The sequence below is a fragment of the Streptomyces sp. NPDC006197 genome (assembly GCF_040613865.1).
Classification (GTDB): domain Bacteria; phylum Actinomycetota; class Actinomycetes; order Streptomycetales; family Streptomycetaceae; genus Streptomyces.
The window spans coordinates 1-56,981 of sequence record NZ_JBEXSZ010000022.1; the positions used below are offsets into that span (position 1 = coordinate 1).

Sequence of the window (56,981 nt, forward strand, 5' to 3'; positions counted from 1 at the left end):
GACGATCCACGGCCGGGAGTTCCTCTTCGCCACGAACGGCCCAACGAGCATCCAAGCTGACAGTCACACCATCAGTGGCTTCTGTTAGGACCTCTAACGCCGAGATGATCAACGGCGTGCTGAAGGGCCGGATGGGCTTCGAGGGCTTCGTCATCAGCGACTGGCAGGCCATCGACCATATCCCCGGCGACTACCCGAGCGACGTGCGGACCTCGGTCAACGCCGGCCTGGACATGATCATGGTGCCGACGAACTACCAGGAGTTCACCCGGACCCTGGTCGCCGAGACGGAGGCGGGCCGCGTCCCCACCGCGCGGATCGACGACGCCGTCGCCCGGATCCTCACCCGGAAGTTCCGCCTGGGCCTCTTCGAGGAGCCGTACGCGGACACGACCCGCCTGGCGACTGTCGGCTCGCCGGAACACCGCGCCGTGGCACGGGAGGCGGCGGCCGCCTCGCAGGTCCTCCTGAAGAACGACGGCGGCGTGCTGCCGCTCAAGCCCACCCAGAACGTGTACGTCGCGGGCTCCAACGCCGACGACCTCGGCAACCAGGCCGGCGGATGGACCGTCACCTGGCAGGGCACCTCGGGCCGGACGACCACCGGCACCACGATCCTGGAGGCGATGCGGAAGTCCGTCGACCCCGGCACCACGCTCACCTGGTCCAAGGACGCCACCGCGCCCACCACGGGACACGACGTCGGTGTCGTGGTGGTCGGCGAGACGCCCTACGCCGAGGGCATGGGCGACGTGGGCAATGGACACGACCTGGAGCTGAGCGCGGCCGACCGGGCGGCCGTCGACCGGGTCTGCGCCGCGATGCCGTGCGCGGTCCTCGTCGTCTCCGGACGCCCCCAGCTCATCGGCGACCGGCTGCCTGCCATCGACGCCCTGGTGGCGTCGTGGCTGCCGGGGACGGAGGGCGACGGAGTGGCGGACGTCCTGTACGGCCGGCGGCCCTTCACCGGACGGCTCCCGGTGAGCTGGCCGAGGTCGGAGGACCAGCTCCCGCTGAACGTGGGCGACACGCGCTACGACCCGCAGTTCCCGTACGGCTGGGGCCTGACCACGCTCCACGGCGCACCACGGGGAGGGGAGCCGGCGCTGCGGGCGATCGGGCTCGCCGCCTGCGCCCTGCAGAAGGCCGGACACGGGGACTCCGCCGCGGCGCGGAGCCTCGTCGGCCGGGCCCGGCTGATCGTCCAGGAGCGCATCGGGCAGGACGTCACGGAGAGGACGGCGAAGCCGTTCGCCCGGGCGGACCACCTGCTGCTCACCGGTGACCCGGCGGGCGCCGTCGGCGCGTTGACCGAGGCCTTCCGCGCGGCGGGCTGACAGGCCGGACCTCCCGCCGGGACCTTCCCGGTCCCGGCGGGACCCCTGGGACGCACCGTGGTGATTTCGGTAAGACGCCGTCACAGAACCGTGAAGCGGGCGCGCGAACCTGGTGTTCACCTCAGCGCAGTTCGTGCGTTGTCATCGGGGGGAGTACCACCATGAGTTCCGTTCGCAGAGTCGCCGTCGTCCTCGTCGCCGCGTCCGCGCTGGCCCTGACCGCCTGCGGGCCTTCCGAGGACGGAGCCGCGGGCGGCCCCGGGGCGCCGACCGCGACGCCCTCCGCCGCCACCCCGTCCACGCCCACGAAGCCCGCCGAGTCCTCGAAGCCGTCGACGCCCGCCACCCCGTCGAAGCCGGTCAAGGTGCCGACGCCCGCCAAGCCGGTCTCGCCGTCGACCGACCCGGACTACGACGTCTTCCCGTGCAGCACGTACGACGTGACGTTCACGGCGAGCCTGGCCGAGTCCACGACCAGCAGCTACCTGCTGAAGATCACCAACAAGGCCGGCAAGCCGTGCCGGGTGCTCGGCCACCCCGTCGTGACCTTCGGCGACCTGGACGGGCAGGCGACGGAGCGCGGTGCCGCCCCCGGCATCGAGGACGCCATCCGGCTCGCCCCGGGCGAGTCCGCCTACGCGGGACTCATGGGCGGCCTGAAGGGGCCCAAGAGCAAGACGGTCTCCTCGATCGCGATGACCATGGACACCGAGTCCGACCTGGAGCAGGTGCCGCTCAAGGCCTCGACGCCCGGCTTCAACGTCTCCGAGGAGAACTCCGTCACCGCGTGGATGGACAACGCCGAGGACGCGCTCAGCCTGTAGCCGTCCGCTCTTCCGCCGCGGCCGACCGGAGCCGGCCGCGGCATCGCCCGGGGCGGTCGGGACTTACGGCGTGTTCCCGGCGTCCCCCGGCGGCGGAGCCGCGGAGAGACGCCGGGTCCGCCACACCCGGCCGGCGAACAAGCAGACCGGCGCGGTCCCGAGCACCGTCCACGCGGCCGGGTGGTCCACACGGCGGCGTCGAGCTGCTGCGCGAGCACGAGGCGCCCATGGCGAGGACGAACCAGCCGAACGCCGTGCGCAGCGCGTCCTGAGGGATGCCGCCCGCGAGCCGGCCGCCCGCGAGACTGCCGGCCACCGCCGCGGCGGACACGGTCAGGACCAGGCCCCGGTCGGGCCGGCCGCCCGCGAGGACGCCCGGGCTGAGGCCGACGACCAGGGCGGTCACGAGGTGCTCCGCAGCCCCGCGATCACCGTGCGGACGTCGGTGCGCGGCCCGCGGTTGTACGGCAGCTTGGACAGCAGTACGCCCATGGCGCAGGAGTTGCCGAGGGCCGCGTAGGTCAGGCCCGCCCCGATCGCGGTGCCGATCAGATGGGCGCCCGGGACGAACATCCCGGCGAGGCCGGTGGCCAGGACGATCGAGCCGGCCACGAGCCGGACCTGACGCTCCGTGTCCCACCGCTCCGGACCCCGCTCGACGGGCGAGCCGGCCGTCTCCCAGGCGACGATGCCGCCCTCCAGGACGCGGCAGCCCGGCAGCCCGGCACCGGCCAGGGCCTTCTCGGCCTGGGCGGCGCGCTGTCCGGACCGACAGACGAGCACGACGTCCTCGTCGAGGTGGGGCAGGAGCTGGGCGCGGTGCTCGATCAGGATGTCCAGCGGCACGTTGTACGAGCCGGGGATGTGCGCCGTACGGAACTCGCCGGACGTCCGCACGTCGAGCAGTCGCGGCGCGCGCCCTTCCTGGACGAGCCGGCGCAGCGCGGCGGGCGTGAGGGCGGGGGCGGGGGTGGTGCTCATGGGATTCCACTTCAAGTCGGTCCGGGCGTACCCAGGGGCGTATGTGCGGGGTGGTGAGGGGTCCGGCGGGCGGCGTGGCCCGAGGGGGGGGTCAGACGTCGGCGGGCGCGTTCACCGCACCGCGCAGATGTCCGGCCGCGAACTCCTGGGGGTCGCGCGCGTCGACCACGACCGCGCCGGCGGCCCGCGGCCCGGTGAATCCGTGCGTGACGGCGTCGGCCAGGTGCTCCGAGACGTCCCGGCGCGGGTCGATGCCTACCGCCCGGCCGGTGTGTTCGTCGGCGATCGTGTAGGACGCCTGGGGGAGGCGGTCGAGGTGGTACTGCGCGAAGAACACGGCAATCCCTTCATCAGGAGCGCACCTCGATGCGCCGGGGCCCGGATCCGCCTGGGCGGCGGCGGGAGCGGCCGATCCGCCGAGGGGTGCGCGGATCGCGCGTCGAAGCACCACCGTCCAGACACCCCCGGGGGTATTTTCGCGCTCGACCGTAAGGGGGCTGTCGCAAGGAAGTCAAATACCCCAGGGGGTATTTTTGATCGCTGCGTGCGCGTCGTTTTGCCGGACCGGCAACAGCAGTGGCGCGACCGGGGCACGGTGGGCGACGGTGCATCCGTGACCGACGACATCGCAGCGGGAACGCCCGCCTCCGCCCGTACCCCTTCGCCCACCGGCGGATACCTCGGAGACCCCGCGGTGCGGGCGAAGTGGGACGACCTCTACGCCGACCGGGAACGACTCTGGAGCGGCCGGCCCAACGGCGCGCTCGTGGCCGAGGTCGCCGGACTCACCCCCGGCCGGGTGCTCGACGTCGGCTGCGGCGAGGGCGCGGACGCCGTCTGGCTCGCGCGCGGCGGCTGGGACGTGACCGCGCTCGAGGTCTCGGGCGTGGCGCTGGAGCGGGCGGCCGAGCACGCGCGGGACACCGGCGTCGCCGTCCGCTGGGTCCACGCCACCCTGACGGAGGCGGCGCTCCCGCCGGCCTCCTTCGACCTGGTCTCCGCGCAGTACCCGGCCCTGCTGCGCACGCCCGACGCCGCGGCCGAACGCGCGCTGATCTCGGCCGTCGCGGTCGGCGGCGTGCTGCTGCTCGTCCACCACGCCGGGATGGAGACCCGGCAGGCGGACGAGAGCGGCTTCGACCCGGCCGACTACGTCTGGCCCTCGATGGTCACGGCTCTGCTCGACGACGACTGGGTGGTGGAAGTGGACGAACAGCGCCCCCGAGTGGCGCCCGACGGCGGGGCCGGCGCACACCACACCCACGACCTGGTGCTGCGCGCGCGCCGGCTGCGCTGAGGGCCCCAGGGCCTGTCCGGCCCCGATCCGCCGGACAGGCCCTAGGCGGACTCCAGCAGCTCCCTGAGCCGGGCCAGGTCGGCGGCGACCGTCTCGGCGTCACGCTCGAAGTCGGCGTCGCTCGTCCCCGGCTGCCGGCGGAGGGTGAACACCACTTCGCTTCCCGTGCCGTCGGCGATCACGCGGACCGGGTTGTAGAAGGTCTCCCCGGAGGGGAGCGTGACGTCGTGGTCGAGCACGCCCAGCTCGTTGCGCGGCACGAACCTGACCGTGACGCGTCCCAGCGGGGAGGAGTCCGCGACTCACTCGTCCCCGACCTTCTCGATGGAGCCCCCCAACCCGTGCGCCCACGCGGGCAGGTTGACCGGGTCCGAGGCATAGGCGTAGACCTCGTCGACGGTCCGGTCGACATGGACGCTGAGGTGGCGCGATTCCTTGCCGGTGACGTTCATGGCGTCGACGTTACCGGGCCGAGCTCCTCCGCCAGCAGTGCGGCGGCGCCGGCCACCAGCGGGTTGTCGGCGGGGGCGTCCTCCTCGGGCTGCGTGGTGAGGACGGCCAGGACGATCGGCGTGCCGTCCGGCCGCCAGGCGATGCCCACGTCGTTGGCGCCGCCGTGGCGAGGGGAGCCGGTCTTGTCGGCGAGGAGCCAGTCGGCGGGCAGGCCGCGGCGGAACCTCTCGGTGCTGGTGGTGTTGCGGAGCAGCCAGTCGGTGAGCCGCTCGCGGTCGTGGGGCTCCAGGGCGTCGCCGAGCACGAGGCGGGCGTAGGTGAGGCCGATGGCGTACGGGGTGGTGGTGTCGGTGACCCGCCGGGGCTCCGCCGAGTTGAGCTCGGGCTCCCACCGGTCGAGCCGGGTGACGCGGTCCCCGACCGAGCGGGCGAAGCGGGTGATGGCGGTGGGGCCGCCCAGCTCCTTCAGGAGCAGGTTGGCGGCCGTGTTGTCGCTGAAGCGGATGGCCGCGTCGCAGAGGGCGGAGACGGTCATGCCGCCCGAGACGTTCTCGGCCAGCTCCGTGATCGGCGAGGCCCCCGACCTGGTGACGTACGCCCGGGTGTAGTGGACGCGGCGGGAGAGGAACTCCCCGTCGCGGTCGAGGTCGCGCAGCACGGCCGCGGCGGCGAGCGTCTTGAACACGGAGGCCATCGGGAAGCGTTCGTGGGCCCGGTGGGCGACGGTCCTGCCGGTGCGCATGTCGCGGGCGAACACGCCGAGTCGTGCGGTGTGTTCCCGCTCCAGGCGCCGCAGCCGCGCGACGGCGCCGCCCGCCTCCGGTAAGGCCTGCGCGGTTCCGCCGCCCACGGCGAGGGCGGCCGTGAGCGCCGCGCCGACGCCCAGGGCCAGGGAGGTACGGCGGGACGGGTCCGGTCCGTCGGAGTGCAAGGTGTTTCCTTCCGCAGCGATCACTGTCGTACGTGTACACACCTCCGGCACCCCGCCCGGTTCCGCCACGCGGGGTCGGCGCGGACCGTCACCGACGGGACGCATCAGCCCAGTTGCCGCCGGACCAGCTCGTGGAACAGCCCGTTCGTGTCGGCGAGGAGTTCGGCGGGCGTGCCCTCCTGGACGACGCGTCCGTCCGCCAGGGCGATCACCCGGTCGGCGTCCATGATGGTGGACAGCCGGTGGGCGATCACGACGCGGGTCGCGTTCAGGGCGCGGGTCGACTCGATGACGATCCGCTGGGCCTCGTTGTCGAGGGCGCTCGTCGCCTCGTCGAAGAAGAGGACGCGGGGTCTGCGGATGAGCGCCTGAGCGATCATCAGCCGCTGCCGCTGGCCGCCCGAGATGGTGCCTCCGCCGTCGGACAGCATCGTGTGCATGCCCATGGGCATGGCCTTGATGTCCTCGGCCAGGCCCGCCATCGCGGCGGCGGCCCACGCGTCCTCCAGCGGGTACGTGCCGGCGCCGCGGATGCAGTCGAGGACGGAGCCGGAGAACGGCTGGGCGTTCTGCAGGACGACGCCGCACTGGCGGCGCACGGCCGCCAGGTCCAGGGCCGCGAGGTCCTGGCCGTCGTACCGCACGGTGCCGGAGGCCGGCCGGTCGAAGCCGATGAGCAGCCGCAGGAGCGTGGACTTGCCGCAGCCGCTGGCCCCGACGATCGCGACGAACTCGCCCGGCCGCACCCGCAGGCTGACCCCGTCGAGGACCAGCGGGCCGTCCTCGGTGTAGCGGTAGGACAGGTTCTCGGCCTCGATCGCACCGGTCAGCTCGCCGGGCCGGGCGCTGGAGCCGCGGACCTCGGGCGTCTCCCGGAACACCGGCCTGATCTGTTCGAACATGGGCTGTACGGCGGCGGCCGAAAGGAGCGCGCCGGTCAGCTGTGTGACCGAGGAGAGCATCATCGTGACGGCGGTGCTGAAGGTGAGGAACTCGCTCGCGGACAGGCTGCCGCGGGCCGGGCCGGCCAGGAGCGCGAACATCACGAGCGTGCACAGCGGCAGACAGACCGCGCCGAGGACCGCGAGGACGTTCTTGATCCGCCCGATGCGCCGGTGCAGTTCGCGGGTCCGGGCGAACTGCCCCGCCCAGGCGGCGTAGGCGAAGCTCTCGGCCGCCGCGACGCGCAGCTTCGGCAGCCCGCGCAGGGTCTGGAAGGCCTGGTTGTCGAGCTTGTTGTCGAGCCGGACCAACTGCCGCTGGTACCGCAGCTGCCAGAGGCCGAGGCCCAGGAAGACCGCGGCCGTGGCCAGCAGCAGGGCGAGCGCGACGAGGGCCAGCGGCACGCTGTAGACGAGGAGCAGCACCAGGTTGACCGTGCCGACGGTGCCGGCCTGGACGACCACCGGGCCGATGCCGGACAGGACCCGGCGGATGGCGCTGATGCCCATGGCGGCACCGGCCAGTTCGCCGGTCGACCGCCCGGCGAAGAACGTCGTCGGCAGGCGGAGCAGCCGGTCCCAGACGGCCGGCTGGAGGATCGCCTCGATACGGCCCTCCATGCGCAGGATCGCCGTGTTCTGGAGCAGCATGAACGAGGCCGACACCACACTGGTGGCGATGATCGCGAAGCCGGCCTGGACGATCAGCCCGGTCTCGGCCGCGGGGACGTACGAGCCGAGCACCGTGCCGGTGGCGACGGGCACCAGGGCGCCGAGGGCGACCGCGACGAGCCCGCCGAGGAGCAGGTCGCGGAGCTCCGCCCGCGTCCCCCGCACGCTGAACCGGAGCAGCCGCAGCAGGCCGAGGGGCCGGTCGGGCAGCGGCCGGTAGAACATGACGGCCCGCGGTGCGAACGCCGCGGCCCCCGCCCGGCCGACGCGCTCCCGCTCACCGGTGGCGGGGTCGAAGGCCACGTACCGGCCGCGCCGCCACAGCAGGGCGACGGGGGTCCCGTCCGCCGAGCGGTGCCCCACGAGGGGCCCGCTGTCCTCGCGCCACCAGCGGTCGCCCAGCCGGACGCCGCGGGTGCGGATCCGGGAGGCGAGCGCGATGCGTTCGACGGGGTCGAGGTGTCCGGGGTCCGCGGCCGCGTCGGCCGGATCGGCGAGGGCGATGCGCGCCTCGGCGGCGACGGCCCGGCACACGGCGTAGGTCGCGTCGTCGTCGGCGGCCCGGCCCCGGGGGGCGCCGCCGGAGCGGCCGATGGAGGCGAGCAGCGTGTGGTCGGCCCGCGTGCGTGCGGCCCGGCCGGCCTCGATCCCCGCGGCCGCGCGGTCCTCGTGGTCGCGTTCGAGCTGCTCGATCCAGTCGTCCAGGGCGTGGAGCAGCCGGTACTGCTGGTCGACCATGCCCTGCCAGGTCGCGGGGTCCACGAGAAGGGTCCCGGATCCGTCGCCCTCGTACCCCTCGTAGCCCTGGTGGCCCGTCGCGTAGGCGGCTCCGTACGCGATGCTCCCGGGGACGAGCCGCATCCAGAGGACGTCGTCGTCGGATGCGCCCGGGGCGCCGCCGGGGCCGCCGTCCAGGGCCGCCTGGTACAGGACGCGCAGCCCGCGCCCGATGCCGAGCGCGAAGGCGTGCTCCAGGGGGCTGAGCGGGGCCTCGGCCCCCATGCCGTACGCGCTCTGCTCCTCGTACCACTGGCCCTCGTACCACTGACCGCCGGATGCCCACGGTCCGCGTCCCTGCTGCCCGTACCCCTCCGGGGCGTACGCCTGGCCGGTCGGGTACGGCAGTTCGCGCGGCTCGACACGGCGCAGCAGGCAGCCCTGGGCCGGCCGGCCGACCAGGGTGTGCGCGGGGCCGTCGACGGGGCCGAGCAGCAGCGTGCCCGCTTCGAGGCGGCCCAGGAAGTGCCAGGGGCCGAGCCGCGCCGCGTCGACGGCGAACAGGTCGAGGGCGCCCTCGACGACGAGCCAGAGGACGTGCGGGCCTTCGAGGGCGAGGCTGCGCAGACCGGCGCAGTCGACCGCGGTGCCGAGGGCGCCCAGGGCGGCGACGACCGGGTCCGGGGCGCCGCCGTGCCGGGCGGCGGCGAGGTCGACGGGCGGATGGGGGACGTTCACCTCAGTGCTCCTTGACCAGACCGGCGTACGTGCCCCGCGCCGCGACGAGCTGCTCGTGGCGTCCGCGCTCCACCACCGTGCCCCGGTCGAGCACGACGATCTCGTCGCTGTCGCGCACGGTGCTCAGCCGATGGGCGATGACCACGCAGGCGCAGCCGCGCCGCCGCAGGTTGTCGATGACGACCTGTTCGGTCGCCGCGTCGAGCGCGCTGGTCACCTCGTCGAGGATCAGGACGCTCGGGCGGCGCACCAGCGCGCGGGCGATCTCCAGGCGCTGGCGCTGGCCGCCGGAGAAGTTGCGGCCGTCCTGCTCGACGCGGCTGCGGATGCCGCCGGGGCGCCGGGCGACCTCGTCGTACACGGCGGCGTCCTGGAGGGCGGCGACGACGGCCTCGTCGGGGACGGAGGGGTCCCAGAGCGCCACGTTGTCGCGGACGGTGCCCTCGAAGAGGAAGACGTCCTGGTCGACGAAGGAGACGGAGGCCGCGAGGGCGCCGCGCGGGATGTCCTCCAGACGCATCCCGTCGATGCGGATCGCGCCTTCCCACGGCGTGTAGAGCCCGGACATCAGCCGCGAGACGGTGGACTTGCCGCTGCCCGACCCGCCGACCAGGGCGACCTGCTGCCCGGGGCCGACGGTCAGCGAGAAGTCCTTGAGCAGCGGCGCGTCGAGGGGGCTGTAGCCGAAGGTGACGCCCTCCAGCTCGACGTGGCCGGTGAGGCGGCGGGTGGCGGCGCCCGGGGCGCGCCGGGTGTGCACCGGGTCGACGGGGAAGTTCTCGACGTCCCTGAGGCGGGCGATGTCGGCGGCGAAGTCCTGGACGCGGCCCGCCACTCCGTTGAGCCGGGTGAGCGGCGCGGTGAAGCCGGTCACGAGGGCCTGGAAGGCGACGAGCAGACCGACGGTGAGATGGCCCTCCACCGCCCGCAGACCGCCGATCATGAGGATGAGCGCGCTGTTGAGCGCGGCGAGGGTGGGCGCGACGACCGCCAGCCAGGCGCTGGGCACGCCGAGCCGCTGCTGCACGTCGAGGGTGGTGGCGTGCTGTCCGGCCCAGCGGCGGAAGAAGCCGTCCTCGCCGCCGGTGGCCTTCATCGTCTCGATGAGCTGGAGCCCGCTGTACGCGGTGTTGGTCAGCCGGGCGCTCTCGGCGCGCAGCTTCTGCGTGCCGGTGGCCCGCAGATGGACGACGACGCGCAGGGCGACGACGTTGAGCAGGGCGATCAGCACGCCGACGACGGTGAGTTGCGGGTCGTACGTCCAGAGCAGTACGGCGTAGAGCAGGACGACGACGGCGTCGACCGCCGCCGCGGCCAGGTCGCGGGCGAGGGTCTCGGCGACCGCGTCGTTGGTCCGGAGGCGTTGGACGAGATCGGCCGGGCTGCGCTGGGCGTAGAAGGCGAGCGGGAGCCGGAGCAGGTGCCGCAGGAAGCGGGCGCTGCCCAGGGTGGAGGCGATGATGCGCCCACGCAGCAGATTGGCCTGTTGGAGGGCCGTGAGCGTCCCGGTCAGGACGAGGGCGGTGGCCATCGCCGCGAAGACCACACCGAGCAGGGACGTCTGGTTCCCGATGAGGAACATGTCGATGTACGTACGGCTCAGGGCCGGCACCCACGCGCCGACGGCCACCAGGAGGAGGCTGGCGACGACCGCGGCGGCCATGGTGCCGGAGGTGCCGCGCAGCCGGGCCGGAAGGGCGGCGAGGACGCCGGGCCGGCTGCCGCCGCGCCGGAAGCCGGGGCCCGGCTCGAAGGTGAGCACGATGCCGGTGAAGCTGGTGTCGAACTGGTCCATGGGGACGAACCGGCGGCCGCTGCCCGGGTCGTTGATGTACACGCCGGGCCGGCCCAGACGGCGGCCCATGCCCTCGTAGACGACGTAGTGGTTGAACTCCCAGAAGAGAATGGCCGGGGCGGGCACCTCGGCGAGCGCGGCCAGGTCCATCTGCATGCCCTTGGCCTGGAGTCCGTGCCCCCGGGCCGCTTTGAGGAGGTTCCCGGCCCGGGACCCGTCGCGGGAGACGCCGCAGGCGATGCGGAGCTCCTCCAGCGAGACGAAACGGCCGTGGTGCCCGAGGACCATCGCGAGGGCGGCGGCGCCGCACTCGACCGCCTCCATCTGGAGCACCGTGGGGGTGCGGACGGTCCCGGGCCGGCGGCCCTCGGGGACCTGCGCACGGCGTCGGGGTCCGCTCGCGGGCGGGAGCCTGCGGGCCGAGCCGCGCGACCTGCCGCCGGACCGGGCCCGGGTCGGGGCGGCCGCCCGGGACGCGCTCACGGGAGCAGCCAGTCGACGGGCCGCTGCGCGGCGAGGTGGACGGCGCCGGTGACCGGCGTGCCGGAGACGGGCGCCTGCGGAGGCCCGTCCGTGGAGGACCAGGCGTATCCGGAGGCGGTGGCAGGGGAGCGGTCCAGGGTGACGAGCACCGCGGCCGGATCGCCCTCGCGGGAGAAGCGCGCGGCGAGTCCGGCGTCGCCGAGGAAGGAGCCGAGTTGGGCCTGCGTCTGCGGAGTGCGGCCGACGGCGCGGACCCGCCCGCGGAGCACGCCGAACCGGTCGCGCGGGACGGACTGGACACCGAGGTCGACCCGGGCGCCCGCGCGGATCGTGGCGGCGGTGTCGCCCGGCAGGTACAGGACGGCCATCAGCGGGGCGTGCGGGTCGGTCACGCGCTCCACGGTCGCCACGTCGGCGCCGGTGGTGACGACCGAGCCCAGCCTCGCGTACAGCGTGGTGACGCGACCGCCGGCGACGGCACGGACCGGCCGGTCGCCCCGGTCCGTGCGGACGGTCAGCAGCGGCGCGCCGGGGGCGACGGGCCGGCCCTCTTCGACGAGGACGTCGGTGACCTGTCCGGCGACGGGGCTCTGCAGCAGATAGGTGCCCTCGGCGTGGGTGAGGAGGCCGGGGGCGTTCACCTTGGACGTCACCGTGCCGGTGAGGGCCCAGAAACCCGCGGCGGCCATGACGACGACGGTGACGGCGAGCACCAGACGGCCCTGGGGGCGCGCGAAACGCACGGGCACGTCGAGTTCTTCGGGCGATTGCAGCTTGGAAAGCGCATTGCGGCGGAACTGCACGGACTATTCCTTCGACTGCATTCTCTCGTACATTCCGCGGACGGGATTTCCGCGGTCGTTCTCAGGGGGTGGCCGTGAACCCCGGAACCGGGGCGGTTCCGGGGTTCACGGCCGATGCCGGGCTCAGATGCCGGCGATGCCGGTGATGCCCGCGGTGTTCACCGAGACGCCGGTGATGCCGGAGGCCAGACCCGGGACGCCGCCGACGAGGCCCTCGACGCCCTGCACGGTCTGGAGCGAGCCGACGGTGCCGAGGAGGTTGGTGACGTCGCTGGTCACAGCGCCGGCGAGACCGCCGGAGATGGTGACGAGACCGCCGGAGACGGCGTCGAGGTCGGCGTCGGAGATCTCAGCGGTCTCAAGGTCGTGACGCATGATGCGCACCCTTCGTTCATGGGGGGAATCCGTCTTCTGCGGCCGCAGCGGGATTGATCAAATCACGTGAACGGCTGACCGGAGAAATTCTGTTGACGCCTCCGCTCAGGTGTTTCTGCACCTCGGGAAGCGGCCGTGCACCCAATTTCACCGAATGCCGACACCTTCTCCTCGAATCCGAGTAACAGATTCGGCCGTCCCGCCTCGCGCGAGGAACTTAAACGGACAGAACGGTGCCGTCCGGGCGGCCCCGGCCCCGGTGGTGTCGGGGAACGGTGAAGGCCCCGCTCCTCGACACGCACACGTTGTGCAGGTTTCCGGCGGGCGCACGGCGGGCCGGGGGCGGGCCGGGGCGCCTCGGCGGGGCTCAGGCCTCGGGAGCCATGTCGTACGTGATCCACATCGTGCGCGTGGCCACCTGGTCGTACTTGGACCGGGCGCGGTGGTTGTCGTCGGCGGTGATCCAGCGGACGACGCTCCAGCCGCGCTCGGCCCCGATCCCGCGCAGGGCGCCGAGCAGCAGGTCCGCCACGCCGGAGCCGCGGTCGGCCGGGTCGACGAAGAGGTCGTCGAGCCAGCCGCCGACGGACGCGGACAACGGGCGCGCGAAGGGCCGGAAGTGCGCGAGCCCGACCAGCCGCCCGTCGGCGGCCTCGGCCACGAGGCCCTCCACCTCGTGACCGGGGTCGTGGATCCAGGACCAGACGAGCCGTGCGGCCTCCTCGGTCTGCTCGACCCGGTAGAAGTCGGCGTACCCCCGGTAGAGGGCACGCCACTGGTCGAAGTCGCCCTCGCGTACCGGACGGATCACCACGGCGGTGGTTTCGGACATCTCTTCACGCTCCTTGCGCACCACTACCTGCGGTGCGGCCCCAGTGGATCACGCACGGGACGACCTGCTGAATGCGGAGCGTCCGGGGCACGTCCGCCCGGAAGGCCAGGAGCCGGACCGGTTCGAGGAGCACGGCGCCGGGCGGTGGTTCGGCGCCGGGTCAGCGGCGAAGCCCCGCACGTGGGTTCCGCCGCCGGGCTGCCTCCCGCCGAACGGGAGACAGCCGGGACGGACGGGCGCCGTCGCGCGCCGGTTACCTGGCGAAGCCGTAGTCCAGCAGCTTCTTGACGTCGGCCGCCCTGTTCGTCTCGGACGGCGAGGCGAGGACCGTACCGATGACCGTCTTGCCGCCACGGGTGGCCGCGAAGACGAGGCAGTACTTGGCCTGCGGACCGGAACCGGTCTTCACGCCGATCGCACCGCTGTACGTGCTGAGGAGCTTGTTCGTGTTGGTCCACGACATGTACCGGTAACCACCGCTCTTCGTGGTCACCTTCTGCTGCGTGGACTTCGTCTTGACGACGGTGCGGAACGTGGAGTTCTTCATCGCGCTGCTCGCGATCTTCGTCAGATCACGCGGAGTCGAGTAGTTCTGGCCACCTCCTATTCCGTCGAACGAGTCGAAGTGGGTGTTGCGCAGGCCGAGCCGCCTCGCCTCGGCGTTCATCTTCCCGATGAACGACTTGACCCGGGCGTCCCGCGTGGTGCCGGTGCCGAACTTGTCGGCCAGCGCGTAGGCGGCGTCACAGCCCGACGGCAGCATGAGGCCGTAGAGGAGCTGACGGACGGTCACCTTGTCCCCGACGATGAGCCGGGCCGAGGAGGCGTTCTTGGAGACGATGTAGTCGCTGTAGGCCTTCTGGATCGTGACCTTGGCGTCGAGGTTGAGGTTCGGCTGGGCCAGCACCACCTTCGCGGTCATGATCTTCGTGGTGGACCCGGTCGACCGGCGGGTGTCCGCGGCCTTCCCGTACAACGTCGTCCCCGTCCCGTTGTTCATGACGAAACCGCCGGGAGCGGTGATCGACGGGACCGGCGGCGCGGCGTACGCCTGGCCGGCGAAGAGGCCGCCGGCCAGTACGGCCGAGGCCGTGAGCGAGACGGTCACGGCACTGCGCAGACCGAGTGTCGGAGTCAGCAAAGTCTTCTGCCCTTGGTAGAGATCGATGTCTTCCGGGTCCGCAGGGGCCGGGTCGCGCGGCAGCCGGCCCGGGTTCTGCCGGACCGCACGACGGGGCCGGACACGAACCCGGCGCATGGAAGACGTACGAAAGGGCTTCAGGGATGCACAGCAGGGGCTGTGATCTTTCTCGGTCAGGCGCCGTGCGGTGCGGCCTGCTTCGCGGCGGTGACGAACGTACGGATCAGATCGTGGTCCTTGACGCCCGGCGCGGACTCGACACCGCTGGACACGTCGACCCCCCAGGGGCGCGCCCGCCCGATCGCCTCGCCGACGTTGTGCGGTGCGAGCCCGCCGGCGAGCAGCCACGCTCCCTCGGGCCGCGCGGCCTCAAGGAGGGACAGGTCCCACGGTTCGCCGGAACCCGCCCGGGGCGAGTCGAGGAGAAGGACCTCCTCGCCGTAGGCACCGACACGCGTGTCGGGCCGGTCGCTCAAGGACGTGGCCCGCCACAGCCGCGGGAAGATCCCGGCAGCGGCCGCGAAATCCTCCTCGCGGTACGCGGTGCCGTGCAGCTGGAGGGCGCCGACGCCGAGTTCACCGGCGAGGCGGGCGGCCTCGGCGGCGGGGGTGTCGTTGACCACGAGAACGGACAGGACACCCGCCGGAACGTGGGCGGCGAGCCGCGCCGCCCGCTCCCGGTCGAGCCCCCGCACACTGGTCCCGCTGATCACCAGCCCGACGGCGTCGGCCCCGGCCGCGACCGCCGCATCGATGTCGGCGGTCGTCCTGAGCCCGCACACCTTCACGAACACGTGTCTCTCCTCTGCTGACCCTCGGCGCGGCACCCCGAGCCTACTCACCCCCCGTCTGCTCGCGGACGGCAGACCGCCTCCGGGGAGGCGCCCCGGCGCCGGGCGAGCGTCGTCAGACGGTCACTCGCGGACCCGGACGTCGGCCGGAGGACGCGTGGGGGCGCTGTCCGCGTCCAGGCCCGCCAGGAGGCGCAGCCCGTCCTCGGCCGGGCTGCCGGGGGCCGCGGACAGCACCAGCAGCTCCATGCCGGATTCCCCGGGCAGCGCGAAGTTCTCGTGGTGCAGTTCCAGCGGTCCGACCAGCGGATGCCGGTACGCCTTGGGCCCATGGGCGCGGGCGCGCACGTCCGCGCGGGCCCAGAGACGGCGGAAACGTTCGCTGCCCATGGCGAGTTCGCCGATGAGCGAGGCCAGCCGGGGATCGTCGGGATGCTTTCCGGCGGCCAGGCGCAGATGCCCGACGACGTCGAGCGTGCACGTCTCCCAGTTTGCGTAGAGGCCGCGCTCGGCCTCCTCCAGGAAGATGTGCCGGGCAATGTTCAGACCGGGAATCGGCCGCCCGTAGAGGAGCTGGGCGAGGCGGTTGCCGGCGAGGACGTCCAGGCGGTGGTTCATGATCAGCGCGGGTGCGCCGGCGACCAGGTCGAGGACGCGCAGCAGCTCGGGCCGGAGGCGCCCGGTCGGCGCCTTCGCGGGGCGGCGGCGCTGGCGGGCGAGCCGGCAGAGGTGCCCGCGCTCGGTCTCGTCGAGGCCGAGGACGCGGGCGAGCGCGTCGAGGACCTGCTCGGAGGGCTGGGTCGCGCGGCCCTGTTCCAGGCGCACGTAGTAGTCGACGCTGACCCCCGACAGGTGCGCGACCTCTTCGCGGCGCAGCCCTTCGACCCGCCGGCGGCTGTCGGTGGGGATGCCGACGGCGGCGGGGTCGATGCGGGCGCGCCGGGTCCGCAGGAAACCCGCAAGATCGTCCATGCCCCCCAGTATGGCCTCGGTCGCGCCCGCGAAGGTGGCCCTGCCGTTACCAGGAAGCCCGGTCCGACGGAAGAAGCGTCCCTGAACACCGGCCGCCGCGGAGCCCAGGATCGAAGACATCCGATCCGAAGGAGTTCCCATGAAGACGCTGATCGTCCACGCCCACCCGGAGCCCAAGTCGCTCAACAGCTCGCTGAAGGACCTCGCGGTCTCCACCCTGGAGTCCGCCGGACACGAGGTACGGGTGAGCGACCTGTACGCGATGAACTGGAAGGCGGTCGTGGACGCCGAGGACTACGGCCCCGCAGCCTCGAACCCGCTGAAGGTCGCCCTGGACTCGGGCCAGGCCTTCGACGCGGGGACGCTCACCCCGGACGTCACGGCCGAGCAGGAGAAGCTGCTGTGGGCCGACACGATCATCTTCCAGTTCCCGCTCTGGTGGTACACGATGCCCGCGATCCTCAAGGGCTGGGTGGACCGGGTGTTCACCTACCGCTTCGCCTACGGCGTCGGTGAGCACAGCGCCACCAAGTACGGCGAGCGCTACGGCGAAGGCACCCTGGCGGGGAAGAGGGCGCTGCTGTCGGTGACCACCGGCGGCCCGGAGTCGCACTACGCGGCCCGTGGGATCAACGGCCCCATCGACGACCTGCTGTTCCCGATCCACCACGGCATCCTCTACTACCCGGGCATCGAGGTGCTGCCGCCGTTCGTGCTGTACGGCACCGACCGGATGACCGACGACGACTACCAGGGTGTCGCCGAGGCCTGGGAACGGCGCCTGCTCACCCTGGAGTCGACGGAGCCGATCGCGTTCCGCCGGCAGAACTTCGGCGACTACGAGATCCCCTCGCTCCAGCTGAAGGAGGGCCTGGAGCCCGAGGGCCGCACGGGCTTCGGACTGCACGTACGCGGCTGATCGACCCTCGCCGGCCGCTCGCCCGGCACACTGCGCCGTGTGTAAGGCATGAAACTGTGGCAGGGGTGACAGGAGTCGAACCTGCGGCATCCGGTTTTGGAGACCGGCGCTCTGGCCATCTGAGCTACACCCCTTCGGTGTGCGCACAGTCTGACACGGGGGTGGATCTCGACGCCAACCGATTTCTCTTCCCCCGTCGACGACGGCGCGCTCACCGTGCCGTCTCCTCGGTGTCCCGGTCCCAGTCGCCGAAGTAGGCCGCCACCCCGGACCGGCGGGCCTCCGCGATGGTGGTGAGGCGGGCGAAGTCCTGCACCGGCATCAGCGCCCGCCACTCCTCCAACTGGAGGACCCGCACCTCGTCGTGCTCCTCGGGGGCGAGAGTGAAGCTCGCGATCTGCCGGTCGGTCAGCCGTCCCCCGTCGAAGACGAAGCCGACGGTCGCGAGCGGCCATGACGCGCCGGGCAGGCCGAAGACGGCCGCCAGCAGGCGCGGCGGACCGGGGACCAGCAGCCCCGTTTCCTCCGCGGTCTCCCGCACCGCCGTCCGCCATGGCCGCTCGCCGTCCTCCGCGGTCCCGCCGGGCAGCTGCCAGGGATGTTCGGCGCTGTAGACGGCGTGAAGCTGTACGGGCCGGTCGTCCATGTCGGTGAAGAAGAGCGCGCCGAACACGGTCGCCTTCGGCAGCGAGGCCGCGTACTCCTCGGGCGGGAGGAACTCGGTCATCGAGGATCCCTGTCTCTGACCTGTGGGCATCTCGTCATCGTGATGACGCGCCAGGGTGACAGGTCAACGGGGCTTTTGTACACAGGTGTTCTGGTGACCGAGTCGCCGTGTCGAGACGTTAGCGGGGTTGTTCCGCTGCCGACGACGCCCGCCGGACGGCGGGCGTGAGGGCGAAGCGCCGTCCGGTTCGGGCAAGGGTCCGTCGGCTCAGCGGCGGAAGACGGTCACCCCCTCGACGATCGTCTCGTCGACCGACGCGTCCTTGATCTCCTCCACCGGCACGGCGAACAGGTCCCGGTCGATCACCACGAGGTCCGCGTACTTGCCGACGGTCACCGACCCGCGGTCCTCGTCCACGAAGTTGGCGTAGGCGCTCCCCATCGTGTACGCCTCGATCGCGGCGGTCAGGTCGATCGTCTGACCCGGCACCCAGGAGTCGCCGCCGTCCGGGGCGCGGCGGGTGACGGCGGTGTAGAGGTGGGCGAGCGGGTTCATCTCGGCGACGTTCCAGTCGCTGGAGAAGGCGAGCTTCGCGCCCGCCTCGCGCAGGCTGCGGAACGCCCAGGCGTGCGACCAGCGATGCTCACCGACGCCTTCGGCCCAGTCCTTGCCCGGACCGGCGACGTCCGGCGCGCAGTGCCGCGGCTGCATGCAGGCCACGACGCCGAGCTCGGCGAACCGGCCGACGTCCTGCGGATGGAGACACTCGACGTGCACGAGCTGGTGGCGGGCGTCGCGGGGCCCGTTGGCGGTGCGCGCGGCCGCGTGTGCGTCGAGGGCCGTACGGATGCCGCGGTCGCCCGTGGCGTGCGTGAACGTCTGGAAGCCGCGCCGGTCCAGCTCGGTCAGCACCTCCGCGAACTCGCCGGGCTCGTAGAACGTACGGCCCCGGTTGCCGGGCTCGTTGGCGTACGGCTCGAACAGCGCGGCCGTGTGGGGCTCGATCACGTCGTCGATGTAGAGCTTGAGCGGACCGACGCGGAACCGGTCGTCGTCGAACCGCTTGGCGCACCGCTCGAACTCGTCGAGGTCCTCGGCGGTCGTACCGTGCGGATGGAACAGCGCGGCGACGATCCGCGAACGCAGCCGGCCCTCGCTCCTCGCCCGTTCGAAGAGGAACAGGTCGTCGGGGGAGTTCTGCGGCTCGACGACGGTGGTCAGTCCGTTCTCCGCGGCCATGTCGAGCGAGGCGCACAGACGCTTGTACCGGCGCTCCTCACTCGCCCAGGGAAGGAACTCGGCCAACGCGCGCTGGCCCCGGCGGGCGAGGCCCAGGACGGCGAACCCGGTGACGAACCCGGTCGGCTCACCGGTGACGGGATCCTTCTGGACCACTCCCCACGGCAGCCGGCCGGTGTCCCGGGTGATGCCGAGGCGCCGGAGGGCGGCCGTGTTCAGCCAGACGCTGTGGACGTCGTAGGTGAACACGAGAGCGGGCCGGTCACCGGTGACCGGGTCCAGATCGGCGGCGGTGGGCATGCGTCCCCCGGGGATCGCCCCGTAGTCGAACGCCTCCGCCTCGATCCACTCGGCGTCGGGGTGCGCGGCCGCCCAGGCCCGGATGCGGGCGTGCACCTCTCCCAGGGTGCGGGCCCCGGCGAGCTGCACGCTGTCGGCGTCGGAGCCGAGCCGGACGTGGTTGTGCGCGTCGACGAAGCCCGGGAGCAGCATGCGCCCGCCGAGGTCGCGCACCTCGGTCGCCGGTCCGGCGAGCGCGGAGACCTCGGCATGCGTGCCCACGGCGCTGATCCGGCCGGCGGTCACCGCCACGGCTTCGGCGCGGGGGAGGTCCGGATCGACGGTGTGGACGCGGGCCCGGGTCAGGACGAGATCGGGTGCGGGGCGCACGGAAGCTCCTTCGGAGTTCGGGGGAGGGGAGTGAGGGGCGGAGAGGCGCCGGAGCGGTGCTCGACGGCACGGGAAAGGTCGCGTCGGGCGCTGGTCAGCCGGTCCGGGTGACACCGGCGGCATCGTCCGAACCGCCGGGGAGCGCATCCGTCCCGGCTGCCGCGGCCGGTACCGACGCACCGGCGCCGGCCTTCGACGCGTCCGGGGACGCGCCGGCTTCCGGCGCCGGACGGCACGCCAGGAGGCATACGGCGCTCACGGCCGCCATGGCGGCGAACGCGACCGCGACGGGGACCCAGGAGCCGCCGAAGGAGGAGTACAGCCAGGTCGTCGCCGCGGGGGCCAGGGTGCCGAGCAGGCCTGCGGTCTGGAAGCTCATGGACAGGCCCGTGTAGCGGACGCGCGGCGCGAACCACCCCGAGGCGAGGGTGCCGAGGGAGGCGTACGCGATCGTGCTGGCGAGCATGGGCAGGCACATGGCGAGCCACAGGCCGGCGACCGAGCGGGTGTCGGCGAGCCAGAACATCGGGAAGGCCGCGACCAGGTGCAGCAGGACGCCGATGAGCGTGACCCGGCGCAGGCCGTAGCGGTCGGCGAACAGCGCGCTGAGCGGGGTGCACACGATGACGACGACGGAGGCCGCGGTTCCGGCGGCCGCGGCCTGGGCGTCGGTGAAGCCCAGCTCCGTGACGGCGTAGCTCGACATGAAGGTGACGACGATGTAGTAGCCGCCGACGGTGATCAGGAACGCGCCCGTCGCCAGCAGCCACGTCTTCCAGGCGTGGCGCAGTACGGCGATCACGGGGGCGGACTCCTTGCCCCGGCCGTCCCGGGCCGCGGCTTCCTCGGCTCGCCGGGCGGCCTCGAACTCGGGCGACTCGTCCATCGAGCGGCGGATGACCAGGCCGACGGCGACGAGCACCGCGGACAGCAGGAACGGGAGGCGCCACGCCCAGTCCGCCAGCGCGTCGTGCCCGAGCAGTGCGGTCAGGGCGAAGGCGCCGGTCGACAGGAAGTAGCCGACGCCGTCGCCGACCTGCGGGAACGAGCCGAAGAACGCCTTGCGGCGGGGCGGTGCGTGTTCGACCGCGAACAGGACGGCGCCGCCCCACTCGCCTCCCACGGCCAGTGACTGGATCATGCGGATCAGCACGAGGAGCAGCGGCGCGAGGACGCCGATCTGGCTGTAGGTGGGCAGCAGACCGATGCACACGGTGGCGGCGCCCATCAGGGTCATCGACCAGATGAGCGCCTTCTTGCGGCCGTGCCGGTCTCCGATGTGACCGAAGAGGACGGCGCCCAGCGGTCGGCCGAGGGCCCCGACGAACAGGGTGGCGAAGGACATCAGGGTGCCGAGGGCCCGGCTCATCTCGGGGAAGAAGAGCTCGGGGAACACGAGGGCGGCGGCGGTGGCGTAGATGCCGAAGTCGTACCACTCGACGCTCGTGCCGATCATCGCGGCGGTGGCGATCTTCCAGGGCCCGGAGCGGCGTGGCGCCCCGGCGGCGGGGGCTGCGGTGCCCGTGGACTGGCTCATACGTGGCTCCTTGGGGACATCGATTGGGTTCGGTGTGGACCCAAAATCGATGGGGCGACGCTAAGGGGGGCCCAGCGGACTGTCAATAGGGTTCGGCGCGATCCCAATAGACTGGTCGGACGGAGCCGACCGGAATCCAGAGGCGAGGGGCAGGCATGGGCGGGACGAGCGCGAGCCGGAACGACGAGGCGGGCAAGCGGAACGAGAAGGAGGCGAACGGCGCCGGCCCCCGGCAGGCGCCCTCGCACGCGGTCGTGGCCGACGCGCTGCGCCAGCGGATCGCGCTCGGCGGCTTCGGTCCCGGGGACAGGCTGCCGACCGAGCGGGACCTCGCCGCGGTCTTCGGAGTCGGCCGCAACACGGTCCGCCAGGCCGTACGGGAACTCGCCGAGGAGGGGCTCGTCGTCACGACCCTGGGCCGCTCCGGCGGCACCCGGGTCGCACCGGCGCCCCGGAGCGGCCGCGACGGCAGGGCGACGATCGCCGCCGGCATCCGCGCCTCCCTGCGCGACTACATGGAGTACCGCCAGGCCATCGAGCCGTTCGCGGCCCGCCTCGCCGCCGAGCGGGGCGCGGCGGCGAGCAGGCGCGGGCTCGTCGAGATGCTGGAGACGAAGGTCGCCGACCTCGGCGAGTATCACCGCGTGGACACCCGGTTCCACCTCGGCGTCGCCGAGGCCGGCGGCAACGAGGTGCTCGCGGAGGCCGTCACGCGGGCGCGCACCGAGATGTTCGTGGCCGGCAACGCGCTCTGGCTGGGGTCGGACTGGACCCCGGTCTACCCGACCGGCCGGGACTTCGGACGTGCGTTCCGCGAGGAGCACGAGGCGATCGCCCTGGCGGTCCTGTCGGGCGACGGTGACACGGCCGAGCGCCGGATGCGGGAGCACCTGAAGGAGTCGCACCGGCAGTTCCTGGTCCTCCTGGACCAGTTCGCCTCGACCTCCGACTGAGGGGTTCCTCTCCCCGGCGGGCGGCGGCCGGGATCCGGTTGACGAGCGCTCGGGGCGCCGCCTAAGGTCCTAATTGGATCCGACGCGGATCCAATTAGTCGCTCGTTCCCACAGGAGCCCGCCGTGCACGCTTACGATGAGGACCTCACCCAGCAGGTCATGGGCCATCTTCTCGACCGGCTCCGCCTCGACCCTCCGCCGCTGGGCCGGCTCGGAGAGCACGAGGAGCTCGCCCTGGCGCTCAAGGACGCCATCGGCACGGGGCCGCGCCGCCCGGCCGACGTGCTGCGGACCTACACGGACGCGCTGGAGCCGACGGTCGTCTCCTGCGATCACCCCGCCTTCCTCGCGTTCATCCCCGGCGCTCCGACGAAAGCCGCCGCTCTGTTCGACATGGTCCTCTCGGCCTCGTCCCTCCACGGCGTGTCCTGGCTGGAGGCCTCGGGCGCCGTCGCCGCGGAGAACCAGGTCCTGCGCCTCTTCGCCGACCTGGCGGGGATGCCGCAGGGCGCCGGAGGGTGCTTCGTCAGCGGCGGTTCCGCCGGCAACCTCTCCGCCCTGATCGTGGCCCGCGACACCGGCAGGCACCGCCTCGGCCTGGCAGCGACGGCACCCGTCAGGATCGCCGTGAGCGACCAGGTCCATTCCTCCGTCGGCAACACCCTGCGGATCATCGGCGTCGAACCGCTCGTCGTTCCGACCTCGGACCACCGGCTCACCGGCGCGGCCCTCGCCGCGGCACTCCAGACGGCCTCGGCCGACGGCGGTGCCCCCGTCGTGGCCGTCGTCGCCACCGCCGGCACCACCAACGCCGGCATCATCGACGACCTCGGCGGCGTCGCGGAGCAGGCCCGGGCCCACGAGCTGTGGCTGCACATAGACGCCGCCTACGGCGGTGCCGCCCTGTTCGTACCGGAACTCCGCGCGCGCCTGCGCGGCATCGAGCACGCCGACTCACTGGTCGTCGACCCGCACAAGTGGATGTTCGCGCCGTTCGACTGCGGGGCCCTCCTGTACCGGGAGCCGCACCTCGCACGCGCCGTGCACACCCAGGACGCGTCCTACCTCGACGCGATCCACGGTGCGGACGGAGCCGACCACGACACGGACTGGAACCCCAGCGACTACGCCTACCACCTCACCCGGCGCCCGCGCGGCCTGCCCCTGTGGTTCTCGCTCGCCGTCCACGGCACCGACGCCTACCGGGACGCCGTGGCGCGGGGCGCCGAGATCGCCCGGTACACCGCCCGCCTCGTCGAGGCGACCGACGGCCTCCACCTGCTCCGCGAGCCCGAGCTGACGGTCGTCCTGATCCGCCGCGCCGGCTGGCGGTCCGAGGACTACTACGCGTGGTCCAAGCGCCTCCTCGCCTCCGGCCTCGCGTTCGTCACCCCCAGCGTCTGGGAGGGCGAGACCGTCGCCCGTCTGGCGTTCCTGCACCCGGGAATCACCGAGGAGACGGTCCGAACGATCATCGCGTCCCTCGCGGACGAGTCCGGCCGCGGCCCCGGTGTGCCGGAGCGGCCGTAGCGCCCCTCCGCAGCCGCGGGAATTCGGGGACTCGTTCACAAAGATGGCGACTCCTTGCACGATTCTCTCGCCGACCGGTCGCCGTCACTCGGTGCGTGGTCAGATGGCGATCATGCCCGTTCGGGCGATGTCATCGAGAGCATGAAGAGGGATCAGGAATGAGCGACCCCATGAACCGGCGTCCGCTGCCGCATGATTTCCACCCGCCGGTGCCCGAGCTGTCGGTCAGCAGCGAGGACCTGACGGACGGTGGGATCCTGCCGGACGCGCACGTGTACGCGAAGGGGAACTCCTCACCGCAGCTGAGCTGGTCGGCAGGGCCGGCGGGCACCCGTGGCTACGCGGTCACCTGCTACGACCCGGACGCGCCGACCGGCAGCGGGTTCTGGCACTGGACGGTCTTCGACATCCCGGCGGACGTCACCGAACTGCCGGCCGGAGCCGGGACCGGGAACTTCGAGGGGCTGCCCGCGGGTGTCCTGCAAGCCCGGAACGACTACGGCAGCAGGGACTTCGGCGGAGCCGCGCCGCCGCCGGGGGACGGACCGCACCGCTATGTGTTCACGGTCTACGCCGTGGACCAGGAGAAGCTGGGACCGGATGCGGACGCGTCGCCGGCACTCGTCGGCTTCCACCTCCGGTTCCACGCCGTCGCCCGCGGCCGGCTGATCGCCGAGTACGAGAACACCGGAGAGTAGGAGCCCACGGTGCGGGAGCGGCCCGCGCTTCGTGGGGCGTCCGCACGATCTTCGCGTGTTCTTGCACGATCCTCTCTCCAGCGGGGAGGAACGTGTCAGCCCGTGATGGGATGGGCGCATGTCCCTCGACGAGCTGCGCGACCTGCTGGAGCGGCACGCGCGACCTGACCAGACCACGGCCATCGACGGCGTCCGGATCTGCCGGGCCGACCCGGGCGACGAGCCGGAGTACTCGATGTCCGGCGTGATGCTGGCCGTCATCGCGCAGGGCGGCAAACGGCTCGCGCTCGGCGAGCGGGTGTACGAGTACGGGGTCGGCCAGTACCTGGTCACCTCGGCCGATCTGCCGGTGACCGGACGCGTCGCACCCGGCGGGCGGGAACTCGGTTTCGGGATGACGCTGGAGCCCGCCGTCATCGCGGAGTTGATGCTCCAGGCAGGCCCGGGCGACCTGCCGCGCCCGACCGGGTCGCCCCGGCCGGGGATCATGGTCAGCGAGGCCTCGGCGGAACTGATCGACGCGATCGTCCGCCTGCTCCGCCTGCTGGACCGGCCGCGTGACCGCCGGGTGCTGGTCCCCTTGGCCAAGCGCGAGATCCTGTGGCGGCTGATGACAGGGGAGCAGGGCGAGGCGGTCCGCCAGCTGGGCCTCGCGGACAGCAGCCTGCACCACATCACCCGCGCGGTCGACTGGATCCGGGACAACTACACCGAGGCCTTCAGGGTCGAGGACCTGGCACGTTCTTCCGGGATGAGCGTCTCCGCGTTCCACCGGAACTTCCAGTCGGTGACGGCGATGAGCCCGATCCAGTTCCAGAAGCAGATCCGATTGCAGGCGGCGCGGCTCCTGCTGGCCAACCGCCCGCACGACGTCACCGGCGTCGGCCACCGGGTGGGATACGACAGCCCTTCGCAGTTCAGCCGCGAGTACAAGCGCCAGTTCGGCGTACCACCGAGCATCGACGCGGCACGCACGCGCGCCCGCGTCGACCACGCAACCGCCGTCGTGCCTTAGGGGGCGTCTTGCCGACCGGGCCGATCGATAATTGCCTCGACAGCGGGCGCGGTGATCGGGGACGCTTCGCGCGATGACCAGAATCGACGACACACCGCCCGCGTGGGACGAGCGCACCCAGCTCACCACGTTCCTCGACTACGCACGTGACACCGCCCGCGCCAAGTGCGAGGGCGTCTCCGCCGAGAACGCGCGCAAGGCGCTTCTGCCGGGCTCGCCGCTGATGACCATGAGCGGGGTGATCAACCACCTCCGCTGGGTCGAGTACTACTGGTTCCAGGTGGTCTTCCTCGGCGAGGAGAACCGGGGCCCCTGGACCGACGAGGACCCCGACCGCGAGATGCGCATCGCCGTCGACTTCCCGCTCACGCAACTGCTCGACGAGTACGCGGAACAGAGCGCCCGCTACCGCGAACTGGTCGCCGGGCACGGCCTGGACGAGCGGGCCCAGGGAACCATCCGCAACGGCCTCCACGTCGACCTGCGCTGGATCCTCCTCCACCTCACCGAGGAGACGGCCCGCCACAATGGCCACCTGGACATCCTGCGCGAGATGCTCGACGGCACGACCGGCGACTAGGACGTTCTGCGGAACCCCGCGGGGCCGGCCCCGTTCCGGTCGGGGCCGTGTCGTAAATGGGTTGAGCCTCGGCGGTGGTGCCGGGAGGATCGGGGGACACCGATGAGTTCTTCCCGGCGCTGCGGTCTGTCAGTGTGACCCGCCCCGAGCGGAGGACACTCACATGACGGAAGGCACCATGCTCGCACCCCACGCGCCGCCCACGCTCCCCGCCGCCCGTGTCACCGCCGTGCTGCGGATACTCGTGTTGTCCACCTTCGTCGTCCTCCTCAACGAGACGATCATGGTCAACGCGATCCCGCGGCTCATGCGCGAGTTCGAGGTCACCGCGGCAGCCGCGGGGTGGCTGTCCACCTCCTTCATGCTCACCATGGCCGTCGTCATCCCGGTGACGGGATGGTTCCTCCAGCGTGTGACGACCCGGACCGCCTTCGGCCTCGCCATGGCGCTCTTCCTCACCGGCACGGCTCTGGCCGCGGCCGCACCCGCCTTCCCCGTGCTGCTGGCCGCCCGTGTCATCCAGGCCGGCGGCACCGCCGTCATGATGCCCCTGCTCATGACGACGCTGATGACCCTCGTGCCCCCGCACGACCGCGGCCGGGTCATGGGCAACATCACCCTCGTCATCTCCGTCGCCCCCGCCCTCGGCCCCGCGGCCTCCGGCGTGCTGCTGCAACTGGGGACGTGGCGCCTGCTGTTCCTTGCCGTGCTGCCCATCGCCGGAGCCATGGCCCTCTTCGGCCGGCGCCAACTGGTCAACATCGGCGAGCCGCAGGCCGGCCCCATCGACTGGTTGTCCGTCCCCCTGGCGGCGACGGGCTTCGGCGCCCTCGTCTACGGCCTGAGCGGGCTCGGTGCCGAAGGCTCGGCCCAGGCCCCCGTGTCCCCGGTGGTCACGACCGTGGCCGGCGCCGTGCTGGTGGGCCTGTTCGTATGGCGACAGCTGGCCCTGCAGCGCTCGTCCACACCGCTGCTCGACCTGCGCACCCTGACGTACCGGCACTTCTCCGTGGCGCTCGGCCTGATGTGCCTGTCCTTCATGGCCCTCATGGGCGGGTTCATCCTGCTGCCGATCTACCTGCAGGAGGTGTCCGGCCTGACCTCGCTGCAGACCGGGCTGCTCCTCATCCCCGGCGGCCTGACCATGGGCCTGCTCGGACCGCAGGTCGGCAAGCTCTACGACCGGCTCGGCGCACCACGCCTGGTCGTACCCGGAGCCACGCTCACCGCGGTCTGCCTCGCCCTGTTCGCCCTCACGGGAGAACAGACCTCGCCGTGGCTGGTGCTCGCCCTTCACGTGGCTCTGAGCGTCGGCATGGCGTTCGTGTTCACCCCCGTCTTCACCTCGGGCCTGTCCGTACTGCCACCGCACCTCTACCCCCACGGCTCCGCCATCCTGGGCTCGCTCCAGCAGGTCGCGGCCGCCGCCGGCACCGCCCTGGTCATCAGCGTCATGTCGGGCCACGCCGCCACGGCGGCAGCCGGCGGCGCCGACGCCACCGGCGCCCTGGCGACGGGCATCCGGTGGGGCTTCGGCGTCGGCGCCGCGATCGGCGGACTGACCGTGCTGGTCGCGCTGCTGGTCCGCACCCCGCCCGCCCCGCCGCAGCCCGCCGGGTCGGAGGTCCAGGACGGGGACGGCACCACGGACAAGACCGCCCAGTCGCCCGCCTGCTGACGCCGGTCGGCGCACCGCGGTCCGGAGCTCGGGGCCTGCCCGCGGTGCCCTCGTCCGTCGAGCGTACGAGCGCGGGCGCCGAGCGTACGGGCGCGGGCGCCGAGCGTACGGGCGCGGGCCGGCCCCGCGGCCCGCGCCGAGTGCCGTGCGCGGGTCCCGGCGTCAGCCCGCCGCGGTGAGTTCACCGCTGAGGGAGCCGTGCAGGCTGGCGCTGGGCCCGTTGAGCCCCGTGATCTCCACCGTCTTGCCACGCTGGGCGTAACGGTGCTCGATCGCGTCGAGCGCCGCCACCGAGGAGGCGTCCCAGACGTGGGCGGCGGAGAGGTCGATGACGACCCTGTCGGGGTCGCCGGCGTAGTCGAAGCGGCCGACGAGCTCGTTGGACGAGGCGAAGAACAGCTGGCCGGTGACCGAGTAGACGACCTGGCCGCCGTCGGGGTCGACGACCGCGGTGACGTCCGCGAGCCGGGCGACGCGCTTGGCGAAGACGACCATCGCGGTGACGGACCCCGTGACCACGCCCACGGCGAGGTTGTGGGTGGCGACCACGCACACCACGGTGACGACCATGACGGTGATCTCGCCCGCGGGCATCCGCTTCAGCGTCCTGGGCGCCACGGAGTGCCAGTCGAAGGTCGCGAAGCAGACCATGACCATGACGGCGACCAGGGCGGCCATCGGGATGTCGGAGACGACCGGTCCGAAGACGATGCACAGCACCATCAGGAACACGCCCGCCAGGAAGGTGGACAGGCGGGTCCGGGCGCCGGAGACCTTCACGTTGATCATGGTCTGACCGATCATGGCGCAGCCGCCCATGCCTCCGAAGAAGCCGGTGACGATGTTCGCGATGCCCTGCCCGACGGCCTCCCGGGCCTTCGACGAGCGGGTGTCGGTGATCTCGTCGACGAGCTGCGCCGTCATCAGGGACTCCATCAGCCCGACGAGCGCCATGGCGAAGGCGTACGGGGCGACGGTGGCCAAGGTGTCGAGCGTGAAGGGTACGTCGGGCAACCCGGGGACGGGCAGCGAGGACGGCAGCGCGCCCTTGTCGCCGACGGTCGGCACGGTGATGCCCGCGGCGACGGTGACCACCGTGAGGATCGCGATCGAGACCAGCGGGGCCGGGACCGCGGTGGTGATCCTCGGGAACAGGACCATGAGGGCCAGACCGGCCGCGAAGAGGGGGTACACGGCCCACGGCACGTGCCGCAGCTGCGGGACCTGGGCCATGAACACCAGGATCGCCAGGGAATTGACGAAACCGACCATCACCGAGCGCGGGATGAACCGCATCAGCCTGCCCACGCCCAGCGCGCCCAGCACGATCTGGAAGACGCCGGCCAGGATGACCGCCGCCACCAGATACCCGAAGCCGTACTGCCGGTTGAGCGGGGCGATGACCAGGGCCACCGCCCCCGTGGCGGCGGAGATCATCGCGGGCCGGCCGCCGACGACGGCGATCGTGACCGCCATCGTGAAGGAGGCGAACAGGCCGATCGCCGGATCCACCCCGGCGATGATCGAGAAGGAGATCGCCTCCGGGATCAGGGCCAGCGCGACCACCAGGCCGGCCAGCACTTCGGTACGCAGCACCTTCGGCGACAGCCGGGACGGGCGCAAGGAGCGCAGCCGCGCGGGTACGGAAACAGTGAAATCGGGCAAGGCGGACAAACCTGTCGGGCGGGCACACCGCCGGCGAACAGGCGAGCGTACGGGGGAGACGGAACGATCCTCCACGGTACCGGCGCTACGGCCAGGCGGACGACGACCCCTGGGGGGAGGGGGCGCATGACGTACGACGAGGGCCCGGCCCGGCGGATCGGGGAGCAGCCCGGCGGCCGCCACGGGCGCATGGGTCGTCGAAGCCGGGGCAGGCGGAGCTCAAGCGGGCCGAGCCCGCGGTGAAACACACGGAAGAGAAGGACGGCCGCGATCCTGCCGGCCGTCCTCGTCCACCGAAGGAGTTGTTTTCGCGTGACTGAGCACGTGTGGAGCTACAAGTCGACCGCGGGCCATCTGGCCGGCACCGATCTGACCGGCTACAAGGTCGAGGCGATCGACGGCGGCATCGGGAAGGTGGACAAGCACTCCGACGAGGTCGACGACGCCTATCTGGTCGTGGACACCGGAGTCTGGATCTTCGGCAAGGAGGTCCTCCTTCCGGCCTCCACCGTGGTCCGCGTCGACGTGGACGACCGGAAGATCTTCGTCGACCGGACGAAGGAACAGATCAAGGACGCTCCCGAGTTCCACCGTGAAAAGCACCTCGACGACCCCGAATACCGCCACGAACTGGGCACCTATTACGGAATGGGAGGCCCTTTCGGAGGCGGAGTGCTCTGAACCCGGTGCGAAGGGAGGGCCCGGACTCGATGAGTTCGGGCCCTCCCTTCGTGCTTTTCCCGGTCCGGGGAGAACGGTCGAAAGCGGCCGGGGGTCGATCACCGGCCGGCGGGTAGCAGGGGTGTGTACGTGAAAAGACGAGGAGGAGAGGCATGTCCCGGGAGAAGCGTGATCGGGCGCAGGACGGGGGCCACCCGAAGACCGCTGTCGAGGAGGTCCTCCAGGAGGTCGAGGAGGCGGAGACGGATCCGAGGGAGGACGACGACCGGGGCGGCGAGGCGGCCGACGCCCTTTCCCCCAGCCGAAGCGCGCAGGAGGACGCCCGGCGGCGGGCGAGCGGGGCGGATCCGGAGAACGACTGAGCGGACGGCGGAGCCCTTCGCCGTGTCTCCGGCTGTCCTCGGCGGCGCCCCTCGACGACGCTCCTCGGCCGGGGACGGAGCCCGCGCTCCGTCCCCGGCCGAGGAACACCTGGCAGCACCGCTCACCCGTCGCCCGACGGCAGGTTCTCCTTGATCTTGGCGATGGCGAAGCCCCAGCCCTGGGACACCGTCGGCTTGCCGGGCACGGCCACTTCGGCGGGGTTGGTCACCACGTCCAGGAGCACCGGTCCGGGGTCGGCGAGCGCCCGGCGCACGGCCTCGTCCAGCTCCGCCGGATCGGTGACACGGATGCCGCGGATCCCGAGGGCCTCGGCCACCGCGGCGAAGTCCGGGTTGTCGAGAACCGTCCCGAACTCGGGAAGCCCCGCCTGTTCCTGTTCGAGCTTGACCATGCCGAGACGGCGGTTGTCGAAGACCACGAGCTTGACCGGGAGCCGCTCGGACCGGATGGTCATGAGGTCGCCCAGCAGCATGCTCAGGCCGCCGTCGCCGCAGAAGGCCACGACCTGGCGGTCCGGCGCCCACAGCTGGGAGCCGATGGCCTGGGGCATGGCGTTGGCCATGGAGCCGAGGTTGTACGAGCCGATCAGCCGGCGGCTGCCCCGCATCCTGACGAAACGCGACAGCCAGACCGTGGCCATGCCGGTGTCGGAGGTGAAGATCGCGTCGTCGGCCGCGTGACGGTCCACCGCGGCCGCCAGCGCCTCCGGGCGGATCTCCTCGGACCGGTTGTCGAACACCGCCCGCACCCGCCCGAGGAGACGCTTGTCGTGGGCGGGGTCGGCCAGGTCCGCCTGGCCCTCCTGCCACCGCAGGAAGCGCTCGCGGGCCTCGTCGAGGTGGGACCGTGACTCGACCGGGACGAGCAGCGGCAGCAGGGCCCGCAGCGTCGCGCCGACGTCCCCGGCCAGTCCCACGTCCACCGGGACCCGGCGGCCCAGGTGCTCCTCCCGTACGTCGATCTGCACGATCCGGCAGCCCTCCGGGTACCAGTCGCGGTAGGGGAAGTCGGTGCCCAGCAGGATCAGCGTGTCGCAGGTGTCCAGGGCGTGGGCGGCGGCCGGATTGCCGATCAGGCCCGTCTGGCCGACCTCGTACGGGTTGTCCTCCTCGAATCCCTCCTTGCCCTTGAGCGTGAGCACCATCGGCGCCGCGAGGAGCTCGGCGGTGCGCAGCACCTCCTCGCGGGAGTCCCGGGCGCCGCGACCGACGAGCAGGGTGACCCGGGAGCCGGCGGCGATCGCCTCCGCCGCCTCGGCCAGTGCCGGGTCGTCGGGCCGGGTCACGGCCGGGCGGGGCAGCGCGAACCGCGTCGGCCGGTCGTCCTCGACCTTCTGGTCGCCGAGGTCCCCGGGGACGGTCAGCACCGCCACGCCCCGGCGGGTCACGGCCGCGCGCACCGCGGACTCCAGCAGCCTCGGCATCTGGGCGGGGGAGGTCACCGTGGCCCGGTACACGGCCACGTCCCGGAACAGGAGGTCGTTGTCCACCTCCTGGAAGTAGTCGCCGCCCATCTCCGACAACGGCACCTGGCCGCAGATCGCCAGGACCGGGGCACCGCTCTTGGCGGCGTCGTACAACCCGTTCAGGAGGTGGACCGAGCCGGGTCCCACGGTGCCCATGCAGACCCCGAGCTCGCCTGACAGCTGGGCGTGCGCGCCGGCGGCGAAGGCCGCCGCCTCCTCGTGGCGGAAGCCGGTCCACTCGATGCCTTCCGTGACCCGGATGGCGTCGGTGAGGGGATTGAGAGCGTCGCCGACCACGCCGAAGACATGGCCGACGTCGAGGTCCGCGAGACCGTCGACGATCACCTGGGCGACGGTACGGGGCATGAGGTCTCCTTTCACGAAGGACGACGACCGGGTCACCGGAGGGTGAACCGGTCCGGGTGAGCCGCCTTCCAGTCGCCTGCCCAGGAAGGCGGGACCGATGCCGGTGCGAGGAGCTGCCCGGCTTCGAGCGGTGCGTACAGGTCGGCATGGGACCGGACGGTGTCCGGGCCGACCCGGCGCAGCAGCATCGCGGGCGTCAGGCCGCCCGGCCCGTCGACGCCCATGGCGGCCATGATCTGCAGGGCGCTCTTGACGGTCGCCTCCTGGAAGCGCTGGACGCGGCGCGCCTTGTCCTCGACGTCCAGGGCCCGGGCGCGCCGGCGGTCCTGGGTGGCGACCCCGACGGGGCAGGTGTTGGTGTGGCAGCGCTGGGCCTGGACGCATCCGAGGGCGAACATCATGGCCCGGGCGGAGTTGGTGTAGTCGGCCCCCTGGACCAGCCGCTTGACGATGTCGCCGCCGGTGGCGACCTTGCCGGAGGCGCCGATCCGGATCCGGTCGCGCAGTCCCGTGCCGACGAGGGACCGGTGGACCGTCGTCAGGCCCTCGGTGAGGGGGAGCCCGACGGTGTCCGCGAACTCCAACGGCGCGGCCCCGGTGCCGCCTTCGGCCCCGTCGACGACGATGAAGTCGGGTGTGACGTCCTCCTCCAGCATCGCCTTGCAGACGGCGAGGAACTCGCGGCGCGATCCGACGCACAGCTTGAATCCGACCGGCTTGCCTCCGGCGAGCTCCCGCATCCGGCCCACGAAGCGCACGAGCTCCCTCGGAGTCCGGTAGACGCGGTGGTACGGAGGGGAGATCACGGTGCGGCCCTCGGGGACGCCCCGGACCGTGGCGATCTCCCGGCTGACCTTGGACCCGGGCAGCACGCCCCCGATACCGGGCTTGGCCCCCTGACTGATCTTCAGCAGGACGCAGGCGACCTGATCGAGGGCGGCCTTCTCGGCGAACCGTCGCGGGTCGAAGTCGCCGTCCTCCGTGCGGCAGCCGAAGTAGCCCGTGCCGATCTCCCAGACGAGGTCCCCACCGGGGGCCAGGTGGTGCTCCGATATCCCGCCCTCACCGGTGTCGTGGGCGAAGCCACCGCGCCGGGCGCCCTCGTTCAGGGCACGGACCGCCCGGTCCGACAGGGAGCCGAAGCTCATCGCGGACACGTTGAGCAGGGCCATGTCGTAGGGCCTGGCACAGTCGGGGCCGCCGATCCGGACCCGGGGCGGCTGCGTGGGCACCGGGCGCGGGGCCATGGAGGGGACGAGGTAGTCGGTGCCCGGTCGGTCCAGCTCCAGCTCCGTCCCGAAGGGGTCCTCGGCGTCGGTCCCCTTGGCCCGTTCGTAGACGATGGAACGCGTGTCCCGGTCGAAGGGCGCGCCGTCGACGTTCCGCTCGATGAAGTACTGCTGCACCTCGGGACGGATCCTCTCCATCGCGAACCGCAGGTGCCCCAGGAGCGGGTAGTTGCGCAGGATCGAGTGACGCCGCTGGAGCAGGTCGTACGACGCCACCGCGGCGAGCAGGAGTGCGGGGCCCGCAGCGCACCACCACCACGGGGACACCAGGACGGCCAGGAGGCCGGTGGCGAGGGCGGCGACGGCCGGGAGGCCCACGAGAAGAAGCGTCAGCATGCGGGGCCGTCTGTCCCGGATCGGCCGGGCCAAGCGTGCCGCCGGAGGACGCCCGGCGCGACGGACGAGGTTTGCGGCGGGCGGGTCCGGCGAGACGACCCTCATGAGTGCTTCGGAGAAAAGTGGACAGAACCCGTTCCGTCGGTTCGGCCCGTACGTCGTGTCCGGCCGCGTCGGCACGCCGTGCGGCGCGGACCGCGTCGTGCGGGCGGGGGAGGGGTGCACGGACACCGTGGGGCCACGCGGCCCGGTGGCCCGGCTCCTCGAACGCCGCTTGTAAGGGACGGCGGGTTCCCCTTCCCCGGCCGCCCGCACACCCCGTCCGTCTGTCCTCGAGTACGTCTCATTCCAGGAGGTCGATACGTATGGTTCCCCTGCTGCTGGTTCTTCTTCTCGCCCTGCTCCTCTTCGGTTTCGGTTTCGCGGTCAAGGCGCTCTGGTGGATCGCCGTGATCGTGCTCGTCCTGTGGCTGCTGGGCTTCGTGGCCCGGCCGAAGGGGAGCACGGGCCGCTGGTACCGCTGGTAGGCGGTCACCCACCGTGGGATCTCACCCACCACGTGGGCTCGCCCACGGCATGAGCGAGCCCGGCACCCTCCTTCCGGAGGGTGCCGGGCTCGTCCGTGTGTTCAGGCGGTCAGCACGGAGTCGTCCTCGGGGCGCGCGCCCGGCAGCCGATGGCGGGCCGCGATCAGTGCCGCATCCACGTCACGCGTACCGGTGGAGACGCACAGGGTGTACGCCAGGTCGTCCATGCGCCGCCGCACCTCGTCGCTGCCGTGCTCCGCCCGGAGCACCTCGAGGGTCTCGTACTGCTCGATGAGGTTGCGCAGGACCGCGGGATGGGCCATCAGCACGTGCTACTCCCTTCGTCGTCAGGGCGTCGACCGCCCGGCTCGACGCGCCGTGTACCCGGGCTCCGGCCCTGCATGCCGGGGAGAACGTCCCAAAGCCGGTCGACGGCGTGTTCCGGCCGCCTGACGCGGCACCGCTCTCCTCCTGTCGATCACGGAAGGGTAGGGTCGTCACCATTGCCGTACGGCAACGGTCGAGGCCGGAGCCGTCATGAGAACGCGGGCGGTACGGCATGTGAACGGGATCGAACGACCCGTGAACGGATGCCCGAAGGCGAACGAGGATGGGGCATGTCTGAGACGACGATCAAGGGCTCCTCGATCGAGGGGCGGCCGGAGCCGGGCGCGGTGGCAGAGCCCGAGCTCCGGCAGCTCCTGGCCGGTCTCACGGCGGTGCGGGACGGTGACTTCGGCACCCGCCTGCCCGACGAGACGGGCGGCCTGATGGGCGAGATCTCCACGGTCTTCAACGGGATGGTCGACCAGCTCTCCCTGTTCACCTCCGAGGTGACGCGGGTGGCCCGCGAGGTCGGCACGGAGGGGACCCTGGGCGGGCAGGCCGTGGTGCCCGGCGTCTCCGGCTCCTGGGCCGACCTGACCGACTCGGTGAACGCCATGGCCGGCAACCTCACCACCCAGGTCCGTGACATCGCCCAGGTGGCCACCGCCGTCGCCAAGGGAGACCTCTCCCAGAAGATCGACGTGGACGCGCGGGGCGAGATCCTGGAGCTGAAGAACACCATCAACACGATGGTGGACCAGCTCTCGAACTTCGCGGAGCAGGTGACCAGGGTGGCCCGGGACGTGGGCACCGAGGGCCGGCTGGGCGGCCAGGCCGAGGTGCAGGGGGTCTCCGGCACCTGGCGCGACCTGACCGACTCCGTCAACTCCATGGCGGGGAACCTCACCGCGCAGGTGAGGGCGATCGCCCATGTCGCCACCGCGGTGGCCTACGGCGACCTGTCGAAGAAGGTCGCCGTGGACGCGCGGGGCGAGATCCTGGAGCTGAAGAACACCATCAACACGATGGTGGACCAGCTCTCGTCCTTCGCCGACGAGGTGACCCGTGTCGCCCGTGAGGTGGGCACCGAGGGGCGCCTCGGCGGCCAGGCCCGGGTGCCGAACGTGGCCGGCACCTGGAAGGACCTCACCGACAACGTCAACTCCATGGCGAGCAACCTGACCGGACAGGTCCGGAACATCGCCCAGGTCACCACCGCCGTCGCCAACGGCGACCTGTCGAAGAAGATCGACGTGGACGCCCGCGGCGAGATCCTGGCGCTGAAGACGACCATCAACACGATGGTCGACCAGCTGTCCTCGTTCGCGGCCGAGGTCACCCGCGTGGCCCGGGAGGTCGGCAGCGAGGGCCGCCTCGGGGGACAGGCGGAGGTGGAGGGCGTCTCCGGCACCTGGAAGCGGCTGACCGAGAACGTCAACGAGCTGGCCGGGAACCTCACCCGACAGGTTCGAGCCATCGCGGAGGTCGCGAGCGCCGTCGCCGAGGGCGACCTGACCCGCTCGATCACCGTCGAGGCGTCGGGCGAGGTGGCCGAGCTCAAGGACAACATCAACGCGATGGTCGGCTCGCTGCGCGAGACGACGCGGGCCAACCAGGAACAGGACTGGCTGAAGTCCAGCCTGGCGCGGATCTCCGCGCTGATGCAGGGCCACCGCGACCTGGCCGTCGTCGCCGAACTCGTCATGGACGAGCTGACCCCGCTCGTGGCCGCCCAGTACGGTGCGTTCTACCTGGCCGAAGAGGGAGCGGACGGCGTCGAGCTGGGGCTCGTCGGTTCCTACGGCCGACCCGCCGGCGACCGGGGCAAGGACCGCTTCCGGCTGGGCGAGTCGCTCGTCGGACAGGCCGCCCGCAGCCGTCGCACCATCGCGGCCGAGAACGTCCCCGCCGACTACGTCACCATCTCCTCGGGACTCGGCCGGACGTCCCGGGGCAGCCTGGTGGTGCTGCCGATCGTCGTCGAGGACCAGGTGCTCGGCGTCATCGAGCTGATGTCCTTCAGCCCCTTCACCTCCGTGCACCGGGACTTCCTGGAGCAGCTCATGGAGACGGTGGGCGTCAACCTCAGCACGATCGTCGCCAACGCCCGTACCGACGAACTCCTCGACGAGTCCCAGCGGCTGGCGGGCGAACTGCGCTCCCGCACCGAGGAGCTCCAGGTGCAGCAGGAGGAACTCCAGCGCTCCAACGCCGAACTGGAGGAGAAGGCGGCCCTGCTCGCCACGCAGAACCGCGACATCGAGGCCAAGAACCTCCAGATCGAGCAGGCCCGGCAGGAACTCGAGGACCGCGCCCAGCAGCTCGCGCTGGCCTCGAAGTACAAGTCCGAGTTCCTGGCCAACATGAGCCACGAACTGCGCACCCCGCTCAACAGCCTCCTGATCCTGGCCCAGCTGCTGGCCCAGAACCCCACCCGCAACCTCACGGCCAAGCAGGTGGAGTACGCCGGCATCATCCACTCGGCCGGATCGGACCTGCTGCAGCTGATCAACGACATCCTCGACCTGTCCAAGGTGGAGGCCGGAAAGATGGACCTCAACCCGGAGCGCGTGGCGCTGCGCAGGCTTCTCGACTACGTCGAGGCCACCTTCCGCCCCCTCACCTCGCAGAAGAGCCTCGCCTTCACGGTCTCCACCGCCGCCGGCGTCCCCGTCGACCTGGTCACCGACGACTCCCGGCTCCGGCAGGTGCTGCGGAACCTGCTGTCCAACGCCGTCAAGTTCACCGAGCACGGCAGCGTCGAACTCCGCATCGAACCGGTGTCGGACGACGAGCTCCCGGCGACCGTCCACCGGGGCGGCCCGGTCGTCGCCTTCCGCGTCAAGGACACCGGCATCGGCATCGCCCGCGAGAACCTGGAGGCGATCTTCGGCGCCTTCCAGCAGGCCGACGGGACGACCAACCGGAAGTACGGCGGCACGGGCCTCGGCCTGTCCATCAGCCGCGAGATCGCCTATCTGCTCGGCGGTGCCCTCACGGTCGCCAGCACCCCCGGCGAGGGCAGCACCTTCACCCTCTACCTGCCCGTCACCCGCCCCGACTTCACGGAGCAGCCCACCCCCACCGCCCCGGCGGCGGACGGCCACGCGGACTCCCAGGCCGCGGCGCCGGACCGGGGCGAAACCCCCGCCCTTCCCATGCGCCCCGCCACCCCCTCGGCCCGGCCGACGCGGCGCCTCCTCGTGATCGAGGAACGCCCGCGCGGGCTCCTCACGCTCGTCGCCGAGAACGCCGTCACGGAACTCGCCGCCGATGACGGCCGCACCGACCGGGAGGACGTCGAACTGATCGCGGTCGTCGGCCCCCAGGAGGCCGCAGCCGCCCTGGCCACCCAGCCGTTCCACTGCGTCGTGCTCGACGTCGACATGGCGGACGGCGACGCCCTGCGCTTCCTGGACGCCATGGACGGGGACGAGGCCCTGCGCACCGTCCCCGTCCTCGCCCACAACAACCGCCGGCTCGCCGCCGACCAGGAGCGCGCCCTCCAGGAGCTGGCCCGCCGACGGCCGCTGGAGCTCCTTTCCAGCCTCGACGAACTGCGCGAGCGGATCGCCCTGCACCTGTCCGCGGAGCAGCCCGGCGATGTCGTGCCCCTGGTCCGGGGGGAACACCGGGCCCCGGAGCCGCAGGCCATCGACACCACGCTGCACGGCCGTACCGTCCTCGTGGTCGACGACGACGCCCGCAACCTCTACGCCCTCAGCGGCATCCTGGAACTGCACGGCATCAAGGTGCTGCACGCGGAGAACGGCCGGAAGGGGATCGAGGCGCTCCTCGCGCACGCGGCCGTCGACCTCGTCCTGATGGACGTGATGATGCCGGAGATGGACGGCTACACGGCGACCACGCGGATCAGGGAGATGCCGCAGTACGCGGAGCTGCCCGTCATCGCGGTCACCGCCAAGGCCATGCCGGGCGACCGGGAGAAGAGCCTCGCCGCGGGCGCCAGCGACTACGTGACCAAGCCGGTCGACGCCGATGAACTCATCGCCTGCGTCAGCCGCTGGCTGAACGACGGATAGCCCCGTGGCAGTCTCCATCAGCCCGTACCGCACCCCGTGGCCCCGTCCGTCCGGCGGCCCCGAGACCGCCCTACCCGAGGAGTCGTCGACGTGAGTGGCCCCCACCCCCGGGGCGGAGACCCGCGCTCCGGCCCCCACGGGCAGGACGTCCCGGCGCCCGAGCCGGCCGCCGTGGCCATCCCCGGCCAGACCCCTGCCACCGGTGACCGACCGCCGACGCAGGACCGCTTCACGGTCGGCCGACTGGCGGCCACGGTGGAACGGCTGCGCGGCGAGGTGCGCGCCGCGCACGCCGCGGCCGAGGGACGGGCCCTGGTCGAACTCGCCAAGGGCGTGATCGTCGAGCGCCTGGGCTGCGGCCCCGCCCAGGCGGCACGGCAACTCGCCGAGCTGGCCGACCAGGCCGGGCTCTCCCAGCTGGAACTGGCCGCCGACATCATCAACCAGGCGGCCCGTGACCGGGTCGCCGAGGCCGCCGGCGATTTCCTCAGGACCACCGTCGGCGAGTCCGGCACCCCCGGCCGGGTCTCCGGGGCGGACGCCTCGGTCGGCGTGCGCCTGCGTACGGCCGAGAGCGCGGCGCTCAGCGCGGACGACACCCAGTCCGTCGCCGAGTCGCTGCTTGCGCACGCCCTCGAACCCCTCGGCGCCGTCGCCGTGGCGATCTGGACCACCGGCCCGGACGCCTCGCTGAGCCTGCGCGGCCACGCCGGGTTCGGCTCCGACGAGGCGGCCCGCTGGCACTACGTACCGCCGGGAGTGACCACCGCGGCCCGGCAGGCGCTCACCGGCCGCCGTACGGTCTGGTACCCCTCGCTGGCGGCCGCCGGCATCCCCTCGATCGGACGCACACGCCACCCCGACGGCGGCCGGGTCGTCGTCCCCGCCGGGACCGGCGGCCGCATCCACGGCGTCCTGGAGATCTGCTGGGCCCGCCCCCTGGACCCCCAGCCCCAGGCCGTGGAGCGCCAGATCGAAGCCCTCGCCGAGCTCTGCGCCCACACGCTGGAGGCACTTCCCGCGCAGACCGCGCCGACGCGCCCCCTCGTCCCCGGCGGGGACGGACCGCTGGAACTGGCCGAACTCGCCGACGGGCTCTACGACCCCGCCCTCGTGCTGACCCCTCACCTCGACGAGGCGGGCAGGCTGGCCGATTTCCGCATCCGGCATGCCAACGCGCACTTCCAGGACCCGGCCGGCCGGCCCCGGAGCGCCGTCGACGGGGCACTGCTCCTGGAGGCGTATCCCGCGACCGCGGGCGGGAGCGAACTCTTCGAACAGATCGAGCGGGTCTACGCCACGGGCGAGCCCTTCCGCTCCCGGCGGACACGGCTGACCGCGCTCGTGGACCAGGTGCCGCTCTCCTCGCTCGCCGACATCAGCATCAGCAGGCACGGGGACAGCGTCTTCCTCATCTGGCGCATCGAGGACGAGTCGGCCCGCCTCGCCAGCCTGCTGCAGCACGCCCAGCGGCTCGGCCGTGTCGGCGCCTTCGAGGAGGACGTCCTCACCGGAGAGATCACCTGGAACGGCCAGCTCTTCGACCTCTTCGGCCGGGAGAAGACGGAACCGCCCGTCTCCCTGCGCGACCTGGCGGCGCACGTCCATCCCGACGACGCCGACACCATCCGGCGTTTCCTCCACTCCGTCCTGCACCAGCGACGGGCGGGCTCCACGGCCTTCCGTCTGCTGCGCCTGGACGGGGTCACGCGGCACATCCGGGTGATCGCCGAACCCGCCCTGGGCGCCGACGGCCGGCTCCAGGCGGTCCGGGGCGCCTACCAGGACATCTCGGCGCAGCACTGGACCGAGGTCGCCCTCACGGCCACCCGCGACCGTCTCGTCGCCACGGAGGAGGAGGCGGCGGAACGCAACCGGCTCACCCTCCAGCTCCAGCACGCCATCATGCCCCCGGCCAAACCGCCGCTCGACGCGCCGGGGCTCGACGTCGCCGTGCGCTACCGCCCGGCCGAGACCGAGTCCCTGGTCGGCGGCGACTGGTACGACGCCGTCGTGCTGCCGTCCAAGAAGGTGCTCCTGTGCGTCGGGGACGTCGCGGGCCACGGCGTGGAGGCCGCCACCGAGATGGTCGTCCTGCGCAACGCCCTGCGCGGCCTCGCCGTCACCGGCGCGGGGCCGGGACAGCTGCTGTCCTGGCTGAACAGCGTCGCCCACCACCTCACGGCCCATGTCACGGCCACCGCCGTCTGCGGGATCTACGACCCCGAGAGCCGCACGCTGCGCTGGGCCCGGGCGGGGCACCTCCCGCCGGTGCTCGTCCGGGGGAGCGAGGCGGCCGGCCTGCCGCTGCTCCGGGGGCTGCTGCTCGGGGCCCTCGCCGACGCCGAGTACGAGGAGGCGGAGCTCCGGCTCGAACCCGGCGACACCGTGCTGATGTACACCGACGGTCTCGTCGAGCGGCGGGACACCTCCGTCCACGACTCCGTCGCCCAGCTGCTGGCCACCGCCCAGCTGCCGGCCGACGGTCTCGAACGACGACTGGACCTGCTGCTGTCGCGCAGCAAGTCGGACACGGACGACGACACGTGTCTGATCGGTGTCCAGGTGACCTGATCGCCGACCGCCCCACCGCCCGTCCCCCCACAGTGGAAAGCAGGGAACATGTCCGAGCGAGAACCGAACCTGAACGTCGACGTCACGATCCGCGACACCGGCACGGCGGTGCTGTCCCTGGGGGGCGAGCTCGACATGGAGACCGCTCAGCTGCTCGACGACCACCTGGCGGAACAGCTCCGGCGGGGACGGGCCCGCCTCGTCCTCGATCTGTCCGCGCTGGGCTTCATGGACTCGTCCGGCCTGAACGTCCTGATCAGGGCTGTTCACAAGGCACGCGCCCTCGGAGGAGACCTGTATCTTGCCGCGCCGACATCGCCGGTGCGACGCATCCTGGAGATCACCGGAGTGACGACCACGATCCCGCCGCACGCCGGCGTGGCCGAGGCGCTGGCCGCGGCCGGCGGCGCGAGATAGACGAAGGGCGGTGCGGCCCTGGGCACGGGACCGCGCCCGGGGAGGAAGGAAACGGGAGAACGTGTACGAGATCGCCGACGTGGAGCAGGCGCTCCGCAAGGCAGCCCCGCACCAGCTGGTGGGCGTCGTCGAGGACGCCCTGCGGAAGCACTGCGGCGCCCGGCGGGTGGAGCTCCGTCTGGCCGACTACGGACTGCGGACCCTCCAGCCCGTCGAGCGCGCGCCCGGGGCGGTGCCGTCGGTCCCGATCCACGACAGCCCGCAGGGGCGCGCCTTCGGCGCCCAGGAGCCGTACGTCACCCACGGGTCCGACGCGATCCTGATCCACCTTCCCGTCACCGTGCGGGGAGACCGGCTGGGCGTTCTCACGGTCGGCCTGTCCCCGGGATCCGACGTCGGGGCCGCGCTGCCCGGACTCGCCCAGGTCTGCGAGGCGCTCGGGCACGAGATCCTGGTGGCCGAGCGGGACACGGACCTGTACGTGCTGGCGCGGCGGGCGACGCGGCTCACCCTCGCGGCCGAGATGCAGTGGCAGCTCCTTCCCGGCCGCTCGTGCACCCGTCCCGAGTTCGCCCTCGGCGCCCATCTGGAACCCGCCTACGCGATCTTCGGGGACAACTACGACTGGTCGGTCTCGGCCGGCCGGCTGACCCTGACCGTCACCAACGGCATGGGGGAGGGCATCGAGGCCGCCCTGCTGACGAACCTGGCGATCAACGCGCTCCGCAACGCCCGCCGGGCCGGACTGGGCCTCGCGGACCAGGCCGCCCTGGCCGACCAGGCCGTGTACGCGCAGTACCGGGGCAGCGCCTTCGTGTCGGTGCTCCTCCTGTCCTTCGACCTCGCCACGGGCGAGGTGGAGGCCGTGGACGCGGGTTCGCCCCGTCTGTGGCGGCTGCGGGGCCATTCCGTCGAGTCCGTCTCCTTCGAGGCGCAGCTGCCCCTCGGCATGTTCGAGGACTCCCCCTACGTACCCGAGCGGTTCACCGTGCTCCCGGGGGACCGTCTGCTCTTCGGCAGCGACGGGGTGTACGCCGCCGTCTCGCCCGAGGGGGAGAGCTACGGGGAGCGGGCGCTGGCCCGCGCGCTCAGCGGGACACGGCTGCTTCCGCCCACGCACGTGCCGCAGGCGGTGCTGCGCGAGCTCGCCGCGTACCACGGCGACACCCCGCTGGAGGACGACGCCCTCGTGGTCTGCCTCGACTGGTACGGGACCCCGTCAACAGTTGCCGTGTGACAACTGTATCCTTGGGGCAACACCTGGCTCGTGCCCGGTTGAACGCATCAAGGATGACCGGAGGGTGGCAGTGGGGACATGGAGTGTGCGGCCGGCCGACGCCGGCGGCGCGCGGAGGTCAGGCCGAACTGACGTCCTTCAGCGGCCTGTCAGGGCGTGACGAGCCCGCCGGCGCGCCCTCTCCCAGTGCCTCCTGGAACCCGGTGAGTCCCCGCAGCAGCGCCTTGCGGCTCGTCGGCGACATGGCGGCGACGACCGCGAGCAGAGCCTCCTCGCGCTGGGCCCGCAGATCCCGCAGGTACGCCTTGCCGTGGACGGTCAGGTGCAGCTCCAGCTGCCTCCGGCTCACGGAGCTGGGCAGCCGCTGGACGAAACCCAGCGCCTCCAACCGGTCGCACATGCGGCTCACCGAAGGCGGCGCGGACCCGAGCAGGTCGCCCAGCGTGCGGAGGCTGATCCCCTCCTCGCGGTCCAGGCTGTACAGCACGCGCAGCTGACTCGCCGACACCGGTGTCGGCGACACCATGTCCCGACCGCGCTCCCACAGCACCTCCAGGAGCTCGATGAGCTCCCGGGCGGCCTGAGTCGTCTGCTGCCGCTCCCGCTGGGACGGGGCGGGGTTGGTGTTCATGCCTGCCGACACTCCTCGGGCGTCCGGGGCCGAGGACGTCGGCCTTCCGACGGACCGGTCATCTCCACATCTCTCCAGAAGGCGGTACGGATTCGGTGGATCGACACGTGACAGTGGAAAGCGCACTGCGCGGGGCGGCACCACACCTCCTCCTGGACTCCCTCCGTACCAGTCTCGCGCAGCAGTACGCCGCGTCCTGTGCCGACCTGCTGCTCATCGACTACGGCTTCACGTCGCTGCGCCCCGTGCGGCCCGCGCAGACACCTGCCGGGGTGCGGCACGTGCCCGTGGACACAGGGCCCGTCGGTCGCGTCTTCCGCACGCAGCAACCATATCTTTTCCGTGATGACGGGCCCACGGCGACCGTTTGCCTTCCCGTCACGGTCCGCGGCGACCGGCTCGGCGTCCTCGTGGTCCTGCTGCCCCCGGACCGTGCCGGCGCGCAGACCGTCGAGAGCCTCGGCCGCGTCGCCGAGACCCTCGGACACGCCCTGCGCGTCGCCGACCGCCACACCGACCTGTACCGCAGCACCCGCAGGACGCGCGCCCTCACCATCGCCGGGGAGATGCAGTGGGACACCCTGCCGGGCCGGGCCTGCACCGGGCCGGCGTTCGACCTGCACGCCTACTGGGAGCCCGCCTACACCTCGGGAGGACACCTCCTGGACTGGAGCGTGACCGAGGACGAGCTGCTGCTGGTCGTCGCCGACGCCGCCGGCCCCGGCACCCCGGCCGCCCTGGTCAGCACCCTCGCCCTGAACGCGATCCGCAACGCCCGGCGGGCCGGACTCGACCTGGTGGGACAGGCCAGCCTCACCGACCAGGCGCTCTACGGCCAGTACCGGGGGAAGAGCCCGCTCGCCGCCCTCCTGCTGCGCCTCGACCTGGCCACCGGCGGGGCCGAGGCCGTCGACGCCGGGTCGCCGACGCTCTGGCGGACGCGCGGAACCACGACCGAGCGCATCGAACTGGACCGTCAACTGCCCCTCGGCATGTTCGAGGACACCGTCTACGCCACGCAGCGCCTGCGCCTCCTGCCCGGCGACCGGCTCGTCTTCACCGCCTGCGACCCGGGCGATCCCCCGCACGGCGGGGAGAACGGGGCACTGGACGGCCCCGTCGCCCGCGCCCTGGCGCAGACCGGCCGTCTGAGCTGCGCGGACGTCCCCAGCGCCGTCGTCCGGGCGCTGCGGGAGACCCCCCGCGACGTACCGGACGCCGTCCTCGTCGTCTGTCTCGACTGGCACGGACCCGAGGCCGGACGATCCGGTACGGCGACGGACGGGGACGGCAGCCCGCTCCCGCCCCCCTCCCCCTGACACGACGGCGGTGGACGTGATCCCCGATACGGGCGGTGTGGAAACCGTGAAGAGGGGAAAGGCGGAGTACAAGGTGCCCAGCGCGCCCGCCCATCCGTACGAGGGGAGTGCCAGGGCCATGACGGACGCCATCACCGCGGAGCGTGCGGTATCGGAGCCCCTGCTGTCCGCGAGTGTCGTGTTCGACAACGCCGCCGACGGCGGAGCGATCGGGTCCGCCCGCGCCTTCACCGCCGACTTCCTCGCGGCCGCGCCGGCCGTCCGGCGGGAACCGGTGGCGCAGGAACGTATCGACCTGGCGAAGCTGGTGGTCAGCGAGCTGGTGACCAACGCGGTCCGGCACACGTCCGGACCCTGCCGACTCCTCCTCGAGCTGCGTCAGGACGCCTTGGAGATCTCGGTGTTCGACCGCGCGGCGGCCGCCCCCGTACCCCGCGGCCACGACCCCCGCCGGATCGGACAGCACGGCGTGGAGATCGTCGTCGCCGTCTGCGAGAGCGTGCGCGTGGAGCCGGAGCCGGACGGCAAGCGGGTCCGGGCACGCCTCTCCCTCCTGCCGGCGGACGCCGGGGCGGGAACCTGACGGCCGGTACGCCCGCACGGCGCACCGGCCCCGACGGAGCCGGCCCGGCCGGAAGCCCACGGGGACGCCGGACCGGCCGGAGGCAGCCCTCGGGGACGCCGGCCGGACCTCAGCGCCGCTCACCGGACGTGCGGCGCGACCGCCGCCGGAGAGAACGGCGCTCGCTCTCGGTGAGGCCGCCCCACACGCCCGTCACCTGACGGGAGTCGTCCATGGCCCAGCGCAGGCACTCCGCTCGCACCGGACAGCGCCGACAGACCTCCTTGGCCTCGTCGGCCTGGACGACGGCGGAGGGGCCCACCCCCACGGGGAAGAACAGGTCGGGGTCCGCCTCGCGGCAGGCCGCCTCCGCCCGCCAGTCGTCCATGTGGCCCTCCCGGGTGTCCATGTGATCCTCCTGGTGAATGCGTCGGTACTCGTCTCCGTTCGCCTCACCGCCCGTCCGCGGCCGAAACCGCCCGCCGGCGATTCGTCCGGCACGGACAGGGCATCCGGAGGTCGACCGAGAGGAGCGAGTCGACATGAGCACAGCGAAGGCCCACGTGCCCGGGACGGGGAGAGCGGTCCGCGACAAGGCCGTACGTGCGGGTGCCCGGGCCGGTTTCGCGGCGCGGGGCGCGCTGTACCTGCTCGTCGGAGCACTGGCCGTACGCATCGGGCTGACGGGGACGAACGAACAGGCCGACCGGGGAGGAGCCGTCGCACACATCGCGGCCACCCCGTTCGGTGCCGTCCTCCTCTGGGCCCTGGGCATCGGCCTCGCGGGAATGGCGGCATGGCGCCTGTCGGAGGCGACCCTCGGAGGGGCCGGCCCCAAGGGGAACAAGGCGCACCGACGCGCCCTGTCCGCCGGCCGCTGCGTCTTCTACGCCGTCTCCGCCTTCCTCGTCCTCTCCTTCGCGACGGGGGAGCGGGGGAGCGGCGAGGGCTCGACCGACCGGCAGAGCCGGGACCTCACCGCCCGTCTGCTCGAACTCCCGGGCGGCCGCTGGTGGGTCGGCGCGGTCGCCGTCGGCATTCTGGTGACCGGGCTGTGGATCGCGGGCAGGGCGGTCCTGCGGAAGTACCGGGACGACCTGGAATGGGGGAGCCTGACGCCGTACAAGCGCCGCTTCATGGACGTGACCGGCGTGGCCGGCGGCATCGGGCGCGGCCTCGTCTTCGCCGCGCTCGGACTCTCCGGCGTGCGGGCGGCGACGGCGTTCGACCCGAACCGGGCCAAGGGCATGGACGACACGATCCGTTCGTTCGCGCAGACCCCGGCGGGCCCCTGGCTACTGCTCGCCGTGGCCGTCGGCCTCGTGCTCTTCGGAGTCTTCTCCTTCGGCCAGGCGAAGTGGCGCAGGCTCTGAGCCCGCCCCGTCTCGTACGAGAGCCCCGCGTCCCGGCCCCGCGGGGCACGGAGGAGCACCACACCGGCGAGGCCCTCAGGAAGGCCGGCCGGGCGAGGACGGCCGGAAGCAGGCGGTGACGTCCTTGCCCCGGGGGCAGGGACGGGCCTGCCAGTCGTCGGCGAGGGCGTCGATCAGGAGCAGGCCGCGCCCGCCGAGGGCGCCGTCGTCGGGGCGGCGCTGCTCAGGCACATGGGACGACGAGTCGTGCACGGTCACGTGCAGACACTCCTCGTCCCACGTCAGGATGAGCTGGGCGTCGCTGTGGGCGTGGACGTGGGCGTTGGTGACCAGCTCGGAGACGGCCAGCACGACGGAGTCCACCAGGTCCGGCGCCGTACGGTCCCAGCCGAGGGCCACCAGGTGCTCACGCGTCCAGTCCCGCGCCGTCTTCACGCCGCTGCTGACGGGCAGCGTCCGCGCCCATCCGACGGCTTTCAATGAGGGATCCCGCGCCATGTCTCTCCTCCGCTCGGCTGCGCTGCACGTTCCGTCTGCCCTCCCCCCGGCGCAAGAACCCGGAAGCCGGCGATCCGGCCCGGTTCGGGCGCGACCCGGGCCGGCCGCAACGGGGCGAGTGACGGCAGCCGCTGACGGTCCCTCACCCCCGGCACGCACATCCCGGAAAAAAGATCGGCATGGACTCGCGTCGTCCGGGTAGGCGAGCTGCCATCGGGCCACGAATCCGGGTTCGGGACGAGGACGAGAGGGGAATGGTGTGACGGTCACCACGATGTCGACCACGGGCGTTCAGGTCGGGACGGGGGCACTGCCGGCGGTCCCGGACCCGCTGGCGGTCGCGCCGAAGGACGCGCGCGCCCTGTCGAAGGTCTTCTTCCAGCAGCTCGCGGTGCTGGAGGAGGGGACCCACGAGTACCAGTACGCGCGCAACACCCTCATCGAGATGAACATGAGCCTGGTCCGCTACGCGGCCGGGCGGTTCCGTCATCGCGCGGACGAGATGGAGGACATCGTCCAGGTCGGCATGATCGGCCTGATCAAGGCGATCGACCGCTTCGAGCTCTCCCGGGAGGTCGAGTTCACCACCTTCGCCGTCCCCTACATCGTCGGGGAGATCAAGAGGTTCTTCCGGGACACCTCCTGGGCGGTCCACGTGCCCCGCCGCCTGCAGGAGGCCCGTGTGGAGCTGGCCAAGGCGACCGAAGAACTGAGCACGCGCCTGGGCCGGATGCCGACGGTCAAGGAACTGGCCGAGCTGATGAGCCTCACGGAGGAAGAGGTCGTCGAGGCGCGGCTGGCCTCCAACGGCTACAACTCCTCCTCGCTCGACGCCGCGCTGAACGGCGAGGACGAGAGCGGGGACGCGTCCCTGGCCGACTACATCGGCAGCGAGGACCCCGCCATGGAGCTGGTGGAGGACTTCCACGCCCTCGCCCCGCTCCTCGAGGACCTCGACGAGCGCGACCGTCGGATCATCCACCTGCGGTTCGTCGAGGAACTCACCCAGGCCCAGATCGGGGAGCGACTGGGCTGCTCCCAGATGCACGTCTCCCGCCTGCTCTCGCGCACGCTGAACCGCCTGCGTGAGGGCATGCTCGCCGACAGCAGCTGATCCGACGGCCCGCCGGAACCGGCCCGACGCCTGGGGAACTCGCCCCGGGCCGGGCCGGTCACGCCCTTCCGACCCGACCCCCTTCAGGAGCGAAGGGGGTCAGTGCTCACAGTCAGTGCTCGCAGTCAGTGCTCACAGAGGGAGAATTCCCGCTCGTAGAGCTGCTCGTTGTGTTCGTCGACGAAGAACTTGCGTTCCCGCATGAGCTGTTCGCGGTACTCCCTGGCCTGCTCGAGCGTCATGGTCGAGGTGTCGGACCACGGCTGTTGCGGCGGCACGTCGGAGGTCGAGACGATCTCCTCCGACGGGTCGACCAGGAAGAACGCGAGGATCTTGCGATGTCCCGGGCGAGTGGGGTCCTCGAGGCGGAACGAGCCGACGCGGTGTTGCAGGATGTTCGGGAACGCCAGGCAGCGGCCCGCCGGGGTCGCTGCCGACCCCAGCACCTGGTTCAGCGCGTCCTCGTCCTCCAGGCCGTAGACCTCACGCAGACCGTCGTCGTCGTTCTGCTCGTAGTCCGGGTCGTCGAGCGCCGCCCGGAAACTCAGCCGGCTTTCGGTGATGTTCTCGCTGTCCCAGTAGTAGATGCCGGTCGAGACGATCCGCTCGTTCAGCATCCCCTCGACATGCCACGAACCACCGGCGTACTCGGGCTTCTCCGGGGTGAGATGAATGGTGGCGAGCTTGACGATGACCTGGAGACGGCGGCCGCGCAGGTCGACCCGGGCGGATTCCTCGGGCGCCTCGGGCGGGGTGAAGACCGGGGCGTCCGGGACGACCGGGCGACGGGTTTCCCACCAGTCGTCGTGGGCCTGCTCCCACGCACGGCGGGCTTCGTAGTAGGCCTCGTCGTCACTGTAGGAGGGCCTGCTCGGACACACCGGCTCCGAGTCGTACCACCCGTAAGGATCGGCCTCGATCCGCAGGGGCCGCGGATGGCGCAGATCGGTGAGCACGTTCTCCAGCAGCGGGCGCATGCGCGCGAACAAGTCCGGCAGCACGGAGGCGAGTTCGTGATGAGCCTCGGGGTGGACGTTGTTGACGTACGAACGGAAGGCGACCTCGCCGTCGTCACGGACGTCGACGTCCGTGGGCAGCCACTGGAACTTCTCCGAGAACTCGTACTTCGAGTAGTGGTTCGTCGGGTTCCGCCAAGCCCGCTCGGGCGCGCCGCTCACCTCTCTCACCAGGCAGAACAGCGAGGGATGAACCAGATCCAGTACCTGGCCGTCGGATCCGGGATGCCAGTCCTTCTCTGCTTCGGGGACCTCCTCCAGAACCCGGACCGCCTCGCGCAGCCGGGACCTGAGCTTGTCGTCGACCAGCGTGTCCGACTGCCACACCCCGTCGACGGCGGACACCTCGACGCCGGTCCGCCCGTCCCGCAGCGCGGCGTAATGCGCGAGCTCGGCGAGCACGTAGCGAACCTGCGCTTCGGTGAGGCCCTGGGCGACCGCTTCTCGCGTCCACCTGGCGACGATGTCGGCATCGTTCATCTTGTCGAACCATCCCGGCTTCGCCCGAATGTGTGAGCTGCACTGCATCATCTGAAGTTCCCGCAGTGTTCGGGGCGTTGCGAACGATATGGAACGGGAAGCATGAAAAGGCAGCGGGAAGGCGGACAGGCCGGTCAATTCTCTTGGTCCTCACAGTCGGTGCGCGGTGGCGGGAAGGATACTTCAGTGGACTGACACCACAGCCGTGCCGCAGACTTCCCGGGTGATCGTTCTGCAGCCCGTCCTGGAGGTCCGCCCCTCCGACGGCTTCACCCTCTGGCCAGTCGCCGAGTCCGCGCCGTACGGCTTCCTGCCGCTCAGCGGCACGCTCGGTCCTGCCGAGGTCGGCACAGCGGTGATGCGCATCGCCGACTGCAACGACATCGACCCCGAGAACGACGGCCGCCCACCACGGCCCGCCGACCCGCTCGGGAGCTTCCCGCACCGGTGATGCCGCCGAACCCGTAGGGCTACGTGACGGTGCACCATCCCGGGTTCATCGACATATGAGGACCCGCGCGTCGGGGGTGCCCGCCCCGTCCACGTTCGTCATGTCCTTCTCGCAATGTCGGGGTCGAGACGTTCAGAGGGGAACGACGGTCGTCTCGGTCGCCTTCACGCTGGTCCAGACGGACACGCCGTCGGCGAGGCCGAGTTCGGCCGCGGCCTGGGGGGTGATCTCGGCGACGAGGTCGGGGGCTTCGTCGGAGGTGACCAGAACGCGGAGGCGGCTGCCGCTGGTGGTGATCTCGCGTACGGTGCCGGACCAGACGTTACGGGGGCTGCCGGCCGGCTTCGCGCGGTGGACCGACACCGCCTCGGGCGCGATGACGGCCACGGCCTCGGTGCCGGGCGTCAGCGGGTCGGCGGTCACCAGAGTGCCGCCGCCGTCGAGCGCGAGGCCTTCCGCGGTGGTGGTGCCGGGCCAGGCGTTGCGGCCCAGCATCCGGGCGACCCAGGGGGAGCGGGGGTGGCGGGTGACTTCGGCGGGGCTGTCGTCCTGCAGGGCGCGCCCTCCGTCGAGGACGAGGACGCGGTCGGCGAGGGAGACGGCCTCGACGGGGTCGTGGGTGACGATCAGGCAGACACCACCGAAGCCGGCGAGGTGGGTGCGCAGGGTGTGGCGGACGTGGGCGCGGGTGGTCTGGTCGAGGGCGGCGAGTGGTTCGTCCAGGACGAGGAGGCGGGGGCGGGCGGCCAGTGCTCGGGCCAGGGCGACGCGTTGGGCCTGGCCGCCGGAGAGCTGGGTCGGTCGGCGGTGGGCGAGGTGGCCGACGCCGAGGCGGTCGAGCCAGGTCTGGGCCTCCCGTCGTGCCTCGGCGCGCGGGACGCCCTGGGAGCGGAGGCCGTAGGCGGTGTTGGTGAGGGCCGTCAGGTGGGGGAAGAGGGCGCCGTCCTGCGGTACCCAGGCGACCCGGCGGCGGTGCGGGGGCAGGGCGGTGACGTCGACGGCGCCGAGGGTGAGGTGGGCGTGGGCGCGGGGGGTGAGGCCGAGCAGGGCGCGCAGGAGGGTGGTTTTTCCGGCGCCGTTGGGGCCGACGACGGCGATGGTGGTGCCGGGTGCGGCGTCCAGGGTGAGGCGGGCGAAGCCGGTGACCTCGGCGTGCAGCGGCCAGCGTTCGCCGGACTCGTTCGCCTCGGGGGCGAGGGGCGTGGGAGTGCCCTCGGAGTCGGGCCCGGGTGCGGCGTCGGGGGCGGGCCGGGGCTTCCGGTCGGTCGGGGTGCCGGTCCACCGTCCGCGCAGGGCGACGAGGACGGCCATGGCGATGGCGAGCAGCAGCAGCGAGACGGAGGTCGCGGCTTCCGGTTCGTCCTGGAGGAGCAGGTAGACCTGGAGGGGGAGGGTCTGGGTGGTGCCGGGCAGGTTGCCGGCGAAGGTGATCGTGGCGCCGAACTCGCCCAGCGCCCGTGCCCAGGTCAGGGCGGCGCCGGCGAGGACGCCGGGCGCGACCATGGGCAGCGTGACGGTGAAGAAGACCCGGACCGGCGAGGCACCGAGGGAGGCCGCGGTCTCCTCGTAGCGCGGCCGGAGTCCGCCGAGCGCGCCCTCCAGGCTGATGACCAGGAACGGCATGGCCACGAACGTGGCCGCGAGCACGGCTCCGGAGGTGTGGAACGGCAGCGTGATGCCGAACGTCGACTCCAGCCACGGCCCGAGGAGCCCGCGCCGCCCGAAGGCGAGCAGCAGCGCCACGCCGCCGACGGTGGGCGGCAGCACCATCGGCAGCAGCACCAGCGAGCGGACAAGCGCCTTGCCGGGGAAGGAGACCCGGGCCAGCAGCCAGGCCAGCGGGACGCCGAGCAGCAGCGACAGGCCGAGCGCCCAGAAGGAGACGAGCAGCGAGAGCTTCAGCGCCTGGACCGTGCCCGGTGAGCTCAGATGGCCGGCGAGCTCGCTCCACTCGGTCCGCGCCAGGATGCCGAGCAGCGGGAGGGTCAGGAACGCCACGGCCGCCAGCGCGGGCAGCGCCAGCAGGAGGGGCGGACGGGCGCCGGAGGTCCGTACGCCTGCTCGTTTCATCGATGATCCCGAAGACAAGAAGCACCTCAAGACAAGAGGAGGAGGGGCTGCCCGTCCCCCCGGCACGGGCAGCCCCTCGCGATCTGTGCGATCCCGGACGGTTACGGCTTCTGGAAGCCGGCCTCCTGAAGGATCTTCTGGCCCTCCGGGGAGGAGAGCCAGGCGACGAACGCGGCGGCGGCCTCGGCGTTCTTCGAGTCCTTGAGCGTAGCGGCCGGGTACTTGGCGATCGCGTTCTGCGCGTCGGGGATCTCGACGGCGTCGACCTTGCCCTTCGCGCTCTCGGCGTCGGTCTTGTAGACGAGTCCGGCGTCGGCCTCACCGAGTTCGACCTTGCTGAGCACCGCGCGGACGTTCGGCTCCTGGGAGACCGGCTGCACGGTGATCTTCTGGGCGTCGAGGATCTTCTTGCTGTACTTGCCGGCCGGCACCTCGGGGGCGGCGAGGACGACCTTGAGCTTGGTGTCCGCGAGGTCCTTCAGCTCGTCGATCTTGAAGGGGTTGCCCTTGCCGGTGGCGATGACGAGCCGGTTCTTCGCGATGACCGCCGGGGTGCCGGTGTCGGCCTTGACCTTGTCCATGCTCTTGGTGTCGGCGGTGACCAGGACGTCGGCGGGCGAGCCCTGGGCGACCTGGGCGACGAGCTCCTGCGAGCCGGCGAAGGAGAAGGTGAGCTTCGTGCCCGGGTGCGCCTTCTCGTAGGCGGCGCCGGCCGTCTTGAACACGTCCGTCAGGGACGCGGCCGCGAGGACGGTCAGGTTCGCCTGCGGTGCGGAGCCCGCGCCGGAGCCCGCCGAGCCGCCGGTGTCCTTCTTGCTGTCGTCGCTCGACGAGCAGGCCGCGAGCGGCACCAGCAGAGCGGCGGTGAGGACGGCGGCAGTGGCACGACGTCCGGCAGGGGTGAGAGCGAGGGACATGAGGTCTGGTCTCCTGGGGACGAACGGAAGGTGCGGTGGGAGGCCGGCCGCGCCGACGGCCGAAGTTCCTGCGGTACTGCGTGAGGGATGTCAGGTGCGGTCGATGTGCACGCTGGTCGACTTCACGCGGGCGGTGGCCTGCATGCCGACTTCCAGTCCCAGCTCCTCCACGGCCTCGCGGGTGAGGAGGGAGACCAGACGGTGCGGCCCGGCCTGGACGGTGACCTGGGCCGCGATGTCACCGAGCCTGATCTCCGTGACGATGCCCGGGAACGCGTTGCGTGCCGTCGTGTACGCCACGTCCTCGTCGTCGCCCTGGGCGATCTCCACGGAGAACGCGGCGAGCGACGTGCCGTCGATGACGCGCCGGCCGCTCTCGTCGCGGTGGGTGGCGACCCGGCCCGCGTCGGCCCAGCGCCGCGCGGTGTCCGGGCTGACGCCCAGCAGACGAGCGGCCTGCCCGATGGTGTAGGACTGCATATGCGACACCGTAGGGCTCCCTGGCTCTCATCTGCAACAAACACGTAGGACCCTCCATCGCGAATGAGAGGCGGCTTGGAGGAAGGGACAAGCAGAGCTGCCCGGCGGTCTCAGCCCTCGGACGAAGGGGTGCCGGGAAGCCGATGGGTGCCGATCCAGATCCCGGTGACCGCGTTGACGTGAGGACGGGGGTGGCGCAGCGGACGCCATGCCGCCCCCGTCCGTCGTACGGGCTCGATCCAGCCGTTCCCACGCACAGGTCGAGGGCCGAGCGGTCCTCGCAGGCCGTGGCGGGCGCCGCCTCGACATCACAAGGGGAGGAAGGGAAACGTCTGCGTGTGGGCAGCGCGTCGAGTCGTCTTCGGCCACCGGTCAGTTCCCGCTGGAGTCAGTGGCTTTCCTCACCTGTTAGGTCGGTTTGGGTGAGATGGGTGGCCGGACAGCATCGACGGGCCGGAACGACCGGGAAACACGAAGACCGAAGGGGCGAGGTGACCCACATGCCCGACACGACTCCCGGCCCGCTCGCGACGACTTCTCCACGCCGCGCGGGCGGACCGCCCGCCGAGTTCCCGGAAACAGGCGGGAACCGTGGGCCACGGCTGCCCGACCCCTCTCATACCGTCACTCCAGGAACAGGAGCACCGTATGAACCGCAGGGCATTACTCCGCGCCACCACGGCCCTCGGCGCCACGGGCGCGCTGGCCGCCACGGCGGCCTCTCCCGCCTCCGGGGCCGCCCCGGACCCGACCCGCCCGCTGCGCGTCCACATCGCGATGTTCGACGGCGTCGAGGAACTCGACTTCGCCGCCCCGTACGAGGTCTTCTCCGGCGCCGGGTTCTTCACCCCGCGCCCGGTCGAGGTCCGCTACGTCTCCGCCACCGGCGCCCGTACCGTCACCGCGGCCTACGGCACGGTCGTCCGCGGCATTCGCCCCTGGGCCCCCGAGGGGGCGGACCTGCTCGTCGTCCCGGGCGGCGGCTACGCCCGCCGTGACAGCCCCGGCGTCCGGGCCGAGATCGACCGCGGCACGCTGCCCCGCGCGCTCGCGGCTGCCGTCCGGCCCGGGCTCACGGTCAGCGCCCTGTGCACCGGCGTCATGCTCCTCTCGGCCGCCGGGCTCACCGAGGGCCGTTCGTGCACCACCCACCACAAGGCCAGGCCCGACCTCACCCAGCAGGGCGGCCTGCTGAAGAACGCCCGCGTCGTCGACGACGGCGACCTCGTCACCGCCGGCGGCATCACCTCCGGCCTCGAACTCGCGCTCTGGCTGGTCCGCCGCGAACTGGGCGCGGACACGGCGACGAACCTGGAGGAGATGCTGGAGTACGAGGCCCGGGGCACCGTCTGGAGCTCACGCCCGGGCCGCTGAGGCGGGCCCGGCCGCGCCCACCGGGCCTGGTCGGCACGGCTTCCCCTCCGCCGATGAGTTCACCGTCCCCGAACGGTCCACCCGCTGACACGACCGTTCTCGACAGGAGTGCCATGTCCACCATCCAGCCGGTGATCCTCACTGCCGACCCGGACGTCCTGCTCGGCTTCTACACGAAACTGTTCGGTGCCGAGGAGATCTCCCGGGTGCCGGAGGAAGGCCCGGTCTTCTCCCTCGGCCTGCGCATCGGCGACACCGACCTCGGGCTGGTGGCCAAGGCGGACCCGGGGGAGCGGGAGGCGCCGCGGATCCTGCTCAGCATCGGTGTCGACGACGTCGACGAGACGCTCGGCCGGGTGGCGGCACTGGGAGGCTCGGTCCGTGGTGGCGCCAACGACATGCCGTGGGGACAGCGCGTCGCCCACATCCAGGACCCCGACGGCAACCCGGTGAACCTCACCCAGCCGATCCGGGCCCGGTGACGCCGTAGCCCACCGCTCGGCACGGCCGGCCACCGTGCCGGGCGCGGCGCCGCGGTCAGGGGTGGCGCATGGCGTCGGTGAGGCGGTCGGCCGCGTCGACGGCGGCCTTCGCGAGCCGGGCGCCAGGGTGACGGGTGAGGCGTCGGATCGGGCCGGTGACCGTGATGGCGGCCACGACACGATGGGCCGGGTCGCGCACCGGCGCCGAGACGGAGGCCATCCCGGGTTCGCGTTCACCGATCGACTGGGCCCAGCCCCGGCGCCGTACGCCACTGAGGGCGGTGGCCGTGAAGCGAGCCCCCTGCAGGCCGTGGTAGTAGCGCTCGGGGTCCTCCCAGGCGAGCAGGACCTGGGCGGCCGAGCCCACCTTCATGGGGAGTGCGGAGCCGACGGGCACGATGTCGCGCAGGCCGACGGCCCGTTCGGCGGCGGCGACGCAGACGCGCACCTCACCCTGGCGGCGGTAGAGCTGCGTGCTCTCGCCGGTGGTGTCCCGGAGCGAGGTGAGGACCGGGCCGGCCGCGGCCAGCAGGCAGTCCTCGCCCGCCACGGCCGAGAGTTCGGCGAGTCGAGGGCCGAGGACGAAGCGGCCCCGCAGGTCCCTGGCGACCATGCGGTGGCGTTCGAGCGCGGTGGCGAGTCGGTGGGCCGTGGGCCGCGCCAGGCCGGTGGCGGCGACCAGCTCCGCCAGAGTGGCCGGGCCCGACGCCAGCGCACCGAGGATCACCGCGGCCTTGTCGAGGACACCAACGCCACTGGAAATGTCGGATACGTTCACGAAAAGGGGTACTCCAGTCTCGTCCGCGAGCCATGGTTCGCGGAGACCTCGCCCGGGGGAGGGCAGGGGTGGTCAGCGGGAAAGGGCCGAAGCGGTCGGCCGATGCGCCGCGGTGGTCACGAGACGGGTACGGGGAAAGCCCGGCGTGGACAGAGCCTGGGCGGAAGGCAGCACAGAGAGCACCGTGTCTCCTCATCTTTTCCCGCGCCACGTTGGCGCGGGCCGGAGTTGGCACTGATCCCGACGGCGCGGCGCGAACATGGAACGCCGAGTCGACCGGGGAGTTGCCGGGGCTTCGTAGGGCCGGTCCCTCCACCCCTCTGGATGATTCGCGAGGAACCATACAAGACTCCCGGGGCGACCTGCCAACGGCTTTCGGCCACGCGGCCGGCAGAGCACGCCCTCGCGGCAGGGGCGAGGGCCACCTCCGTCCCGCCCGCCTCCGTCCCGCCCGCACAAGGCCCGTCATCACCCTCGGGCCGTGTCGCTGCCGCGGCGATCGCGCGGCAGCCCACAGCATGGACGGGCGGTCACAGGGCTGGTGTGCCGCTCGTCGG

General features: G+C 72.2%; 50 protein-coding genes, 1 tRNA gene, 3 pseudogenes and 1 riboswitch. Of the genes and pseudogenes, 24 read left to right on the forward strand and 30 right to left on the reverse strand.

The window, feature by feature from the left end; all coding sequences use genetic code 11:
- Window positions 1–92: 92 nt before the first annotated feature.
- Together ABZ318_RS09685 and ABZ318_RS09690 are read left to right on the forward strand one after the other, a co-directional pair.
- Window positions 93–1,337 (forward strand): annotated as a pseudogene (locus ABZ318_RS09685) (glycoside hydrolase family 3 C-terminal domain-containing protein); the annotation flags it as partial.
- A 161-nt stretch (window positions 1,338–1,498) separates the two neighbouring features.
- Window positions 1,499–2,161 carry a DUF4232 domain-containing protein gene (locus ABZ318_RS09690; RefSeq protein WP_356901931.1) on the forward strand — a complete coding sequence of 221 codons (663 nt, stop codon included), beginning with the start codon at window positions 1,499–1,501 and terminating at the stop codon, window positions 2,159–2,161.
- Here ABZ318_RS09690 and ABZ318_RS09695 read toward each other — a convergent pair.
- The 4 genes and pseudogenes from ABZ318_RS09695 to ABZ318_RS09710 all read right to left on the reverse strand — a co-directional run.
- Window positions 2,151–2,567, reverse strand: a complete 417-nt coding sequence (locus tag ABZ318_RS09695; protein WP_356901932.1) for a hypothetical protein — start codon at window positions 2,565–2,567, stop codon at window positions 2,151–2,153. The two genes, ABZ318_RS09690 and ABZ318_RS09695, sit on opposite strands and share 11 nt — an antisense overlap.
- The gene (locus tag ABZ318_RS09700; protein ID WP_356901933.1) at window positions 2,564–3,142 is read right to left on the reverse strand and encodes a rhodanese-like domain-containing protein; all 579 of its coding nucleotides are present in this window, start codon (window positions 3,140–3,142) and stop codon (window positions 2,564–2,566) included. The genes ABZ318_RS09695 and ABZ318_RS09700 overlap by 4 nt, the downstream gene beginning before the upstream one ends.
- A 91-nt stretch (window positions 3,143–3,233) precedes the next feature.
- Window positions 3,234–3,311, reverse strand: coding sequence for a rhodanese-like domain-containing protein (locus ABZ318_RS09705; protein ID WP_356901991.1), 78 nt, complete (start codon window positions 3,309–3,311; stop codon window positions 3,234–3,236).
- A gap of 24 nt (window positions 3,312–3,335) precedes the next feature.
- Window positions 3,336–3,479: pseudogene (locus ABZ318_RS09710) on the reverse strand (MBL fold metallo-hydrolase); the annotation flags it as partial.
- Window positions 3,480–3,755: 276 nt separating this feature from the next.
- Here ABZ318_RS09710 and ABZ318_RS09715 point away from each other — a divergent pair.
- Window positions 3,756–4,439 carry a class I SAM-dependent methyltransferase gene (locus ABZ318_RS09715; protein WP_356901934.1) on the forward strand — a complete coding sequence of 228 codons (684 nt, stop codon included), beginning with the start codon at window positions 3,756–3,758 and terminating at the stop codon, window positions 4,437–4,439.
- Between the two features lie 41 nt (window positions 4,440–4,480).
- On the opposite strand, the pseudogene ABZ318_RS09720 reads toward ABZ318_RS09715, so the two are convergent.
- The 10 genes and pseudogenes from ABZ318_RS09720 to ABZ318_RS09765 form a co-directional block, all read right to left on the reverse strand.
- Window positions 4,481–4,891: pseudogene (locus tag ABZ318_RS09720) on the reverse strand (SRPBCC family protein).
- Window positions 4,888–5,823, reverse strand: coding sequence for a class A beta-lactamase (gene bla / locus ABZ318_RS09725; RefSeq protein WP_356901935.1), 936 nt, complete (start codon window positions 5,821–5,823; stop codon window positions 4,888–4,890). Before bla ends, ABZ318_RS09720 begins: the two are co-directional and overlap by 4 nt.
- 104 nt (window positions 5,824–5,927) lie before the next feature.
- Entirely contained in the window at window positions 5,928–8,891 is a 2,964-nt protein-coding gene (locus ABZ318_RS09730; protein ID WP_356901936.1) for an NHLP bacteriocin export ABC transporter permease/ATPase subunit, read from the reverse strand.
- Between the two features lies 1 nt (window position 8,892).
- A complete protein-coding gene (locus tag ABZ318_RS09735; protein WP_356901937.1) occupies window positions 8,893–11,169 on the reverse strand; it encodes an NHLP family bacteriocin export ABC transporter peptidase/permease/ATPase subunit in 2,277 nt (758 codons plus the stop codon).
- Window positions 11,166–11,972, reverse strand: a complete 807-nt coding sequence (locus tag ABZ318_RS09740) for an HlyD family efflux transporter periplasmic adaptor subunit (RefSeq protein WP_356901938.1) — start codon at window positions 11,970–11,972, stop codon at window positions 11,166–11,168. Before ABZ318_RS09740 ends, ABZ318_RS09735 begins: the two co-directional genes overlap by 4 nt.
- Before the next feature lie 123 nt (window positions 11,973–12,095).
- Window positions 12,096–12,347 carry a hypothetical protein gene (locus ABZ318_RS09745; protein ID WP_356901939.1) on the reverse strand — a complete coding sequence of 84 codons (252 nt, stop codon included), beginning with the start codon at window positions 12,345–12,347 and terminating at the stop codon, window positions 12,096–12,098.
- 367 nt (window positions 12,348–12,714) lie between these two features.
- A complete protein-coding gene (locus ABZ318_RS09750) occupies window positions 12,715–13,179 on the reverse strand; it encodes a GNAT family N-acetyltransferase (protein ID WP_356901940.1) in 465 nt (154 codons plus the stop codon).
- A 253-nt stretch (window positions 13,180–13,432) separates the two neighbouring features.
- Window positions 13,433–14,299, reverse strand: coding sequence for a D-alanyl-D-alanine carboxypeptidase (locus tag ABZ318_RS09755; protein WP_356901992.1), 867 nt, complete (start codon window positions 14,297–14,299; stop codon window positions 13,433–13,435).
- A 194-nt stretch (window positions 14,300–14,493) separates the two neighbouring features.
- Window positions 14,494–15,114, reverse strand: a complete 621-nt coding sequence (locus ABZ318_RS09760; RefSeq protein WP_356901941.1) for a phosphoribosylanthranilate isomerase — start codon at window positions 15,112–15,114, stop codon at window positions 14,494–14,496.
- A gap of 120 nt (window positions 15,115–15,234) precedes the next feature.
- The gene (locus ABZ318_RS09765; RefSeq protein ID WP_356901942.1) at window positions 15,235–16,083 is read right to left on the reverse strand and encodes a helix-turn-helix transcriptional regulator; all 849 of its coding nucleotides are present in this window, start codon (window positions 16,081–16,083) and stop codon (window positions 15,235–15,237) included.
- 139 nt (window positions 16,084–16,222) lie between these two features.
- On the opposite strand from ABZ318_RS09765, the gene ABZ318_RS09770 reads away from it, so the two are divergent.
- Window positions 16,223–17,002 (forward strand): NAD(P)H-dependent oxidoreductase, encoded by a 780-nt coding sequence (locus tag ABZ318_RS09770; protein WP_356901943.1) that lies wholly within the window; start codon window positions 16,223–16,225, stop codon window positions 17,000–17,002.
- Window positions 17,003–17,059: 57 nt separating this feature from the next.
- Here ABZ318_RS09770 and ABZ318_RS09775 read toward each other — a convergent pair.
- From ABZ318_RS09775 to ABZ318_RS09790, 4 genes are all read right to left on the reverse strand, one after another.
- Window positions 17,060–17,136: transfer RNA gene (locus ABZ318_RS09775), tRNA-Trp, on the reverse strand.
- A 77-nt stretch (window positions 17,137–17,213) separates the two neighbouring features.
- Window positions 17,214–17,729: an NUDIX hydrolase gene (locus tag ABZ318_RS09780; protein ID WP_356901944.1), complete on the reverse strand. Its 516-nt coding sequence runs from the start codon at window positions 17,727–17,729 to the stop codon at window positions 17,214–17,216.
- Between the two features lie 207 nt (window positions 17,730–17,936).
- Entirely contained in the window at window positions 17,937–19,577 is a 1,641-nt protein-coding gene (locus ABZ318_RS09785) for an amidohydrolase (RefSeq protein ID WP_356901945.1), read from the reverse strand.
- 94 nt (window positions 19,578–19,671) lie between these two features.
- Window positions 19,672–21,114 (reverse strand): MFS transporter, encoded by a 1,443-nt coding sequence (locus ABZ318_RS09790; RefSeq protein ID WP_356901946.1) that lies wholly within the window; start codon window positions 21,112–21,114, stop codon window positions 19,672–19,674.
- 155 nt (window positions 21,115–21,269) lie between these two features.
- On the opposite strand from ABZ318_RS09790, the gene ABZ318_RS09795 reads away from it, so the two are divergent.
- The 6 genes from ABZ318_RS09795 (at window position 21,270) to ABZ318_RS09820 (ending at window position 27,568) form a co-directional block, all read left to right on the forward strand.
- Window positions 21,270–22,067, forward strand: coding sequence for an FCD domain-containing protein (locus ABZ318_RS09795; RefSeq protein WP_356901947.1), 798 nt, complete (start codon window positions 21,270–21,272; stop codon window positions 22,065–22,067).
- Window positions 22,068–22,190: 123 nt separating this feature from the next.
- The gene (locus tag ABZ318_RS09800; RefSeq protein WP_356901948.1) at window positions 22,191–23,597 is read left to right on the forward strand and encodes a pyridoxal-dependent decarboxylase; all 1,407 of its coding nucleotides are present in this window, start codon (window positions 22,191–22,193) and stop codon (window positions 23,595–23,597) included.
- Between the two features lie 158 nt (window positions 23,598–23,755).
- Complete coding sequence (locus ABZ318_RS09805) at window positions 23,756–24,295, forward strand: YbhB/YbcL family Raf kinase inhibitor-like protein (RefSeq protein WP_356901949.1); 540 nt, start codon at window positions 23,756–23,758, stop codon at window positions 24,293–24,295.
- 118 nt (window positions 24,296–24,413) lie between these two features.
- Entirely contained in the window at window positions 24,414–25,310 is an 897-nt protein-coding gene (locus tag ABZ318_RS09810; RefSeq protein ID WP_356901950.1) for an AraC family transcriptional regulator, read from the forward strand.
- 73 nt (window positions 25,311–25,383) lie between these two features.
- Entirely contained in the window at window positions 25,384–25,890 is a 507-nt protein-coding gene (locus tag ABZ318_RS09815; protein ID WP_356901951.1) for a DinB family protein, read from the forward strand.
- 163 nt (window positions 25,891–26,053) lie between these two features.
- Entirely contained in the window at window positions 26,054–27,568 is a 1,515-nt protein-coding gene (locus ABZ318_RS09820) for a DHA2 family efflux MFS transporter permease subunit (RefSeq protein ID WP_356901952.1), read from the forward strand.
- Window positions 27,569–27,730: 162 nt separating this feature from the next.
- Here ABZ318_RS09820 and ABZ318_RS09825 read toward each other — a convergent pair whose 3' ends face one another.
- Complete coding sequence (locus tag ABZ318_RS09825) at window positions 27,731–29,233, reverse strand: SulP family inorganic anion transporter (RefSeq protein WP_356901953.1); 1,503 nt, start codon at window positions 29,231–29,233, stop codon at window positions 27,731–27,733.
- A 312-nt stretch (window positions 29,234–29,545) separates the two neighbouring features.
- Between ABZ318_RS09825 and ABZ318_RS09830 the strand changes: the two genes are divergently transcribed.
- The gene (locus tag ABZ318_RS09830; RefSeq protein WP_356901954.1) at window positions 29,546–29,914 is read left to right on the forward strand and encodes a PRC-barrel domain-containing protein; all 369 of its coding nucleotides are present in this window, start codon (window positions 29,546–29,548) and stop codon (window positions 29,912–29,914) included.
- Between the two features lie 152 nt (window positions 29,915–30,066).
- Window positions 30,067–30,276 carry a hypothetical protein gene (locus tag ABZ318_RS09835; protein WP_356901955.1) on the forward strand — a complete coding sequence of 70 codons (210 nt, stop codon included), beginning with the start codon at window positions 30,067–30,069 and terminating at the stop codon, window positions 30,274–30,276.
- Between the two features lie 122 nt (window positions 30,277–30,398).
- Here ABZ318_RS09835 and ABZ318_RS09840 read toward each other — a convergent pair whose 3' ends face one another.
- Both ABZ318_RS09840 and ABZ318_RS09845 read right to left on the reverse strand, forming a co-directional pair.
- Window positions 30,399–32,129, reverse strand: coding sequence for a thiamine pyrophosphate-dependent enzyme (locus tag ABZ318_RS09840; RefSeq protein WP_356901956.1), 1,731 nt, complete (start codon window positions 32,127–32,129; stop codon window positions 30,399–30,401).
- A gap of 32 nt (window positions 32,130–32,161) precedes the next feature.
- Entirely contained in the window at window positions 32,162–33,754 is a 1,593-nt protein-coding gene (locus ABZ318_RS09845) for an FMN-binding glutamate synthase family protein (protein WP_356901957.1), read from the reverse strand.
- A gap of 365 nt (window positions 33,755–34,119) precedes the next feature.
- On the opposite strand from ABZ318_RS09845, the gene ABZ318_RS09850 reads away from it, so the two are divergent.
- Window positions 34,120–34,281 (forward strand): DUF5670 family protein, encoded by a 162-nt coding sequence (locus tag ABZ318_RS09850; RefSeq protein WP_030690925.1) that lies wholly within the window; start codon window positions 34,120–34,122, stop codon window positions 34,279–34,281.
- 101 nt (window positions 34,282–34,382) lie between these two features.
- On the opposite strand, the gene ABZ318_RS09855 is transcribed toward ABZ318_RS09850, so the two are convergent.
- Window positions 34,383–34,610: a DUF5133 domain-containing protein gene (locus tag ABZ318_RS09855; RefSeq protein ID WP_356901958.1), complete on the reverse strand. Its 228-nt coding sequence runs from the start codon at window positions 34,608–34,610 to the stop codon at window positions 34,383–34,385.
- Between the two features lie 288 nt (window positions 34,611–34,898).
- On the opposite strand from ABZ318_RS09855, the gene ABZ318_RS09860 reads away from it, so the two are divergent.
- From ABZ318_RS09860 to ABZ318_RS09875, 4 genes are all read left to right on the forward strand, one after another.
- Window positions 34,899–38,651, forward strand: coding sequence for a HAMP domain-containing protein (locus ABZ318_RS09860; protein WP_356901959.1), 3,753 nt, complete (start codon window positions 34,899–34,901; stop codon window positions 38,649–38,651).
- A gap of 177 nt (window positions 38,652–38,828) precedes the next feature.
- Window positions 38,829–41,225, forward strand: coding sequence for a SpoIIE family protein phosphatase (locus ABZ318_RS09865; protein ID WP_356901993.1), 2,397 nt, complete (start codon window positions 38,829–38,831; stop codon window positions 41,223–41,225).
- A 48-nt stretch (window positions 41,226–41,273) separates the two neighbouring features.
- Window positions 41,274–41,642, forward strand: coding sequence for an STAS domain-containing protein (locus ABZ318_RS09870; RefSeq protein WP_356901960.1), 369 nt, complete (start codon window positions 41,274–41,276; stop codon window positions 41,640–41,642).
- 61 nt (window positions 41,643–41,703) lie between these two features.
- A complete protein-coding gene (locus ABZ318_RS09875; RefSeq protein ID WP_356901961.1) occupies window positions 41,704–42,879 on the forward strand; it encodes a PP2C family protein-serine/threonine phosphatase in 1,176 nt (391 codons plus the stop codon).
- A gap of 118 nt (window positions 42,880–42,997) precedes the next feature.
- Here ABZ318_RS09875 and ABZ318_RS09880 read toward each other — a convergent pair whose 3' ends face one another.
- Window positions 42,998–43,510: a MarR family transcriptional regulator gene (locus ABZ318_RS09880; protein ID WP_356901962.1), complete on the reverse strand. Its 513-nt coding sequence runs from the start codon at window positions 43,508–43,510 to the stop codon at window positions 42,998–43,000.
- 107 nt (window positions 43,511–43,617) lie between these two features.
- Between ABZ318_RS09880 and ABZ318_RS09885 the strand changes: the two genes are divergently transcribed.
- Window positions 43,618–44,829 (forward strand): GAF domain-containing SpoIIE family protein phosphatase, encoded by a 1,212-nt coding sequence (locus ABZ318_RS09885; RefSeq protein ID WP_356901963.1) that lies wholly within the window; start codon window positions 43,618–43,620, stop codon window positions 44,827–44,829.
- A gap of 46 nt (window positions 44,830–44,875) precedes the next feature.
- Window positions 44,876–45,412, forward strand: coding sequence for an ATP-binding protein (locus ABZ318_RS09890; protein WP_356901964.1), 537 nt, complete (start codon window positions 44,876–44,878; stop codon window positions 45,410–45,412).
- A 109-nt stretch (window positions 45,413–45,521) separates the two neighbouring features.
- On the opposite strand, the gene ABZ318_RS09895 is transcribed toward ABZ318_RS09890, so the two are convergent.
- Window positions 45,522–45,779, reverse strand: a complete 258-nt coding sequence (locus ABZ318_RS09895; RefSeq protein ID WP_356901994.1) for a WhiB family transcriptional regulator — start codon at window positions 45,777–45,779, stop codon at window positions 45,522–45,524.
- Window positions 45,780–45,933: 154 nt separating this feature from the next.
- Here ABZ318_RS09895 and ABZ318_RS09900 point away from each other — a divergent pair, with 154 nt between their 5' ends.
- Window positions 45,934–46,764 carry a DUF1206 domain-containing protein gene (locus tag ABZ318_RS09900; protein WP_356901965.1) on the forward strand — a complete coding sequence of 277 codons (831 nt, stop codon included), beginning with the start codon at window positions 45,934–45,936 and terminating at the stop codon, window positions 46,762–46,764.
- 75 nt (window positions 46,765–46,839) lie between these two features.
- Here the strand turns inward: ABZ318_RS09900 and ABZ318_RS09905 are convergent, their stop codons facing one another.
- Window positions 46,840–47,262, reverse strand: a complete 423-nt coding sequence (locus ABZ318_RS09905) for an ATP-binding protein (protein ID WP_356901966.1) — start codon at window positions 47,260–47,262, stop codon at window positions 46,840–46,842.
- A gap of 259 nt (window positions 47,263–47,521) precedes the next feature.
- Between ABZ318_RS09905 and ABZ318_RS09910 the strand changes: the two genes are divergently transcribed.
- Window positions 47,522–48,376 (forward strand): RNA polymerase sigma factor SigF, encoded by an 855-nt coding sequence (locus ABZ318_RS09910; RefSeq protein ID WP_356901967.1) that lies wholly within the window; start codon window positions 47,522–47,524, stop codon window positions 48,374–48,376.
- 125 nt (window positions 48,377–48,501) lie between these two features.
- Here ABZ318_RS09910 and ABZ318_RS09915 read toward each other — a convergent pair whose 3' ends face one another.
- Window positions 48,502–50,010, reverse strand: a complete 1,509-nt coding sequence (locus ABZ318_RS09915) for a DUF4246 domain-containing protein (protein WP_356901968.1) — start codon at window positions 50,008–50,010, stop codon at window positions 48,502–48,504.
- An 85-nt stretch (window positions 50,011–50,095) separates the two neighbouring features.
- Between ABZ318_RS09915 and ABZ318_RS09920 the strand changes: the two genes are divergently transcribed.
- Entirely contained in the window at window positions 50,096–50,323 is a 228-nt protein-coding gene (locus tag ABZ318_RS09920) for a hypothetical protein (RefSeq protein ID WP_356901969.1), read from the forward strand.
- A 132-nt stretch (window positions 50,324–50,455) separates the two neighbouring features.
- On the opposite strand, the gene ABZ318_RS09925 is transcribed toward ABZ318_RS09920, so the two are convergent.
- From ABZ318_RS09925 to ABZ318_RS09935, 3 genes are all read right to left on the reverse strand, one after another.
- Window positions 50,456–52,393, reverse strand: a complete 1,938-nt coding sequence (locus ABZ318_RS09925; RefSeq protein WP_356901970.1) for an ABC transporter permease — start codon at window positions 52,391–52,393, stop codon at window positions 50,456–50,458.
- A 101-nt stretch (window positions 52,394–52,494) separates the two neighbouring features.
- Window positions 52,495–53,310: a molybdate ABC transporter substrate-binding protein gene (gene modA, locus ABZ318_RS09930; protein ID WP_356901971.1), complete on the reverse strand. Its 816-nt coding sequence runs from the start codon at window positions 53,308–53,310 to the stop codon at window positions 52,495–52,497.
- 90 nt (window positions 53,311–53,400) lie between these two features.
- Window positions 53,401–53,790, reverse strand: coding sequence for a helix-turn-helix transcriptional regulator (locus ABZ318_RS09935; RefSeq protein ID WP_356901972.1), 390 nt, complete (start codon window positions 53,788–53,790; stop codon window positions 53,401–53,403).
- A gap of 648 nt (window positions 53,791–54,438) precedes the next feature.
- Between ABZ318_RS09935 and ABZ318_RS09940 the strand changes: the two genes are divergently transcribed.
- Window positions 54,439–55,164: a DJ-1/PfpI family protein gene (locus ABZ318_RS09940; RefSeq protein ID WP_356901973.1), complete on the forward strand. Its 726-nt coding sequence runs from the start codon at window positions 54,439–54,441 to the stop codon at window positions 55,162–55,164.
- A gap of 113 nt (window positions 55,165–55,277) precedes the next feature.
- Entirely contained in the window at window positions 55,278–55,646 is a 369-nt protein-coding gene (locus ABZ318_RS09945) for a VOC family protein (RefSeq protein WP_356901974.1), read from the forward strand.
- A 55-nt stretch (window positions 55,647–55,701) separates the two neighbouring features.
- On the opposite strand, the gene ABZ318_RS09950 is transcribed toward ABZ318_RS09945, so the two are convergent.
- A complete protein-coding gene (locus ABZ318_RS09950; protein ID WP_356901975.1) occupies window positions 55,702–56,424 on the reverse strand; it encodes an IclR family transcriptional regulator in 723 nt (240 codons plus the stop codon).
- Window positions 56,425–56,613: 189 nt separating this feature from the next.
- Window positions 56,614–56,755, reverse strand: a riboswitch (SAM riboswitch).
- Window positions 56,756–56,981 lie beyond the last annotated feature (226 nt).

Bases quoted from the DNA above. Each gene is read 5' to 3' on its own strand.
- ABZ318_RS09690 (WP_356901931.1), top strand. From the start codon at position 1,499: ATGAGTTCCGTTCGCAGAGTCGCCGTCGTCCTCGTCGCCGCGTCCGCG.
- ABZ318_RS09700 (WP_356901933.1), bottom strand. From the start codon at position 3,142: ATGAGCACCACCCCCGCCCCCGCCCTCACGCCCGCCGCGCTGCGCCGG.
- ABZ318_RS09745 (WP_356901939.1), bottom strand. From the start codon at position 12,347: ATGCGTCACGACCTTGAGACCGCTGAGATCTCCGACGCCGACCTCGAC.
- ABZ318_RS09750 (WP_356901940.1), bottom strand. From the start codon at position 13,179: ATGTCCGAAACCACCGCCGTGGTGATCCGTCCGGTACGCGAGGGCGAC.
- ABZ318_RS09765 (WP_356901942.1), bottom strand. From the start codon at position 16,083: ATGGACGATCTTGCGGGTTTCCTGCGGACCCGGCGCGCCCGCATCGAC.
- ABZ318_RS09770 (WP_356901943.1), top strand. From the start codon at position 16,223: ATGAAGACGCTGATCGTCCACGCCCACCCGGAGCCCAAGTCGCTCAAC.
- ABZ318_RS09780 (WP_356901944.1), bottom strand. From the start codon at position 17,729: ATGACCGAGTTCCTCCCGCCCGAGGAGTACGCGGCCTCGCTGCCGAAG.
- ABZ318_RS09790 (WP_356901946.1), bottom strand. From the start codon at position 21,114: ATGAGCCAGTCCACGGGCACCGCAGCCCCCGCCGCCGGGGCGCCACGC.
- ABZ318_RS09795 (WP_356901947.1), top strand. From the start codon at position 21,270: ATGGGCGGGACGAGCGCGAGCCGGAACGACGAGGCGGGCAAGCGGAAC.
- ABZ318_RS09805 (WP_356901949.1), top strand. From the start codon at position 23,756: ATGAGCGACCCCATGAACCGGCGTCCGCTGCCGCATGATTTCCACCCG.
- ABZ318_RS09810 (WP_356901950.1), top strand. From the start codon at position 24,414: ATGTCCCTCGACGAGCTGCGCGACCTGCTGGAGCGGCACGCGCGACCT.
- ABZ318_RS09815 (WP_356901951.1), top strand. From the start codon at position 25,384: ATGACCAGAATCGACGACACACCGCCCGCGTGGGACGAGCGCACCCAG.
- ABZ318_RS09820 (WP_356901952.1), top strand. From the start codon at position 26,054: ATGACGGAAGGCACCATGCTCGCACCCCACGCGCCGCCCACGCTCCCC.
- ABZ318_RS09835 (WP_356901955.1), top strand. From the start codon at position 30,067: ATGTCCCGGGAGAAGCGTGATCGGGCGCAGGACGGGGGCCACCCGAAG.
- ABZ318_RS09840 (WP_356901956.1), bottom strand. From the start codon at position 32,129: ATGCCCCGTACCGTCGCCCAGGTGATCGTCGACGGTCTCGCGGACCTC.
- ABZ318_RS09845 (WP_356901957.1), bottom strand. From the start codon at position 33,754: ATGCTGACGCTTCTTCTCGTGGGCCTCCCGGCCGTCGCCGCCCTCGCC.
- ABZ318_RS09850 (WP_030690925.1), top strand. From the start codon at position 34,120: ATGGTTCCCCTGCTGCTGGTTCTTCTTCTCGCCCTGCTCCTCTTCGGT.
- ABZ318_RS09860 (WP_356901959.1), top strand. From the start codon at position 34,899: ATGTCTGAGACGACGATCAAGGGCTCCTCGATCGAGGGGCGGCCGGAG.
- ABZ318_RS09870 (WP_356901960.1), top strand. From the start codon at position 41,274: ATGTCCGAGCGAGAACCGAACCTGAACGTCGACGTCACGATCCGCGAC.
- ABZ318_RS09880 (WP_356901962.1), bottom strand. From the start codon at position 43,510: ATGAACACCAACCCCGCCCCGTCCCAGCGGGAGCGGCAGCAGACGACT.
- ABZ318_RS09895 (WP_356901994.1), bottom strand. From the start codon at position 45,779: ATGGACGACTGGCGGGCGGAGGCGGCCTGCCGCGAGGCGGACCCCGAC.
- ABZ318_RS09900 (WP_356901965.1), top strand. From the start codon at position 45,934: ATGAGCACAGCGAAGGCCCACGTGCCCGGGACGGGGAGAGCGGTCCGC.
- ABZ318_RS09905 (WP_356901966.1), bottom strand. From the start codon at position 47,262: ATGGCGCGGGATCCCTCATTGAAAGCCGTCGGATGGGCGCGGACGCTG.
- ABZ318_RS09925 (WP_356901970.1), bottom strand. From the start codon at position 52,393: ATGAAACGAGCAGGCGTACGGACCTCCGGCGCCCGTCCGCCCCTCCTG.
- modA (WP_356901971.1), bottom strand. From the start codon at position 53,310: ATGTCCCTCGCTCTCACCCCTGCCGGACGTCGTGCCACTGCCGCCGTC.
- ABZ318_RS09935 (WP_356901972.1), bottom strand. From the start codon at position 53,790: ATGCAGTCCTACACCATCGGGCAGGCCGCTCGTCTGCTGGGCGTCAGC.
- ABZ318_RS09940 (WP_356901973.1), top strand. From the start codon at position 54,439: ATGAACCGCAGGGCATTACTCCGCGCCACCACGGCCCTCGGCGCCACG.
- ABZ318_RS09945 (WP_356901974.1), top strand. From the start codon at position 55,278: ATGTCCACCATCCAGCCGGTGATCCTCACTGCCGACCCGGACGTCCTG.